Annotated in this window: 59 protein-coding genes (2 of these 59 running past the window's edge); 10 read left to right on the top strand and 49 right to left on the bottom strand. The window is 33.5% G+C overall.

Going from position 1 to position 57,671, the window contains the following annotated elements:
* Together Q1A60_RS07380 and chrA are read left to right on the top strand one after the other, a co-directional pair.
* Positions 1 to 1,103 carry the 3' portion of an inorganic phosphate transporter gene (locus Q1A60_RS07380; protein ID WP_299764000.1) on the top strand. Its footprint begins 1,138 nt before the window's first position, so 1,103 of the gene's 2,241 nt are visible here — the last part of the coding sequence; the start codon falls outside the window, past its left edge; its stop codon occupies positions 1,101 to 1,103.
* 66 nt (positions 1,104 to 1,169) lie between these two features.
* Positions 1,170 to 2,321 (top strand): chromate efflux transporter, encoded by a 1,152-nt coding sequence (chrA, locus tag Q1A60_RS07375; RefSeq protein WP_299764003.1) that lies wholly within the window; start codon positions 1,170 to 1,172, stop codon positions 2,319 to 2,321.
* Between the two features lie 91 nt (positions 2,322 to 2,412).
* On the opposite strand, the gene Q1A60_RS07370 is transcribed toward chrA, so the two are convergent.
* The 31 genes from Q1A60_RS07370 to Q1A60_RS07220 all read right to left on the bottom strand — a co-directional run bounded on the left by Q1A60_RS07370 (position 2,413) and on the right by Q1A60_RS07220 (position 24,355).
* Complete coding sequence (locus Q1A60_RS07370) at positions 2,413 to 3,168, bottom strand: CPBP family intramembrane glutamic endopeptidase (protein WP_299764005.1); 756 nt, start codon at positions 3,166 to 3,168, stop codon at positions 2,413 to 2,415.
* Positions 3,168 to 3,683: a hypothetical protein gene (locus tag Q1A60_RS07365; RefSeq protein WP_299764007.1), complete on the bottom strand. Its 516-nt coding sequence runs from the start codon at positions 3,681 to 3,683 to the stop codon at positions 3,168 to 3,170. The genes Q1A60_RS07370 and Q1A60_RS07365 overlap by 1 nt, the downstream gene beginning before the upstream one ends.
* A 134-nt stretch (positions 3,684 to 3,817) precedes the next feature.
* Positions 3,818 to 6,424, bottom strand: coding sequence for a ribonucleoside-diphosphate reductase subunit alpha (locus Q1A60_RS07360; protein WP_299764009.1), 2,607 nt, complete (start codon positions 6,422 to 6,424; stop codon positions 3,818 to 3,820).
* 201 nt (positions 6,425 to 6,625) lie between these two features.
* The gene (locus Q1A60_RS07355) at positions 6,626 to 7,612 is read right to left on the bottom strand and encodes a ribonucleotide-diphosphate reductase subunit beta (protein WP_299764012.1); all 987 of its coding nucleotides are present in this window, start codon (positions 7,610 to 7,612) and stop codon (positions 6,626 to 6,628) included.
* Positions 7,613 to 8,047: 435 nt separating this feature from the next.
* A complete protein-coding gene (locus Q1A60_RS07350) occupies positions 8,048 to 8,935 on the bottom strand; it encodes a M20/M25/M40 family metallo-hydrolase (protein ID WP_299764014.1) in 888 nt (295 codons plus the stop codon).
* A gap of 189 nt (positions 8,936 to 9,124) precedes the next feature.
* A complete protein-coding gene (locus tag Q1A60_RS07345; RefSeq protein ID WP_299764016.1) occupies positions 9,125 to 9,712 on the bottom strand; it encodes a hypothetical protein in 588 nt (195 codons plus the stop codon).
* Positions 9,713 to 9,851: 139 nt separating this feature from the next.
* A complete protein-coding gene (locus Q1A60_RS07340; protein WP_299676401.1) occupies positions 9,852 to 10,004 on the bottom strand; it encodes a hypothetical protein in 153 nt (50 codons plus the stop codon).
* Between the two features lie 82 nt (positions 10,005 to 10,086).
* The gene (locus Q1A60_RS07335; protein ID WP_299676398.1) at positions 10,087 to 10,386 is read right to left on the bottom strand and encodes an HPF/RaiA family ribosome-associated protein; all 300 of its coding nucleotides are present in this window, start codon (positions 10,384 to 10,386) and stop codon (positions 10,087 to 10,089) included.
* A gap of 26 nt (positions 10,387 to 10,412) precedes the next feature.
* Positions 10,413 to 11,096, bottom strand: a complete 684-nt coding sequence (locus tag Q1A60_RS07330; protein ID WP_299764019.1) for a type 1 glutamine amidotransferase domain-containing protein — start codon at positions 11,094 to 11,096, stop codon at positions 10,413 to 10,415.
* A 197-nt stretch (positions 11,097 to 11,293) separates the two neighbouring features.
* Positions 11,294 to 11,992 (bottom strand): OmpA family protein, encoded by a 699-nt coding sequence (locus Q1A60_RS07325; RefSeq protein ID WP_299676395.1) that lies wholly within the window; start codon positions 11,990 to 11,992, stop codon positions 11,294 to 11,296.
* Positions 11,993 to 11,999: 7 nt separating this feature from the next.
* Positions 12,000 to 12,458 carry a lipocalin family protein gene (locus Q1A60_RS07320; RefSeq protein ID WP_299676392.1) on the bottom strand — a complete coding sequence of 153 codons (459 nt, stop codon included), beginning with the start codon at positions 12,456 to 12,458 and terminating at the stop codon, positions 12,000 to 12,002.
* A gap of 315 nt (positions 12,459 to 12,773) precedes the next feature.
* Positions 12,774 to 13,244, bottom strand: coding sequence for a hypothetical protein (locus tag Q1A60_RS07315; RefSeq protein WP_299764022.1), 471 nt, complete (start codon positions 13,242 to 13,244; stop codon positions 12,774 to 12,776).
* Between the two features lie 32 nt (positions 13,245 to 13,276).
* Positions 13,277 to 13,741, bottom strand: coding sequence for a hypothetical protein (locus tag Q1A60_RS07310; protein ID WP_299764024.1), 465 nt, complete (start codon positions 13,739 to 13,741; stop codon positions 13,277 to 13,279).
* Positions 13,742 to 13,782: 41 nt separating this feature from the next.
* Positions 13,783 to 13,938, bottom strand: coding sequence for a hypothetical protein (locus tag Q1A60_RS07305; RefSeq protein ID WP_299676386.1), 156 nt, complete (start codon positions 13,936 to 13,938; stop codon positions 13,783 to 13,785).
* A gap of 101 nt (positions 13,939 to 14,039) precedes the next feature.
* Positions 14,040 to 14,174 (bottom strand): hypothetical protein, encoded by a 135-nt coding sequence (locus tag Q1A60_RS07300; protein WP_300007474.1) that lies wholly within the window; start codon positions 14,172 to 14,174, stop codon positions 14,040 to 14,042.
* Positions 14,175 to 14,349: 175 nt separating this feature from the next.
* Positions 14,350 to 14,511, bottom strand: coding sequence for a DUF1328 family protein (locus tag Q1A60_RS07295; protein ID WP_299676383.1), 162 nt, complete (start codon positions 14,509 to 14,511; stop codon positions 14,350 to 14,352).
* A gap of 143 nt (positions 14,512 to 14,654) precedes the next feature.
* On the bottom strand, positions 14,655 to 14,798 hold the full coding sequence (locus Q1A60_RS07290; protein WP_299764027.1) for a hypothetical protein: 144 nt from the start codon (positions 14,796 to 14,798) through the stop codon (positions 14,655 to 14,657).
* Positions 14,799 to 15,076: 278 nt separating this feature from the next.
* Positions 15,077 to 15,586 (bottom strand): DNA starvation/stationary phase protection protein, encoded by a 510-nt coding sequence (locus tag Q1A60_RS07285; protein WP_299764029.1) that lies wholly within the window; start codon positions 15,584 to 15,586, stop codon positions 15,077 to 15,079.
* Between the two features lie 31 nt (positions 15,587 to 15,617).
* On the bottom strand, positions 15,618 to 16,541 hold the full coding sequence (locus Q1A60_RS07280; protein ID WP_299764032.1) for a mechanosensitive ion channel family protein: 924 nt from the start codon (positions 16,539 to 16,541) through the stop codon (positions 15,618 to 15,620).
* A 29-nt stretch (positions 16,542 to 16,570) separates the two neighbouring features.
* On the bottom strand, positions 16,571 to 17,278 hold the full coding sequence (locus tag Q1A60_RS07275) for a flavodoxin family protein (RefSeq protein ID WP_299764034.1): 708 nt from the start codon (positions 17,276 to 17,278) through the stop codon (positions 16,571 to 16,573).
* A gap of 17 nt (positions 17,279 to 17,295) precedes the next feature.
* The gene (locus tag Q1A60_RS07270; RefSeq protein WP_299676072.1) at positions 17,296 to 17,529 is read right to left on the bottom strand and encodes a hypothetical protein; all 234 of its coding nucleotides are present in this window, start codon (positions 17,527 to 17,529) and stop codon (positions 17,296 to 17,298) included.
* A 181-nt stretch (positions 17,530 to 17,710) separates the two neighbouring features.
* A complete protein-coding gene (locus tag Q1A60_RS07265) occupies positions 17,711 to 18,169 on the bottom strand; it encodes a PA2169 family four-helix-bundle protein (protein ID WP_299676069.1) in 459 nt (152 codons plus the stop codon).
* Positions 18,170 to 18,218: 49 nt separating this feature from the next.
* Positions 18,219 to 18,548, bottom strand: a complete 330-nt coding sequence (locus Q1A60_RS07260; RefSeq protein WP_299764037.1) for a hypothetical protein — start codon at positions 18,546 to 18,548, stop codon at positions 18,219 to 18,221.
* On the bottom strand, positions 18,532 to 18,945 hold the full coding sequence (locus Q1A60_RS07255; RefSeq protein WP_299764039.1) for a hypothetical protein: 414 nt from the start codon (positions 18,943 to 18,945) through the stop codon (positions 18,532 to 18,534). The genes Q1A60_RS07260 and Q1A60_RS07255 overlap by 17 nt, the downstream gene beginning before the upstream one ends.
* A 27-nt stretch (positions 18,946 to 18,972) precedes the next feature.
* The gene (locus Q1A60_RS07250) at positions 18,973 to 19,302 is read right to left on the bottom strand and encodes a YtxH domain-containing protein (protein ID WP_299764041.1); all 330 of its coding nucleotides are present in this window, start codon (positions 19,300 to 19,302) and stop codon (positions 18,973 to 18,975) included.
* Positions 19,303 to 19,352: 50 nt separating this feature from the next.
* Positions 19,353 to 19,505 carry a lmo0937 family membrane protein gene (locus tag Q1A60_RS07245; RefSeq protein WP_299676058.1) on the bottom strand — a complete coding sequence of 51 codons (153 nt, stop codon included), beginning with the start codon at positions 19,503 to 19,505 and terminating at the stop codon, positions 19,353 to 19,355.
* A 20-nt stretch (positions 19,506 to 19,525) separates the two neighbouring features.
* The gene (locus tag Q1A60_RS07240; protein ID WP_299676055.1) at positions 19,526 to 20,071 is read right to left on the bottom strand and encodes a hypothetical protein; all 546 of its coding nucleotides are present in this window, start codon (positions 20,069 to 20,071) and stop codon (positions 19,526 to 19,528) included.
* Positions 20,072 to 20,354: 283 nt separating this feature from the next.
* Positions 20,355 to 22,142, bottom strand: a complete 1,788-nt coding sequence (locus Q1A60_RS07235) for a CHASE3 domain-containing protein (RefSeq protein WP_299764044.1) — start codon at positions 22,140 to 22,142, stop codon at positions 20,355 to 20,357.
* A 7-nt stretch (positions 22,143 to 22,149) separates the two neighbouring features.
* Positions 22,150 to 22,596, bottom strand: coding sequence for a response regulator (locus tag Q1A60_RS07230; protein ID WP_299676049.1), 447 nt, complete (start codon positions 22,594 to 22,596; stop codon positions 22,150 to 22,152).
* A 17-nt stretch (positions 22,597 to 22,613) separates the two neighbouring features.
* Positions 22,614 to 23,168 carry an AraC family transcriptional regulator gene (locus Q1A60_RS07225; RefSeq protein ID WP_299676046.1) on the bottom strand — a complete coding sequence of 185 codons (555 nt, stop codon included), beginning with the start codon at positions 23,166 to 23,168 and terminating at the stop codon, positions 22,614 to 22,616.
* 74 nt (positions 23,169 to 23,242) lie between these two features.
* On the bottom strand, positions 23,243 to 24,355 hold the full coding sequence (locus Q1A60_RS07220) for an AI-2E family transporter (RefSeq protein WP_299764047.1): 1,113 nt from the start codon (positions 24,353 to 24,355) through the stop codon (positions 23,243 to 23,245).
* 237 nt (positions 24,356 to 24,592) lie between these two features.
* On the opposite strand from Q1A60_RS07220, the gene Q1A60_RS07215 reads away from it, so the two are divergent.
* Genes Q1A60_RS07215 through Q1A60_RS07200 form a run of 4 tightly spaced genes read left to right on the top strand, consistent with a single transcriptional unit; the run spans position 24,593 to position 29,268 of the window.
* A complete protein-coding gene (locus tag Q1A60_RS07215) occupies positions 24,593 to 24,754 on the top strand; it encodes a hypothetical protein (RefSeq protein WP_299676043.1) in 162 nt (53 codons plus the stop codon).
* Between the two features lie 18 nt (positions 24,755 to 24,772).
* The gene (locus tag Q1A60_RS07210) at positions 24,773 to 24,976 is read left to right on the top strand and encodes a hypothetical protein (protein WP_299676041.1); all 204 of its coding nucleotides are present in this window, start codon (positions 24,773 to 24,775) and stop codon (positions 24,974 to 24,976) included.
* A 51-nt stretch (positions 24,977 to 25,027) separates the two neighbouring features.
* Entirely contained in the window at positions 25,028 to 27,937 is a 2,910-nt protein-coding gene (locus Q1A60_RS07205) for a PEP/pyruvate-binding domain-containing protein (protein ID WP_299764051.1), read from the top strand.
* Between the two features lie 2 nt (positions 27,938 to 27,939).
* Positions 27,940 to 29,268, top strand: a complete 1,329-nt coding sequence (locus tag Q1A60_RS07200) for a serine hydrolase (RefSeq protein ID WP_299676035.1) — start codon at positions 27,940 to 27,942, stop codon at positions 29,266 to 29,268.
* Positions 29,269 to 29,708: 440 nt separating this feature from the next.
* Here the strand turns inward: Q1A60_RS07200 and Q1A60_RS07195 are convergent, their stop codons facing one another.
* From Q1A60_RS07195 to Q1A60_RS07125, 15 genes are all read right to left on the bottom strand, one after another.
* Positions 29,709 to 32,534, bottom strand: coding sequence for an Npt1/Npt2 family nucleotide transporter (locus Q1A60_RS07195; RefSeq protein WP_299676032.1), 2,826 nt, complete (start codon positions 32,532 to 32,534; stop codon positions 29,709 to 29,711).
* A gap of 12 nt (positions 32,535 to 32,546) precedes the next feature.
* Positions 32,547 to 33,449 (bottom strand): serine hydrolase, encoded by a 903-nt coding sequence (locus tag Q1A60_RS07190; RefSeq protein WP_299764054.1) that lies wholly within the window; start codon positions 33,447 to 33,449, stop codon positions 32,547 to 32,549.
* 304 nt (positions 33,450 to 33,753) lie between these two features.
* Positions 33,754 to 34,761, bottom strand: a complete 1,008-nt coding sequence (locus Q1A60_RS07185; protein WP_299676026.1) for an IS30 family transposase — start codon at positions 34,759 to 34,761, stop codon at positions 33,754 to 33,756.
* Positions 34,762 to 35,021: 260 nt separating this feature from the next.
* The gene (locus Q1A60_RS07180) at positions 35,022 to 35,768 is read right to left on the bottom strand and encodes a succinate dehydrogenase/fumarate reductase iron-sulfur subunit (protein WP_299764056.1); all 747 of its coding nucleotides are present in this window, start codon (positions 35,766 to 35,768) and stop codon (positions 35,022 to 35,024) included.
* Between the two features lie 23 nt (positions 35,769 to 35,791).
* Positions 35,792 to 36,169 carry a four helix bundle protein gene (locus Q1A60_RS07175; protein WP_299764058.1) on the bottom strand — a complete coding sequence of 126 codons (378 nt, stop codon included), beginning with the start codon at positions 36,167 to 36,169 and terminating at the stop codon, positions 35,792 to 35,794.
* A gap of 39 nt (positions 36,170 to 36,208) precedes the next feature.
* Entirely contained in the window at positions 36,209 to 38,221 is a 2,013-nt protein-coding gene (locus Q1A60_RS07170) for a fumarate reductase/succinate dehydrogenase flavoprotein subunit (RefSeq protein WP_299764060.1), read from the bottom strand.
* 9 nt (positions 38,222 to 38,230) lie between these two features.
* Positions 38,231 to 38,926: a succinate dehydrogenase cytochrome b subunit gene (locus tag Q1A60_RS07165; RefSeq protein WP_299764062.1), complete on the bottom strand. Its 696-nt coding sequence runs from the start codon at positions 38,924 to 38,926 to the stop codon at positions 38,231 to 38,233.
* Between the two features lie 254 nt (positions 38,927 to 39,180).
* Complete coding sequence (locus tag Q1A60_RS07160; RefSeq protein WP_299764064.1) at positions 39,181 to 40,641, bottom strand: serine hydrolase; 1,461 nt, start codon at positions 40,639 to 40,641, stop codon at positions 39,181 to 39,183.
* An 89-nt stretch (positions 40,642 to 40,730) separates the two neighbouring features.
* Positions 40,731 to 41,891 (bottom strand): helix-turn-helix domain-containing protein, encoded by a 1,161-nt coding sequence (locus Q1A60_RS07155; protein ID WP_299764066.1) that lies wholly within the window; start codon positions 41,889 to 41,891, stop codon positions 40,731 to 40,733.
* Positions 41,892 to 41,966: 75 nt separating this feature from the next.
* The gene (locus Q1A60_RS07150; protein ID WP_299764068.1) at positions 41,967 to 42,863 is read right to left on the bottom strand and encodes a cation diffusion facilitator family transporter; all 897 of its coding nucleotides are present in this window, start codon (positions 42,861 to 42,863) and stop codon (positions 41,967 to 41,969) included.
* 80 nt (positions 42,864 to 42,943) lie between these two features.
* Positions 42,944 to 43,537 carry a hypothetical protein gene (locus tag Q1A60_RS07145; RefSeq protein ID WP_299764070.1) on the bottom strand — a complete coding sequence of 198 codons (594 nt, stop codon included), beginning with the start codon at positions 43,535 to 43,537 and terminating at the stop codon, positions 42,944 to 42,946.
* An 83-nt stretch (positions 43,538 to 43,620) separates the two neighbouring features.
* On the bottom strand, positions 43,621 to 45,312 hold the full coding sequence (locus tag Q1A60_RS07140) for a helix-turn-helix domain-containing protein (protein ID WP_299764072.1): 1,692 nt from the start codon (positions 45,310 to 45,312) through the stop codon (positions 43,621 to 43,623).
* A gap of 78 nt (positions 45,313 to 45,390) precedes the next feature.
* Positions 45,391 to 46,218: a hypothetical protein gene (locus Q1A60_RS07135; RefSeq protein ID WP_299764074.1), complete on the bottom strand. Its 828-nt coding sequence runs from the start codon at positions 46,216 to 46,218 to the stop codon at positions 45,391 to 45,393.
* Positions 46,219 to 46,299: 81 nt separating this feature from the next.
* Positions 46,300 to 49,149: a glycosyl hydrolase gene (locus Q1A60_RS07130; protein WP_299764077.1), complete on the bottom strand. Its 2,850-nt coding sequence runs from the start codon at positions 49,147 to 49,149 to the stop codon at positions 46,300 to 46,302.
* 175 nt (positions 49,150 to 49,324) lie between these two features.
* Positions 49,325 to 49,720, bottom strand: coding sequence for a BLUF domain-containing protein (locus Q1A60_RS07125; protein ID WP_299764079.1), 396 nt, complete (start codon positions 49,718 to 49,720; stop codon positions 49,325 to 49,327).
* A gap of 576 nt (positions 49,721 to 50,296) precedes the next feature.
* On the opposite strand from Q1A60_RS07125, the gene Q1A60_RS07120 reads away from it, so the two are divergent.
* From Q1A60_RS07120 to Q1A60_RS07110, 3 genes are all read left to right on the top strand, one after another.
* The gene (locus Q1A60_RS07120) at positions 50,297 to 50,878 is read left to right on the top strand and encodes a Crp/Fnr family transcriptional regulator (RefSeq protein ID WP_299764081.1); all 582 of its coding nucleotides are present in this window, start codon (positions 50,297 to 50,299) and stop codon (positions 50,876 to 50,878) included.
* Positions 50,879 to 50,950: 72 nt separating this feature from the next.
* Positions 50,951 to 52,243, top strand: coding sequence for an aminopeptidase P family protein (locus tag Q1A60_RS07115; RefSeq protein ID WP_299764084.1), 1,293 nt, complete (start codon positions 50,951 to 50,953; stop codon positions 52,241 to 52,243).
* A 79-nt stretch (positions 52,244 to 52,322) separates the two neighbouring features.
* Complete coding sequence (locus Q1A60_RS07110) at positions 52,323 to 52,754, top strand: DUF1330 domain-containing protein (RefSeq protein ID WP_299764086.1); 432 nt, start codon at positions 52,323 to 52,325, stop codon at positions 52,752 to 52,754.
* Between the two features lie 4 nt (positions 52,755 to 52,758).
* On the opposite strand, the gene Q1A60_RS07105 is transcribed toward Q1A60_RS07110, so the two are convergent.
* Positions 52,759 to 54,105, bottom strand: coding sequence for a cytochrome c peroxidase (locus Q1A60_RS07105; protein WP_299764088.1), 1,347 nt, complete (start codon positions 54,103 to 54,105; stop codon positions 52,759 to 52,761).
* 467 nt (positions 54,106 to 54,572) lie between these two features.
* Positions 54,573 to 55,895 (bottom strand): aspartate kinase, encoded by a 1,323-nt coding sequence (locus Q1A60_RS07100; protein ID WP_299764090.1) that lies wholly within the window; start codon positions 55,893 to 55,895, stop codon positions 54,573 to 54,575.
* Positions 55,896 to 55,998: 103 nt separating this feature from the next.
* Here Q1A60_RS07100 and Q1A60_RS07095 point away from each other — a divergent pair, with 103 nt between their 5' ends.
* Entirely contained in the window at positions 55,999 to 56,667 is a 669-nt protein-coding gene (locus tag Q1A60_RS07095; protein ID WP_299764092.1) for a hypothetical protein, read from the top strand.
* On the opposite strand, the gene brnQ is transcribed toward Q1A60_RS07095, so the two are convergent.
* Positions 56,664 to 57,671, bottom strand: partial view of a branched-chain amino acid transport system II carrier protein gene (gene brnQ, locus Q1A60_RS07090; RefSeq protein WP_299764094.1) — the 3' portion only. The gene runs 270 nt beyond the window's last position; 1,008 of the gene's 1,278 nt are visible here — the last part of the coding sequence; its start codon lies beyond the right edge, outside the window — the gene reads right to left on this strand; it ends in the stop codon at positions 56,664 to 56,666. The genes Q1A60_RS07095 and brnQ overlap by 4 nt on opposite strands.

The raw sequence follows: 57,671 nt of genomic DNA, 5'->3' as shown, positions 1-57,671 counted from the left end.
CTAAAAGCACAAAAAATGCTATTAATAATAGTTTTAAAGATTCAGAAACTGCCGCTACGATTCCAAAATCAGAACTCCCTGCTTTTGATATGGTACGAGCCTCTGTAAATCTTATCATTGCTAGCGTCCTTATATCTATAGCTACTGGTTTAAAATTACCGTTATCTACCACCTATGTTACTTTTATGGTTGCTATGGGTACATCCCTTGCAGATCGTGCTTGGGGAGCAGAAAGTGCCGTATACCGTGTCGCTGGGGTACTAAATGTTATTGGAGGATGGTTTTTAACCGCTTTAAGCGCATTTACAGCAGCCAGTATCTTTGCCTATATAATGTATCTTGGGGGTAATTATGCGGTGATTGGACTATTCTTTCTAGCTATTCTTATGCTTGTACGTAATTACCTTTCTAGTAAAAGAAAAAACAAAGAGGCTAAAATAGAAGAAGATCTTCGTAAAGCAGAAAGTCAAACGATTTCTGGAATTATAGAAGAAAGTGCCGATAATATTGCCAAAACCGTATCTCGTGCTAATAAAATATACACAAGCACACTTAAAGGACTCGCCAAAGGAAAAGTAGGCAGTCTTAAAAAGAGCCGTGCAGGTGTCGAAAAATTAAATGATGAAATAGACGAATTACGAGGAAACATCTTCTACTTCATTAAAAATTTAGAAGAAACCAGTGTGCGTGGTAGTAATTTCTACATTCAAATTTTAGGATTCCTAGAAGATATTACACAATCTCTAGAATATATTGCAAAAGCAAGTTACAAACACGTAAACAACAATCATAAGCCTTTACGATTTAATCAAATAAGAGATCTTCAAGAGATCAATCAGAAATTAGACGAATTTTTAACAGCAACTCAACTCGCTTTTAAAGATCGCAACTATGCTCAAATTGGCGAACTTCTAGGAAGAAAAGAAGAGTTATACAATAGCGTCACAGATAAAATACAAAAGCAAGTTGCTCGTACGCGTTCTGAAGAATCAAGTCCTAAGAACACCACCTTATACTTTGGTTTATTATTAGAAACTAAAGATCTTATTGAAGAGATTATGAATCTTTTAGAGCTATATCACAATGAGCACCAACAGTCTTAAAACATATATACATATTTAAATCTTAGACCTGATAGAGCCATTCTTTATCAGGTCTTTTTTATACGCATGAGTACGCTTTCGCGAAAATCACCACCAGCCTCTACAAATAAACTCAAAGAAGTAGCGCTAGTCTTTTTTAAGCTAGGTTGCTTTGCTTTTGGAGGCCCCGCAGCTCATATTGCCATGATGGAAGATGAAATCATCACCAAGCGCAAATGGATGACTAGAGAGCACTTTTTAGATCTTATAGGTGCTACAAACCTTATCCCAGGTCCTAACTCTACAGAAATGACCATGCACTGCGGCCATGAACGCGCAGGAAGCAAAGGACTCTTTGTTGCTGGAGTCGCTTTCATTATTCCCGCAGTTGTGATCACTGCGCTACTCGCCTATTTATACGTTTCTTATGGTCAACTTCCAGAAGTTGCTCCTTTCCTTTTTGGAATAAAACCAGCCGTACTTGCTATTATCGCTTCTGCTATCCTAAAATTAGGAAAGAAAGCCATAAAAACAACAGATCTTATTGTCTTAGGAATACTTGTATTAGTAGCAGCATTAGTAGGCGTACATGAAGTCGTTGCTTTACTAGGTGCAGGCGTAATAGGCACTCTCTATTTTTATCTAAAATCAAAAACGAGCACAACAAAGACTATCATCCTTCCATTCCCTATACTTGCTTCTTCATTACTTCTTAAAACACCTGTAATCAACGTATTTTTAACGTTCCTTAAAGTAGGCGCTATCCTTTACGGAAGTGGTTATGTTTTATTTGCTTATTTAGATGCGGAGCTTGTCACCAAAGGATGGCTTACCAGAACCGAACTTATAGACGCTATTGCCGTTGGCCAATTTACACCTGGACCTGTACTTTCTACAGCAACATTTATTGGATATCAGCTTTCTGGATTTGGAGGAGCATTAGCTGCAACCGCTGGTATTTTTCTACCTTCATTTTTATTTGTACTTATCCTAAATCCATTTGTATCCAAAATGCGATCTTCAAAAATCCTTAGTTATTTTCTTGATACTGTCAACGTTGCTGCTGTCGCTGTGATGCTTTCCGTATTAATAACTATGAGTATAGACACCCTTACCGATTGGCGCGCATTTGTTATAGCAGGCATAAGCGCATTCTTTATATTTAGCAAATGGAAAATATCTGTGATGTGGCTTATTGCTGGCGGTGCTATTCTTGGATATGTATTACAACTTATATAAAAGAAATGCATGTTATATACGCTCCTGCCTTCCGGCTGACAGTTTCGCGAAAGCGTATACCTGAGTATTACACACTAAAGACTTCAAACATCTAGACTTGAAAATATGTATAATCTAGCATTAGTACTAAAAAATTATGTATAAAATGTACTACCATAGATAACCACAAAGTTCTATATCGCTGCCTTAGATATCCTAAAAATAAACCAAAAGGAAATATCCAGATAAAAGAAATAAACGAAAAGTGAACCAATGCAAAGAGAAAAGAAGTTCCTATAATTGTCACTTGAACAGAACTCACTTTGCGCATTTCATTAAATAAAAATCCCCTAAAGGCTAGTTCTTCAAAAATAGGAGGCAGTATCGCTGTAAACAAGATTGCCCATAACAAGGTGTTTTTATAATATATATATTCTTCAAATATATTTTCATCATACCAATCTAATGCAACATTTAGCCAATGAATTCCGTAATAAACTAGAAAAGCACTTCCTACAGGAACAAGAAGCATCATAAGCACTCCTTTTACATCTACTTTTGGGATATGATACAATTTCATAATTGCTTTCCAATCTAGAGCGCAAAACCCTAATGTCATTACTATAAAAATAGCCTCTACAAGTACTTCAGAAAAGAAGCTTGTATCATTACTAAAGATAACAACACTTAAAATGGCCAATAAAAGAAATGCGAGATAGAAAGCTATGATATAATAGACGCTCTTTTGAATTCCTTTAGCCACAGGAGTTGTTATAGCGGTACCACATTGTGAGCAAAATTTTGCAGTATCTGGAAGAGAAGCAGCGCAGTGCAGGCAATACTGTACAGATGTCGGTTTTTCTTCCATTAGACTTTCTTTATCTGCAATGCTGCATTAATTCCTCTAGCTAAATACACAATCACAAAAGCTTTTATAAGCAAGCTACTCACGCTTATAATAGATGATGGTTCATAAATAGCTCCAAGCACAATAATAGTGAGATAAACAAGCAAGCCTAATATCAAAGCTATTAATGCTTTTTGTTGGGACCAATATCCTAAAATCAAATAAATAACAGATATGATGGCAAAATAAAGAAGCAATGAAATGTCTTGAACATTTTGAAAGAAATAAAAAATCCCCCATACCATATTGATTGCTGCAATGATAAATAAGATGTTTCTTGCTCCAGTAATTCCTTTTCTCGCATCACTAGATTTACGTATAGTTAGTATACGATGCGCATGAAATTTTGCTTGTTCTTCTTCTGATCCTTTTTCAGGGTATCCGCAAGAGGTACAAAAGATGTAATTTTCTTCCATAGAAGTAGCACACAAAGAACACTGTAAACCCTCAGAGATATCTTCGACACTCTCCTCCATAGATTTCTTTTTTAGATCAATATATAATAAAATATGGAATCCTTATCTCTTTACATGACAAAACCCAGTTTTCAAATTTGAAAACTGGGTTTTTCTATTAACACTTAAATATTATTTTGCTTTTGCAAAGGGTATTAAGAACCACACATTAAGCAATCATCATCTCCTTGAGATGCTTTTGCTTGTGCTATGATCGCTTTCATTTCTTCTGGCGACATAGGCTCTGTATTAGGTTGAGATGGCGCTTGTGTTTGTTCCTGAAGATTTGACTGCTGTACTTCATAAGAAGCTGCTGGTTCTTCAAGACTCATTTGCACTTGCATTTCTGCTGCTGCTTGCGCATGCTCTACTACTTGAGACGGCACATTCGTTCCTGTTGAAGGAAGTGGTGTCGCTGGTTGTTGTGTTGCTGTTAATTTTTGAGCTGCCCTCGCTGCTACTTGCTGCTGTGCTGGCTGAGGTGCTTCTTTTTTCTTTGCAGATAATGTAAACTTCTTAGCATCTACAGCAGATTTTGTACGTAGGTAATACATACCTGTTTTTAATCCGCTTTGCCATGCATAGAAATGCATAGATGTAAGTTTTGCAAAGTTTGCACCTTCCATAAATAAGTTCAACGATTGAGACTGATCAATAAAGTATCCTCTATGACGAGACATATCGATGATATCTTTCATACTCATCTCCCAAACCGTCTTATACAATTCTTTTAACTCTTGAGGAATCACATCAATTCCTTGAATAGATCCATTTGCGCGCATAATCGCTGCTTTTAGATCATCATTCCATAGGTTCAGTGACACAAGGTCTTCAAGAAGATGTTTATTTACAACAATAAATTCTCCAGAAAGCACACGACGTGTATAGATATTTGATGTGTATGGCTCAAAGGCTTCGTTATTTCCTAATATTTGTGATGTAGAAGCTGTAGGCATAGGAGCCACTAATAATGAATTACGTACACCGTGCTCCATCACTTCTTTACGTAATGATGCCCAATCCCAACGTCCACTTAATTCGTCATCTTTTATATTCCAGAGGTTGTATTGGAATTCTCCTTTTGCTATTGGAGATCCTTCAAATGATGAGTATGCTCCTTCTTTGATCGCTAAATCTTTAGAAGCTGTTACTGCCGCAAAATATAGCGTTTCAAAAATCTCTTGATTCAGTTTTTTTGCTTCGTCACTTGTAAAAGGTAAACGCAGTTTGATAAAGGTATCTGCAAGCCCTTGCACTCCTAATCCAATAGGACGGTGGCGCATATTTGAATTTTCTGCTTCTTTAACTGGATAGTAATTACGATCTATAACTGTATTTAAGTTTTTAGTCGCTCTTACTGTTATGTTATATAATTCTTGATGATCAAAAGCACCGTCTTTTATAAACATAGGAAGTGCTATAGATGCAAGGTTACATACCGCAATCTCATCGGGTGATGTATATTCAAGAATCTCTGTACATAAGTTTGATGAACGTATGGTACCGAGGTTCTTTTGGTTAGATTTACGATTTGCTGCATCTTTATACAACATGTATGGAGTTCCTGTCTCAATTTGAGATTCCATAATCTTCTCCCACAGTTCACGAGCCTTGATCGTTCTACGTCCTTTTCCTTCTTCTTCGTACTTTGTATATAGTGCTTCAAACTCATCTCCATATACATCAAAAAGATTTGGACATTCGTTTGGACACATTAATGTCCATGGTCCATCTTCTTGCACTCTCTTCATGAATAAGTCAGAGATCCACATTGCATAGAATAAATCACGAGCTCTCATTTCTTCAGCTCCATGATTTTTCTTAAGATCTAAGAAATCAAAAATATCTGCATGCCAAGGTTCCATATATATTGCAAAAGAACCTTTACGCTTTCCGCCTCCTTGATCTACATATCTTGCCGTATCATTAAATACTTTAAGCATAGGTACAATTCCATTAGAAGTACCGTTAGTCCCTCCAATATATGAGCCTTTTGCACGAATATTATGTATAGACAATCCTATACCTCCCGCACTTTGAGAAATTTTTGCTGTTTGTTTAAGTGTATCATAAATACCATCAATACTGTCTTCTTTCATTGTTAGTAGGAAACAAGATGACATTTGTGGTTTAGGGGTACCTGAATTAAACAAGGTAGGTGTTGCGTGTGTAAAATATTTTTTAGACATCAACTCATACGTCTCTCTAGCGGCTTCTAAGTCATTCAAATGAATTCCAATAGAAACACGCATCAACATATGCTGTGGACGTTCTGCTATTTTCCCATTAATCTTTAATAAGTATGAACGCTCTAGTGTTTTAAAACCAAAGTAATCGTATCCAAAATCACGATTATAAATAATCATCGAATCGATCGCATCTTTATTCTCCATCATTACCTGATAGACATCATCTGCGATCATAGGAGCTTTCTTATTGGTACGTGGATTTACATACTCATATAAGTCTGTCATCACTTCTGAGAACGACTTCTTTGTGTTTTTATGTAGGTTTGATACCGAAATACGCGCTGCAAGTTTTGCATAGTCTGGATGACTTGTGGTCATAGACGCTGCTGTTTCTGCTGCTAGATTATCAAGTTCACTTGTAGTTACACCATCATAAAGACCTTCGATAACACGCATCGAGATTTTTACAGGATCTACAAAATCACTTAATCCATAACATAATTTTCTTACTCTAGAAGTAATTTTATCAAACATGACCGGTTCCTGACGACCATCTCTTTTTACTACATACATACACTTAAAATATTTATTCTCTCAAAAGTCTTCCCCCGATTGAGAAAAAGGTTTGTTAATTTATAGCATACAGTTTTTTCCCCAAAGCTGTAATGCATTATGATTTGTTATTATGAAATCACGATTCGTACATCAAGTTATACGATTTCGCGAAAGCGGTCTTTAAAACGTATACAAAAAGACCTAAAAGTTTATTCTTATTTAGAATGAAGCGTCAAAACTAATTTTCTGACCTTCTCCATTATCATCTTTGTCTTTTACAACACCTGCTTTTTGATATTCTCCCACTCTTTTTTCGAAGAAGTTTGTTTTTCCTTGTAGTGAAATCATATCCATAAAATCAAAAGGATTTGCAGTATTATACACTTTCTCACAATCTAATTCTGTAAGTAAGCGATCTGTCACATACTCTAAGTATTGTGTCATTAGGGTTGCATTCATACCGATAAGACTAACAGGTAGTGATTCGGTAATAAACTCACGCTCTATATCTAGTGCGTTAACAATAATCTCTTTAATACGCTCTTTAGGTACTCTATTAATTAAGTGATGATTATGTAAGTGTACGGCAAAGTCACAGTGCACTCCTTCATCACGAGAAATTAATTCATTAGAAAAGGTGAGTCCAGGCATAAGCCCTCTTTTCTTTAACCAGTAAATAGAACAAAAAGCTCCTGAGAAGAAAATTCCTTCTACAGCTGCAAAAGCGATCAAACGTTCTGCAAAGCTTGGGCTATCTATCCATTTTAGAGCCCAATCTGCTTTTTTCTTAATCGCAGGAAAGTTTTCTAAGGCATTAAATAGTTTATCTTTTTCTGCTTCATCTTTTACATATGTATCGATAAGCAGTGAGTAGGTTTCAGAATGGATATTCTCCATCATGATTTGGAATCCGTAAAAGAATTTTGCTTCAGAATACTGAACTTCATTTACAAAGTTTTCAGCAAGGTTTTCATTTACAATTCCATCAGATGCGGCAAAAAAGGCTAAAATATGTTTAATAAAATAACGTTCGTCATCATTGAGTTTTGTAGCCCAATCTGTAAGATCTTGATGCAAGTCAATTTCTTCTGCAGTCCAAAAGCTTGCTTCTGATTTCTTATACCACTCCCAAATATCATGGTGTTGGATAGGAAATATCACAAATCTGTCTTTATTTTCTGCTAAGATAGGCTCTACTACACTCATTGTCCGTTATGATTTAAATTGATTTCTTTTTCATTCCACTAGGGACTAACAAATATCAATAAAAAAGAGAGCGAGCTTTAGGTTTTAACATTGTGGTTATCCACAAAGTTTTCAACATTCACTAAAACAGAATTTTCTTATATTTTTGTTAAACAAAACATTTAAAATATTGATAATCAAATGTTTAAATTCTTTATTTTTATACACAAAATAGCACCTAATTAAGAGGTAAAAACAGCCTCATCAAGGGATTTTACACTTGATTCCAATTGTTTTTGATAACGTTTTGATAACATTGAGAATTAAAGTTATGTATAATCAAAAAAAAAGATTAAACAGATTTATTATATGCTTGTACATATTTTTTTACAACATATCTTTTACCAAATACTTAGATCATATTTGCTTCTAAAAAGTAAAAAATAACACTTGTTTTTAAAGTCCGTTTTGATCAATTTGAATAAAGACAGAAAAAATCATTTGAACAGCATCTTTGTAAAATACTGGGGTGATATTCTCAAAATCATCAGAAGGGTGATGATACCCTGCATGATCTTCATTTCCAAAATACAAAAAAGGGATTCCTGCTTTATAAAAAGCTGCATGATCGGAAGCCATCGTCCAGTTTTGTTTTTTATCATTACCATCATGACCTATCAAGAGTTGGGAAGAAGTAGGGTTTTTGAGATTTTCTATTATGGTTTTTAATTGTTCATTATGCGGTGTTCCTACCACATAGAGTTCATTTTTCTCACTACGACTTATCATATCCATATTGAGATTTACCATAATGTTAGCGCCTTTCATTTTATCTACGAAATAGTAGGCTCCTTTAAGACCTAATTCTTCAGCATCAAAAGCAGCTAACACTACGGTATGTTTTGGAGGGTTTTCAGTAAGATACTCTGCAAAGGTAAATAAGGCTGAGATTCCAGAAGCATCATCATCGGCACCATTATAGACTTCACCTTTTTCAACTCCTACATGATCATAATGTGCACTTATCACAATATAGGTGTCTGGATAATCAGTTCCTTTAATCTGTCCTAAGATATTTGCTGCCTTATATTCCTTCCCTTTTACATCAAATGTAAATTGATGTTCATACTTGCTTCCAAAAGCAGCAACCCCTAGACTATCAAATGTCTTGATGATATATGTTCTCGCGAGTAGACCTCCTTTTTCTCCGGTCCTTCTCCCTTCAAAAGCATCAGAAGAAAGTGTCCTAACGCGTTCTAATAGTTTTTCTTCATCAAAGGATTGCGCATAACTAGCAAGTCCTATAAAAATTAATAACACAAGAAAAGGGATCTTCTTTTTCATCTATTTAAAACCTTTGTTGATTATAAATGCTAAGATAGTAACTAAAAAACCCAAATCTCATTATAGAAATTTGGGTTTTTATATTTTATATGCTTTCGCGAAAGCGCACCAAGAAAGAAAACCATTTATATGCAAAAAAAATCTTCCCTCAAGGAAAGATCTTTTTCAATTATTATATCTAACTATTTATTATTTAGAATAAATTACAGTCGCATCTTCTAAATCTGATTTGAAAGAAGATAAATTTTCAACATACTTATATTGATCATTAAATACTCTATCTGGTTTTTCTCCTACAATAATATGTTTTACATTCAAATCTGGCGCATTTAGTACCACTTGGTCAGAAACTCTCATTTTTTGATCTCCTATGGCAGTTGAGCCTTCTTTCAATTCTGAAATTACAAATAATTTATCATCTGTAGCGATGATTTCTTTAATCTTGATAGAATGTTCGTTATCTGTCACTTCTGCTTCAACAACTAAATTGAGCTCTTCTTTATCGGCAGTAGTATTTGGCATATCTACGTCTAAATAAGGGACTTCTATCTCTTCTTCTTCAGTTACAATCACGACTTTAGGTATTGTTACTGTTTTGGTACGAGTTCCTACGTTTACTTCTGCCCAATCAACATCAAAGCTTGGCAATTGTCCTGCTTCTGTTTGAACATCTACATCTATTTCAGGAAGTTCTGCTTCTTTTTTTTGAGAAATATCACAACTTGTTACTAATAATGTAATCGCTGCTAATCCTGTTATTCCTATTATCTTTTTCATAATTTTTATTTTGGTTAAAGCTGTAATTATATGGTTATTAAACTTTTAGTATAGTGTATGTACAGCTTTGTTATCATGCCACTATCACTATGTATTGTATAAATTTTCTATAAATGGTATTTGATATACTTATTTGAAATTAAAACACATCAAGATAAAATCCTGTTGCTACTACTGCTATAGCAAGAGCTATCAGTACACCTACTATAAATCTAGTAGTGTTTACGGTAATATCATTTTTTTGAAATATGTAATCATCTCTTTTTTCTTCTTCTTCTTTTATAAATTTCATAATGTGTGTTTTTAATTAATTATTATTTCATCCCCAAAAATTCTAAATGAGTTTTGGGAATATTAAGTACTTGTTTAAAATATTAGTGTGATTGCATCATACTTTTACGTTTTTCTAATTGTTGATCGAGCTCTCTCGAACATTCCGAGATAGAGCCTTCAAAACTTGTGGTGTCTGAAGATGCAAACAGTCTTGGTCCTGGGGCGCTTAATCGTATACTGCAAACATGCCCTGTCCCATCTGATTTGTTTTCTTTTTTAAAGAAAACATCTCCTCGTATTAAAAATGGATACTTTTTTTCTAAATTGCTAAGTAACTCTTCAGTGTACCCTTCCAAACGTTTACTTCCGCTTATATTTTGATATTCAAATACTATATTCATATGTTTTATATTATGGTTATTATTAATTATGCTTCTAATTTTTCTAAGAGTAGTTGTGCTACTTTTTCTGAAGATGCTGGATTTTGACCAGTTATAAGTAATCCATCTGCTATGGCGTAGGGCTGCCAATCCTCTTTTTTAGAGTATATACTCCCTCGATTTTTCAGCATATCTTCAACTAAAAAAGGCACTACATCTGTAAGAGCTACTGCAGCTTCTTCACTATTTGAGAAGCCAGTTACTTTTTTATCTTTTACCAAAGGAGTCCCATCTTCTTTTTTTGTATGTTTAAATATTGCTGGAGCATGGCATACAGCACTTACAGGCTTTTCTTCTCTGTAAAATGACTCTATAAGTGTTATAGAATCATAATTTTCTGTCAAATCCCACAAAGGTCCGTGTCCACCAGGATAAAAAACAGCATCAAACGCTTCTCCGTTTATTTTTGATAAGGGAATTGTTTCTGACAATTCTTTCTGGGCTTGTTTATCTTTTTTGAATCTCACCGTTGCTGGTGTTTGTTGATCTGGAGCATCGCTCTTTGGATCTATAGGAGGTAATCCTCCTTTTGGTGAAGCAAGCGTAATAGAATGACCAGCATCTCTCACTATGTAATATGGATTTGCAAATTCTTCAATCCAAAATCCTGTCTTCTGTTTTGTATCTCCTAAATCTTCGTGACTGGTCAATACGAATAATATGTTTTTCATGCTCTTTTATTTTCTCTTTAATATGAGTGTTACTACACTCATCATTAACACATTACAAAGATGCCATGATTTGCACGAAAATGTCTTATACAATTGTGAAGCATTGTTATAAGATTACAAGAAGTACGTACTTCTATATAAAAACCAAGGCTAGAGATAGTAATCTCTAGCCTTGGTAGCATTTTATTATTAAATAATTATTTTGAGTTTGCCTCTCTCATAGCATTAGTTTTCATGGTTTCATTAGGCACAATAGCCAATGTTACACGTCTATTTTCTGCTCTTCCTGCTGCAGTCGCATTTGAAGTTGCTGGCGCTGTTTCTCCATACCAAACCGTTGTTAAACGTCCTGAAGAGACTCCGTTAGAGGTTAAATATCCTGTTACTGCATTTGCTCTACGCTGTGATAATAATAAGTTAGAAGATTCGCTACCTACGTTGTCTGTATGTCCAGCTACAATAATATTTGTTTGTGTATATTCTTTCATCACATTTGCTAATTTACTTAGCAATACTTCGGATTCGTTATTAATATTATATTTAGCCGTATCAAAATAAACTCCAGAGTTTTCGTCAAATGTTACTACAATGCCATTGTCTATACGTTCTACCGTTGCTCCTGGAATTTCTTCTTCTATTTTCTGAGCTTGTTTGTCCATTTCATTTCCTATAATAATACCAGCTCCGCCACCTACTACGCCACCTATCACAGCACCTAATTCTGAGTTTTCGCCATCACCTACATTGTTTCCAATAACAGCCCCTAAAATGGCCCCTGTAGTAGCTCCTATGACAGCTCCTTTTTGCTTGTTATTTGCATTTCTTGTTGCTTCACATCCTACAGATAATACTGCACAAATTGTAACTATTGCTATTGTTCTTACTATTGATTTCATATTGTTTTTATTTTAAGTTTTTAGAAAAATTCATTCGTATAACAAAAGGTTTTCCCTCTAGTTGTACTTTTTGCTCAAATTGGAGTTGATTTTCAGACAAGTAAGAGATAGAGAGTCTAAACCCTTTTTCATCCATCGTCGAATTCTTTTTCTCGTCTGTAGGTTTTAAAATGATATCATATGTTGGATCAGTTTGATCAGATCCCGGCAAAGCCCAGATAAAATAACGCTTTCCTGCAGGACAGTTTGAACTTGTTATTTCATAGTTTCCAAAATTATTATTAGGTATAAATTGCCAAGTAGAACCTTCCAGACATTCCGCAGAGGTATCTCCAAAAATGGTTACATTAAAAACTCCATCTCGATTGTATGTAATATCATTTAACGTCCAATTTCCTTTTAGTGTTTTTTTTGATTCTTTAATTGTTTTTGATGTTCCGCAACTAGATAATATCATAGTGCACATAACTATCAACCATATGTTTTTCATGAGAATAATTTAAATTGTTTTATGTGTTGATTTTAGAATAAAATCATTTACTTTTTTGCTGTTACAAAGATGATTAGGTTTATGTTGTTTTGTATTACACAATTTTTATGGAGTATTATATAATTATGAATTTCCACATAAAGAGTTCTACCACACGAAGTACTTATCCATATTCAATCAATATTTTACATATGAAAAAAGCCTCAAATCACATATTGTAATCTGAGGCTTTCAATGGGGATTTAGGGGTTATACGCTTTCGCGAAAGCGTATAAAACAGCATATATATTTCTAAAATTGGTATCTAATTCCGAGTGCAATATCGAAGTTAACATCGTCGTTAAAATCTTCATTAAATCCTAGTTCTGGTCGAAAATCTAGTGATAATAGTAATGGTATATCAAAATTATATTCTATCCCTACATCACCTGCTACTAATCCAAAGGTTCCGTCTACCTCTCCTGCATCAAAAGAACCTATTCCTGCACCAGCACCTACATACCAGTTAAAATTTCCGTCTAATGGGAATACCCACTGATACAATCCTACTAATTTGAATGCTTCTACGTTGTTACTATCTCTCCAACCTAAGTCAAATTCTAAACGATTATTCTCATTAAGGTATCTTTGATAAGATACTTCACCTCCAAAACCGTCATTATCTCCAAGTCTTAAACCGATTGCATTTTTAGAAATTTCTTGAGCGTTTACTGAAAATGCGAAAGCTATGATTGCTACTATGCTTGTAATATATGTTTTCATATGTCTAATGTATTGTGATTATGGTCTTTTAATTATTTAGTTTTATTAAGATCTTCTACTACAATGGTAATATCTTCTACATCCTGCGAATCTACTTGATACGTACCTTCTTCAGTTACGAATAGCGGTGTGCTATCTGATGACGTAATATATACACCTTCCGGAGTAGCAGTATAATTTAGACTATCTTCCACGTCTTTTTGGTATGTAATCAAAACTTCTTTATCGTAGCTAGTATCATTATCATGATCTATCATAATTATTTTTTCTACATATACAGGCGCATCTACTAAGCTCTGATTTAACTTGCCTGCATCTTCTACTTTAAAACTTAAATCTCTACGCTCTTTACTAATTGTCTTTATAGTAACAATCTCTTCATTATTAAGTTCGTATTCTTTTATGGTTGTAATATTTGCTTTGTCTGTAATTGATTGAGCATTTACGGTTCCTGCAATTAATAATGAACAGGCAATTGTTTTTAATATCGTTTTCATAATTTTTATTTTTTTAGTTATTATTTAAATGTTTTAGGGGTTTATTTTTTTGTTGCGTCGTCTATTTCATCTGTTACTTCCTCTACACTTTCTTCTACTGCATCTCCTACTTTTTCTGCTGTTGTTTTTTCTCTACAACTTGAAATAGAAATTGTAAATAATGCTAATGCTATGGCTGTAAAAATTGATTTTTTCATGGTTTTGTTATTTTAAATGTTATTGTCTTACTGTTTTATTTCTTACAGTACAAAGATGCGATGATTGTGTATGTTTTGTATTACACAATTTTCATCATGTGTTATATATTTACTACTAAATTCGTATCATCTGATAGTGTATAAAAATTTTGTTTACCTATGGTGTTTTCAAAATTTTCTGTGTTTACTGTCGCAGGAAACACTCTGCCTACTTTTTCATACTGCTTGGTCATCATTTTAAAAATTAAATGGTTATACAATTGATTAAATTCTGATACAAATTTGAATCTTCTTAGCTTATTTACTATTATATAATTCTTTCCTAGTTTTATATAATCACCTACAAGTATGTATCATTAAGACACAAAAAAACCATAGTTTGTATACATAAACTATGGTTCATATTTTTATTTATTTTCTGATCCCCCCTCTAATTAAAGAGAATATAAAGAGTACGATAAATATGAAAAATAATATTTTTGCAATTCCTGAAGCTGCTCCAGCAATCCCTCCAAATCCTAATACTGCTGCAATAATTGCAATAATAATAAATGTAATAGTCCAACGTAACATAATGTAAAGTTTTATAGTGGTTAGTAATTCTTTTTTAAGTAGCGATTTTCACTCCTCTTTTGTACACCGCAAAGATGCGGCTCGATGTGTGCTTTTCAGTTACACAATTCTTTTTTAATATTCTAATATTAAAAGATGTAGTACTAATGATCATTACTCTTTGAAGAAAAGAGCAGAAAGAAAGCAGCAACAAAAAAAAATAATGTCAGTCCCATACCTAGTGAAACAAATGTGCTTCCTATAATAGGTCCTAGAAATGAGATTGTCGAAGTGATTAAATAAGTCATAATATATATTTTAGACAGCAACTACATACGGTGCTGATTTCCAATATAAATATCTCACATTCAGACGTATATTATGTTACATGATTTTGACTTAATGTTTTATTATTAGAATATATTTCTGGGTATGCTTTCGCGAAAGCGTATAAACCTTTACTGAACTTTAAATAGTCAAAGAATACGTAATTAGCATCTGACTTTATTAAAATTAAAAACTCCAACATGTATTTCATTTCTGAAAACATATTGGAATTTCTGCATCAAATAGTGATGGTCTGCTATTATTTCTTTTCTGGCATGTAACTTATATGTAGTTCTTCGTCTGCCTTCTGAGTCCATGCATTAAGCATCCAACTCTCTTTTTCTAATTCTCTTATATAAGCTCCAATGAGATCTATAGTTCCTTCATCTCCTGCATCATTTGCTACTTTTAGAATCATAGACATTTGCATAAGCAAGACTTTATGATTCCCTAGTATTGTTTTAACCATCTGCGTATCATCTACGACAGTATCTGCTTCTTTAATAGAGGTCATTTCTAAATATTGACTTCCTTTACTAAGCGGATGATAACGTAATGTAAGAATACGCTCTGCGAGTTCATCTATTTTTACTCTGGCTTCGTTATATAGATGTTCAAATTTTTGATGTAGATCAAAGAAATTTTTTCCTAGAATATTCCAATGAAACGTTCGTAGGTTTTGATAATAAATATGATAGTCTGCTAGTAGTACGTTAAGTTCGTCAACTACAGGTTTTATTTTCTCTTGATTTATATTTAAGTAATTCATATCGTATCTGTTTTTAATTATTAATATTCATTTATGCTTCTTGTAAGTCTTCTTTCTCCTTTGAAATTGGCATAAATTTGTCTAATTGGTTTCCTAAGTCTAGTGTTCGTATTGGGAATGGGATTTCTATATTAGCATGATCGTATGCTTCTTTTATAAAAATCATTGCTTCACTTTTTGCTTTTGCAACTTCCAATGCAGAAGAAGAGTCTATCCAAAATCTTATTTCGTAATTGATAGAACTATCTCCAAATCCTCTATATAAAAACAGAACATCTTCCTCTGTTTTAGGCACTTCAAAATTATCTATTATTGTCTGCACTGTGAGTGATCTCACCTCTTTCAAATCTGATCCATAGGCGACTCCACATTCCAGAATCACTCTTGATTGTGGCGTGGAAGAATAATTTTTAACTGGATTTTCTACGACTAATTTATTAGGAATATATACTAGGTTGTTATCTTTTTGCCTTAATGTTGTAGCTCTAAAATCTATATCAATAACTTCTCCTTCAAAATCATTTGTTTCTATCCAATCTCCGTTCTTAATATTTTTTATGTAAGAGAGTACAATACCTGAATATGTATTTGCCAAAGCACTTTGTAGCGCTAAACCTACAGCAAGTCCTAAAACTCCTGCTCCTGCCAAAATAGTATTTAATGTTTTTCCTAGATTAAGAATTCCTAACACCAGAAAAAGTCCTAAGGCAATAATGACAATTGAAGAAAATCTAGCGATTACTCTTCTCATGGAGAGCTGCAATGAAGTTTTAGTTAATATTTTCTTCATGAGCTTATTAGTATATCTTGAGATTATAATCACAAGTGTAAATACTACTATCGCTATGATAATATTTGGAATATTAAGTACTATCAAATCAAACCAAGATTCTAACTTGGTGATTATTTTATCTACTGCATCTTCAAAACTTACTTCCATGGTTTCTATTGTCATTTTTATTTTTTTACTTGTTTAGATGACTATTATCTATACTCTGGATTTTCAAAATTCCAACGAGTTCCATCACCCCATTCTTTTCTAGAATTTCCATATGCGGGGAATCCACCCTTGTCTTTTAACATACTAGCTGTATGAAGAAGATTGTAGGTCATAAATGTGGTGTTCCTATTGGTAAATTCATTGTTTTTTGCGCCAGACTCTTCGTCAAGATAGCTAGGCCCTGGTCCTGCTTCTCCTATCCAACCTGCATCTGCTTGAGGTGGAATTGTATAACCTAAATGTTGTAATGCATATAGTGTACTCATTGCGACATGTTTGATCCCATCTTCATTTCCAGTAATAATACATCCGCCTGTTTTCCCGTAATATATATACTGCCCCTTATCATTGGTTTTTGCACTCATTCCATAGAGGCGTTCGATAAGTAATGTGGCAACAGAAGATTTTTCTCCAAGCCAGATAGGTGTTCCTACTACTAAAATATCTGCATCATTTATTTTCTTAAAAATCAGAGGCCAATCGTCTTTTTCCGCTCCATCTTCTGTCATATCTGGTTGTAATCCAAAAGGAATAGTATAGTCTACTAGTCTTATGTATTCTACACTCACTTTTTCTGCACGCATGATATTCATCGATAGCGTCATTAATCCTTCCGTGTGGGAATTTTTTGATGAATCTTTAAGCGTGCAGTTAATAAAAAGTGTTTTCAGATTTGAAAAATCTAGTTTCATAACAATTTATGTGGATATTATTTTTCTTCTTGTTTTATTTTTATGTCGGTTTCACCATCGTCTTTTTTTATTTTCACTTTGGTGTCTTCTGTTTCCATTTTTATCTTTTCTCCATCATCTTTCACCTTGATTTCAGCTCCTTGGTTTTCCATTTGTTCAATGATTTTTTCTTCTGGTGTTTTTTCCCTACAAGACGTAGTTATAAAACCTATCAAGAAGATTAAAGATGCTATATATATGTATTTTTTCATAGTTGTCGTATTTAGTCGGGTGGTTGTTAAAAACTCTTGGTTTATACTTGGTTTATATATACTTCTATAAGGGGGTATGAAGTATAGGTACGCTTCTAAAATTAGAAGTCAATTATAAAACCAAGAGTTTTTTTGTGTATTATACTGCTTTGACTAAAGCATGTAAAATCATTTTATCTAATTACGATACTACCTCTTCTAAAGATTTTACAGTTCTTAGATCTGAAGTTATCATCTGTTTTTGATTTTCCAACAAGCTTCTTACTTCTGGAGCAAAGTTTGTATTCGAAATTTGTTCGTTATACTCACTAATTGTTGCTTCCTCACCTCGCACACATTCTTCCAATATTGCTTCATCTGTATTGAAGCTCAGTGCTGATTTTACATCGATCCAAGTTCTATGTGCACTACCTAAGGTTGTACCTTTAGCTACTGGTTCTGCATTAAATTCTCTAATGTGCGCATCTAACTCATTTGCAAATTGTGATCTGCGTACTGCCTTTTCTTGTAACCAATTTTTAAGAGGTTCTTTTTCTGCTTTAGTCATTACTTGTTTATATCCTGCTTCTGCATCATACGTTTTTTGTAATAATTCTTGTAAAGCTTCTACTTGTTGTTTATTGTTTTCTGAAATTTTCATAGTGTGTATTTTTTTTAAATTATTATTATTTTTCTGACAGATGATTGATTTATTTTACTTTTTGAGCGATTAATTTTGTCGTCGCAAGTTGCAATCCTATTCCTAACACCTTTTTGAGTACGGAGTTGGACTTTCCAAACAGTAATTTACGAGACACGTACCCACCAATGATACCAGACACAGATGCTATTACTGAGCTTTTAAACTCGGGCTCTTTGTTAAAATCTTGTAATGTTCTTGTTAGAATATTAGAAGGCTTTAAATAATTACCCATAGCGTAAGCTTGCTCCCTTAATTCTCCAGAAATTTGATTTCTTTCTTTTCGGAGTAGCATTATTGTCTGTCTGAGTTCTATCTCTTTACTAGTGTATCGTCCCATTATTCCTATTGTTAGAATTTGCTATTACTTCTTCTATTTCTTTTTCCTTTAATCTAGGCTTCATTAATTTTGTTATCATCAGATTTGTTATAGGCTTTCTAATAAGTGTTTTATTAAAAAAGTATATAATGATTGCTAACAATAAATAGAAGAGCGCTACTATTAGAAATCCTTTAAAATAATCTCCGAGAAGATTACCGAGATATAGTGCCAATCCTAGATTTAAGAAAATAATACAGGTAGAGATGACTAAGATCAATATAGCTCTGCTTGCTAATGATGATACTACATCTGCCGAAGTATCGATTGCGCTTAACTTATATAGTTCTATACTTGTCTCAGTATATTGTTTTGCTTTGTTATAAAGATTTTCAATATGATCTACTGTACCGCTCATTGTTTAAAATATATTTTGTGCTTTATATTATGATACTACTTGTCCATTCATTTTAGATAACTCTCTCTTTGTAGTATTTGAAATTTCATTTCCAGCTTTCTTAGTGGTTTGAGCGATTTCACTTCCCGCTTGTTTTGTTGTTTGTGCGATTTCACTTCCCGCTTGTTTTACAACATCGTATTTCTGAGATACTTTCTCTAGTAATGCGTTTATCTCATCTTTAAGATTATCTGAAGTTTCCTTACTTTTTTCCGCAATTTTCTTACGTGTGTTAGATCCTTTATCAGGAGCTATCAACATTCCTACTATTGTTCCTATTGCGATTCCTGCTAATGTTCCTACTACTGAATTGTTCATGTTTTTTAAATTTTAAATTGTTATTAATTAAGTTAATTTTCTTTTCTTTTCTAGACGCCTTTGCCGCCTATGAGTCTTAATAATATTGCGATCACTGCGATTACTAATAAAATGTGAATTAGACCTCCTACACTGTAGACAAAAAATCCTAATGCCCATCCTATTACAAGTATTACTGCAATTATGTATAATAAACTTCTCATAACTTTTTATTTATTTTAATTTACTCTAGACTTTCTAAAGTATTTTGGGTTATTGCTTTATTTTCCTTTAGAACCTCTAAATATTCTTCTACAGCTAACTCTATGGCATTATCATCTGTTTTTAATCTTAAAGTATCTAAAACTTCTATTTGTGTCTCAAGTTTGTCTTTGATATTATCTAGAATGTCTACTGTTACTATATTTTCATTTTTAAAATATTTTAAGACATCAGCCTGATATGTTGGCTTACTAGCTACAGATATCATATTTTCTGATGCTAAATTCTGAATACCATCAAATATTTTTTGTTGTTCCTCTTTTATAGCGATTGCTACACTTTTTATTTCTTGATCTTCCTCTATTTTTTCTACTGCATTACAGAGTGCTATTGTATTTAGGTTATTTTGTGCTGCTTTTACTAATAATGTAGCTTCCAGTTTATCATTTAAAATTTTCTCATTGACAACTTTACTTCCTTCTTTTGAATTAATTATTTTTTTGCACGATATAACAAATACTATTGTTAGTAGAAGTGATGTTATTATTCTGATTGTAGCCTTTTTCATAATCCTTTTCTTTTCTCTTACAAAGGTCGCTAGAGTAATAAGTTTTAGCGTTACAGGATTTTTCTTAATGGTTATAAGATTTACATCATGTTGATTTATCTTATTATTAAAAGAAAATATTATCCTTTCCTTTGTTGATACAAAGATGCAATCAAAGAGTACTTTACGTATTACACGATTTATAGAGAATGTTATGTAATTACAATATAAAGTGTAGGTATCATGTAAAATAGCCGTATTCAGTAACTGAATACGGCTATTTTAATTTTTCAAAAATGTACTGTTATACTAAAGGAAGATATATCGAAAAAACAGCTCCTATATTAGGCTCACCTTTTGCAAAGATAAATCCACTATGATTATCTACTATTTTTTTACAAATAGAAAGTCCTATTCCTGTACCAGAATATTCATCTTTATTATGGAGTCTATTAAATAGTGTAAAAATCTTTTCTGCATATTCTTGTTCAAAACCAATACCATTATCTGAAATCGTAATCCTATGGTATTCGTCATATAGAGCTTTTGACAATTGTTGATCATCACTTGCTTCTACTTTATCGTATGAAATTGCAATGATCGGATTTCGATCTTTTGCACTGTATTTTAATGAATTTCCTATCAAATTACCAAACAGTTGCTGTATCTGAAAAGGAATTACTTTCATCTCTGGAATTTTTACTGTAGTAATGGTTGCATTTTTTGCTACGATTACTTCTGCTAAATCTTGTTGAGCATCTTCTAATAATTTATTAATATCACTATTTTTCAGTATTTCATCAGATTTATTTGTTCTTGAATATTGTAACAAATCATCAATAAGCAATCGCATTCTACTTGCTGCATTGTTTATACGTTCTACATATTTTTTGCCCGACTCAGAAAAATTATCTTGTTCTCTATCTTCTAATCTGGAGAGAAAAGTCTGTATTTTACGTAAAGGTTCTTGTAAATCATGACTAGCAACATAATTAAAAGCTTGTAATTCTTTATTATTTAATTCCAGTTCTTGATTTCGTTTTTCCAACGTATTGTAATGATCTATCTCATCTGTAATGTCTGTTGTTGTGCCTAATAATTGAGTTATACCTTCAGAATTTACAGTACTCTTCCCATATGCTTTTAAATAACGGGTGTCTCCACTTTTATGAATCACTCTATACACTATAAAAGGAAGATCTTTGTTTTCTTTCATTTCATCTACCTGAGAAGAGAGCTTTTCTACATCTTCTGGGTGAACAAACTTCATGAAATTTTCTATAGTTTGCGCAAATGATCCTGGTTCTTCTCCTAAGAGTCTAAATAAATTATCTGAAAAATAAAAACTATCTTCTTCTACATTCCAGCGCCAACTTCCGTGTTTATTAATGATTTCAGATTGATTTGTTGATTCTTTGAAGATTTCTAATTGCTGATTAGACTTTTTTAGTTTTTCTAGGTTTGAGTTTATTTTCGCGTAAGCAGCATACATTAAGACCAGTGTAAGTAAAATCAAACTATATAAAAAGACAGGTGTGAATCTTGCATCACTTACATACTCTTCTTTTCGTTTTTTAAGTAGATCATTTTCTATAGAAATCATATAGTTGAGTTTATTTCTAATAGCTCCCATATAATTTTTCCCTTCCTGAAAAACATCTTTAAATCTTGTTAAATCTGTTTGATCATTTGCAGCATAATTACTAGCAATTTCAAGATTATCTAATCTCTTATCGATTAATGAACTTAATTCCTTAAGATTTTTTTGCTGTTCTGGATTATCGCTAGTTAAGTATTTAAGTTCTGCAAAACTATTATTTACTTTTTTACGTCCTTCTATAAAGGGTTTTAAGTACAATGAATCTTGCGTAATGATATAGCCTCGCTGTCCAGTTTCTGAATCTTTAAGATATGAAAGTATTTGTTCTAGCTCTACATTTACTTTATAGGTATGAATGACCATCTCTGTAGACTTAGATAGATTGGTAATATGTTTGTACCCTAGCCCTGCTATAAAAATAATAGCAAAAAGACTTACTACAAATACAACCTTTACAAACCAAGAAGACTTATATATCCTTTTTATGATCATAATACGCTTAGAGTCTCAGTAAAAAGTTATCCTTGTTTAAGCCATTAGTGTGGTATTGCCAGTTAGTTGTCACAACGTTGGACAATACCTTTTTAAGCACCTTAAAATCACTTGGCTTCTTTATATAAATATTAGCGCCTTTTATAAATGTATTCTCAATATCTTCTTCCGAAGCAGAGGTAGAGTATATCGCAATAACAACATCCTTAAATCTTGAGTTTTCTTTGATCTCTTTCAAGCATTCCATTCCTGATTTACGAGGCATATTTAAATCCAAAAATAGAATATTAGGTAAGATGGCATCTTCTTGATTCAAGTAATCCATAAGATACACACCGTCATTATAAGTAGTAACTTTTACAGTCATTTTTAATTCATCAAAAGCGTCTGTAAAAAACATTCTATCATCCTCATCATCGTCAGCGAGTATAATGTGTGTATAATCAGTTGCCATAGGTATTAGGTATTAAGTTAGTTGTTTTCTTCTCTTCTTTTGGCAATAATCCTTTGAAAAGCAGAAGGTGTTATTCCTGTTGTATTTTTAAATTGTGTACTTAAATGCGCAACACTAGAATAGTTTAATTGAAAAGCTATTTCTGTAAGGCTTTTATTCTCATTAATAATAAGTCGCTTTGTGTATTCTATCTTTTGCAGAATGATAAAATTTTCTACAGAAGTATAGGTAACTTCAGAAAAAAGATTAGATAAATATCCATAGCTATGCCCTAATTTTTCAGAAAGATATACTGAACTTTTTACGTGCACTTCTGTATCTGAATTATACACCATATCTATGATTGTATCTTTCATTTTCTGAACTAAAATACTCTTATGATCCTCTACAATTTCAATTCCGTACGGTTCTAAAGCCTTTGTAAACTCATCATGTTTATGGTCGGGCACTTTTTCTAAAAAAGCAACTTCTCCAAAATTGAGTATTTCGTACTTTAAATCTAGAGCATCTAATTGTTCTTTCAAAACAGTATTGCAAACTGTATTAAAATCAAATTTTATAAAGAGTTTCATTATATTGAAATTGGTACGTAAAAATATGGTTTAAATTTTTAGTACTAAAATCGTACTTTACCATAATTTGACCTTTATCGTTTTTTTCTTATCGATTTCCATTTTTTTAATCGACTCCTAGCCGTGCTTCTTAAGAATTTATTTTCAGGTTCTCCTATTAAAAACCCAAAAGCTTTGTATTGCTCAGAGTGGTCGCATAATATTTTGATTGTTGCTGTTATAGGAATTGCTACAACCATTCCTGCAACGCCCCAAAGCATAGCAAATGCGATAAGTGAAAAGATGACAATGAATGAGTTTACACTTACCTTTCCGCCTGTTACTTTAGGAGTAATAAAATTTCCTTCTATAAACTGAATAAAACTAAATAGAGCCAACACTCCGAAAACATACCAATAACTATCTTTAGTGACCAATGCTACCAATGCTGGCAACAATGCTCCAATCACAACCCCTATATATGGTATCACTAATAAAAGTGCCGCGAAAAATCCAAAAAAGACTGCATTTTCAATACCTAATAGTAATAATCCTACTGTATTTAAAACCCCTACAATAACCATAACTTTCAGTAAACCCGCAAGATAGTTTTGCTGTATGTGATATACCTCCTTGATAACTAAATTTATGTAAGACTTTGATTTTTTTGAAAATAAGCGATATGCAAAGTTTCTTAAGAAACGACGATAGTATAGAAAAAAGAATAAATAGATCGGTATTAGAACAACGTCACTAAAAAGAGACCCTGACTCAAAAATAAATGTAGAAATTTTGTCAAAATTACCCTTTAATAATTCGCTAAATCCGATATCTTGTTCTAACAAAGAATTGCGATCACTGACATCTAGAGATTTTTCTACATTACCTATGATACTTGTATACACTTCTGTAATCTTGGAAATGTATTCATTCCCGTTATCCATAAAATTTCGAAGTTGTGTAATGATTAAGTATACTAAGAGTATCGTAAGACCAAACATGATGATTATCGAAAAAATAGTAGCAAATAGACGATTACACCTCCACTTTTTCTCAAAAAAAGATTGGACTGGAAAAATCATAATTCCAAATATAGCCGCTAGCAACAATGGCATGATGAGAGGTTTAAGTATATATAATGCAAATATTACTGCAATAAGCGCAATGATATTAAATGCAAAATTTGATGGAGTCGTTTTTATGGTCATTGCGTAAAGTATTCAGAGACTATAGACAATACAAAACTATCTACAAGATAGAAATCACTAGTTACAATATTATTGAGGGTTATTACATAATTTACTTTTAACTCACGCACCACACCGCTACTTGTAATCTTATAACCATTATTTATAATTCTGTAATGTAAAAATATGAATATGAATGCACATTTGCAGTATTGTTACTCCCATACTATAAAATAATTAATGAAAAAATAAAACGCTATGAATAATTGGACTATTATATGTTTTGTGATCGTATTAGTATCTGCACTGGCATGTTTTGGTAATGTATCTCCAAATTATGTGGGAACTGCAAGAGTGTCACTCTTATTATTTGCGACACTGTTATTTATTTCTATTATAAGAGGAAGCGTAAAAAGATAAAAATTAATATATATATTTATGCATAAAACTATTAAACTAATTATAATCATTGTAGGTATTGTATTACTTGCTTATGGTGTATATACACTTATAGTTCCAGAGGCATCTGTAAGTTTAGGACCTCTGAGTATCCAGGCTCAAGACAATACAAATGCATATATTGCCATAGGAATAGGACTTATCACACTATTCGTAGGAACTTTTGTTAATAACATAAAGTAACTTAATACATAGATTATCTTGTATTTACACTCATTAAAATAAAATTGCGATATGCCAATCAAGTACATTTTTTCTCTTCTCATCTTAGTTTTTTTCTACGTTCCTACAAAGGCACAATCACTTTCGGCTAAACAGGTTTCAACAGTAGTAGATAGCTATAAAAAAGATGTCCGAGGTCCTTATTACCGTATTAAATGGTTCTGTAAAGACGGTACAGAAAGAGAACCCCGAGATCCTTGCCCAGATGATATTGGTGGAGGAATCCAGCATGCCAGCTTCAAGGAGTCTGCCCTCAAACTACGATCTACTAATAATTTATATTTTGGAGAAATATTGGCCGCTGTAGCTAAAAATGATTTTCTGGATAAAAAAAATAATTACAACCGTTTAAAGCAATATCAAATTGGTAAATATTTAGAAAGTGTAGATGATGGTTGGATACTTCGTAAAGCACAATATTATAGAGGTGCATTGCAAAGTGAAGATGAAGAAGCCTGGGGAAAGGAGTTTTTTGAATGGTTATTAAATGATAATGAGATAATTAAATCTCATTTCTACTTAATCCGTCAATCATTAAAAGATATACCACACAGTGGAGATAGTAATTTAGCTCAATTAATGCGTAGTCAATCTAAAGCAATCTCTGAAAACACGCCGGCTTTTATGGATGCACGTATAAAAATACATGGCAAACCTGAGGCAGCAGATGTAGTACTTGTTAAAAACTTTATCTCTGAAAAAAAATCATCATTATCGAGTGAAACAATAAAAGAGCTTCAATCACTTATAAAAACTATGGAAGCTTTCTATGCACCTATAGACTTTTATGAATTAGAAAAAAAATTAAAAGTACTTCCTGCCTCAAATCCATCTACAGAAAGAATGATTGATTTTGTTACGGGTAATACTGCCAATAAAACAGTTGTTTCGTTAGTTACAGATATTTCAAATATTCTCAATGAAATCCGTTTTAGTATTGCTACATATCCAAAAAGTAAAGACCGCCTTTTCTTATTAGACATTTCAAATAGATTAGAACGCACATTACTTACTGAATTACAAAGTTGGGAAACAACCACTTTAAGAGAGCAATTAAACAAAATAAATGTAATGAGTTGCGCAGCGGTTGGGACAGGTTTGATAGAACGATGGGAGTACGATGCAGTAGCTCCTTCCATTGAAAAACTTATTCAAGAAGAGCAACTTACAATAGAGCAACTTAGTTCATTACTCACTAAAAGTAGAAGTATCGTCGAATGGAGTACAGCCATGACAAAAGCTAATTATCAAGAAATTATAAATACCTATACCGAATTCGAACCTTTAGCCTATGGCTTTATAGATGACCGTATACGCAGTAGTGTAGCACTTCCCTTGGGAGAAGCTGTAAGTGAATTAGGGAAAATAGTTGCAAAAGCATCTAACATTACAAACCGTGTAATGACTATAGACAATCAAAGCAGTATACGTGGTTTAAATCCTGGATATACTTTTGGCGAACTTGTCGTAGTAGATGGTAACCCAGATGATATAGAAGTAAACACAAACAAAATTTATATTTTTGAGAGACCGCCAGCAGACTTGAAACCTGTTGCTGGTATAATGACTGTCTCAGAAGGAAATTTAGTGTCTCATGTACAATTATTAGCCCGTAATCTGGGAATTCCAAATGCTGCATTATCCTATGAAAATTTAAAAGCCCTTAAGAAATATAGTGGTAAAAATGTTTTTTATGCAGTCTCTAACAAAGGCAATGTGATCCTCAAAAAAGAAGATGACATGTCTGATCAAGAAAAAGCACTTTTCAACAAAAAAGAACGCAATAAAAATATTATAACCGTTCCCGTTGAGAACATACGACTGGATGTATCTACTGTATTAAATATGCGTGACGTAAGCGCAAAAGATTCTGGTAAATTATGTGGTCCGAAAGCGGCAAACCTTGGTGAACTAAAGCGCTTATTTCCAGAACAAGTGGTTGAAGGAATTATTATTCCATTTGGTATCTTTAGAAATCACATGGAACAATCTATGCCAAGACAAGATAAAACCTATTGGGAATATCTTAATAGCGCTTTCGCGAAAGCGGACTCCATGAGAAAAGATAACATCTCTGAAGAAATTATAGAAGAGTATCAATTGAAGGCACTTAGCATTTTGAATAAAGCTATTATTGAAATGCCATTAAAAAACAGTTTTACCAATGATTTAAAGAGCAACTTTAAATCTGCTTTTAAAAATGAAATAGGTCAGGTACCCGTTTTCTTACGCAGTGACACAAATATGGAAGACCTAAAGGAATTTACAGGAGCTGGTCTTAACTTGACATTATTTAACATAAAAAAAGAAGATGAAATTATTAAAGGAATTAAACGTGTTTGGGCATCTGCTTATACCGAGCGTAGCTTTAAATGGAGACAGAAATATTTATCAAATCCTGAAAATGTATTTCCGTCTATTTTAATCATTCCCAGTGTAGATGTTGATTATTCTGGAGTAATGATTACAAAAGGAATCAACGCTGGTGATGACAATGATCTTACAGTTGCTTTTAGCAGAGGTGCTGGAGGTGCTGTAGACGGGCAATCTGCTGAGACAAGACTCATTACCCCAACCACACACTCCCTATTGGCACCAGCAAGACAACCTGATTATATAAGGCTTCCGGCTTCTGGAGGTACTTCTGGACATCATACTACTTTTGAAGCACCTATTTTAAATGAACGTAATATAGAAGACATAAGGGTTTTAGCCTCAAAAATTAGAGCTACATTAACCTCAGAATCTACAGAAGATACGCAAGCATATGATGTAGAATTTGGTTTTAAAAATGATAAATTATGGCTATTTCAAATTAGACCTTTTGTAGAAAACAAACAAGCCAAAAGTTCTGAATATCTAACCTCTATTTCTCCAAAAGCAGCAAAAAACACCACCGTATCACTTTCTGAAAAACTATAAATATGACCAAAGTATTATACACCTTATTGGGAATTTCTACACTGATTGCTATAAGCATGATTTCATATCCTATAGATGGATATAAGCGCACAGGCATAAAGCGTTTATATCAAATAAAAAAAATGCAGGATGATAGTATCCCTTACAATAGAATTCCTTTCGGAGCTTATAAAAAATTAGATGAAATTAAGCTTCAATTACTATCTAGACCAGAAGATAGCGTAAATGATTTACTTGTAGAAGACAAAGATTTTGCCCAAAAGATTACCCGTCTATTACCTTCAGGTGCTTATTCGGCTTCTGTTTTAGACATGACAAATCCAGATGCTCTAAAATATGCAGGATATAGAGAGAATGTGGGCTATCAACCTGGTAGTGTAGGTAAAATTGCTGTGCTGAACGCTGTATTTACACAAATGGCAAAAGTATGCCCTAACTCTTGGGAGGACAGAGTTATGTATTTAAAAGATATTAAAGTATCATCAAGATACTGGGGAACAGGTGATCATCACACAGTGCCTATTTACGATATAGAAAAAGATAATCTTACAAAAAGACAAGTCAGATCTACGGATGTTTTTTCTTTATATGAATGGTTAGATCATATGGTATCTGTAAGTAATAACGGCGCAGCAAGCGTTATGTATCGTGAGGCCATGCTCATGGCTGCCTTTGGTCCTGAATATGTATTTCTCACGGAAGAACAGGGAGAAAATTACTTTAAAGAGACTCCACGAGATTCTCTTACTAATCTTGCTAATATGGTTGTAAATCAGCCGCTAAGAGAGTTAGGAATTACTGAAGATGAATGGCGACTAGGAGGTATGTTTACAAGACCTGCAGGAAAATATGTAGGACGTAAAGGAGGAAGTATAGGAACGCCTAAAGGACTTATGAAATTTCTTATCAAACTTGAACAAGGTAAAGTAGTAGATCAAAATTCAAGCCTTGAAATGAAGCGTTTATTATATCTTACAGACAGACGTATACGCTATGCAAAATCAAGTCGTTTGGACAGTGCAGCCGTTTATTTTAAATCTGGAAGTTATTATAAATGTGATCGAGAAAAAAATCCTAATTGTAAAAGCTATGCAGGTAACGTATTTAATTATATGAATTCTGTCATTATAGTAGAGCATCCTAATAATACAAAATATATAGTATGTCTAATGTCTAACGTCTTAAACAAAAATTCTGCCGGAGCACATATGTACTTGGCTAGTAAAATAGACGATGTCATAATGAATTCAAATAAGGAAGAGATAACGTTAGACGAAAATTACAAAGATGTAGATGATCAAGGTGGTGACGGAGATGGTGGACAAAACTAAAATAGCTATACTTTAGGTAGCATTTATAGCGTAGATACTATTAATTTAAATTCACTTGAATGTGTTTTGAATTTAACGCTTTGTCCTCTAAATGTTTAAGAATCTCATAAATACGCTTTCGCGAAAGCGTGCTCAGCAGATGTAAGCTTAAAATATTAATTTGAAATAACAAGCAAACTTTTCCAAGGCAAGCTCCTGATTAATATACCTTTTTGCGATGATAATAAAGAGTATTAAACCCAATGGTGAGTCCTGAATCTTATAAAAGAAGTCAACCAAAGGATCGAAGTGTTAAACCAAGATCCCGCTAGATGCTGAAACAATCTCAGTGAAAAACGAGAGTAATTCAACTATCTATTTTAGATACATATTACAGATTTTACGAAATAGCGTTTCATTAATCAATTCTATAGCATAGTTGGGTTTCTTTTAATCTAAAATCAAGCTGCTTTTGTTGTATCCAACAGTCTCAAAATTGCTTCCGCACGCCCATTCACTTCTTTATTAAGATGTTTGGTTAATGGCTGTACTAAAGGAATATAGCTTGTATCATTTAGAACCTTGATGAGTTCAAGCACTAGAAGCTTTACTCGTTTACCTCTTCTTCTCAGTAATAGTGCAACATAATTTCTTTCTGACAAAATGTCTAACCTCAATCGAGACTCGCTATTAGACTCCTTTTCAAGAACCGTGTATTCTATCAATGGCAATATCCTAGATTTTAACTGACTTTGTAATAAGTTATCTAAAAACTCTATTGCATTAATTCTAGCCTCTGTTACATTACTCAACAGGCCAGAATAACTAACACTTATGTCAGTTTCATCATACACAAGGCTCAACAGTCTAAAAATACATTTTAAACTCGCTTCTAGCTGTTCTTCTAAAACTTCTACTAGATTCTGTCGAGCAGTTTCTATATCTACTGAGGCATCAGTAATAATTTCATTGTGGGATGCTATCATTAGTTCTCTTATAGAATCTATAGAAATCATAGTGTTTCTATAATATGTACTTTCATTAATAATTTTTTTCTTTAATGTCCTTATATTAAATGTTAATGATTGGTTTTTGGATCTTAATTTCAATAAAGATTTAGAAGCTTCCAGCCTGATAACAACATCATTACTTTTTAATAGTCTAATCAAAACACTTATAGATCCTTGTGTATTAAAGGATTCTATTACCTTCGGAATATGAACTTTTACGTTGTCCCGAATATTTTCTGCCTTATCCATCTTAACAATGGTTTCTGTAATTTCTGGACCATATTTACGTAAGGCTTTTATACTAGCTTTCCTATACTTACTTCGAGTTAGTTTGAGTAATAAATCTTGAATAAATAAATCACTTGACGTAATCCCAGCAGCTTTGATTGCTTGTTTTGCTATAAATGGATGTCTATTATTAAGATGAACTGATATGAAATAATAGTATTTTTTAATTCTAGCATATCCTATAGTAAGCAATAAACTTGCAAGCGCCTCTTTTCTAACATAAGCTTGCTGTTGTTTAAGTATATTAATTTGCTTTTCTATCCTTTCCTCTAATTCATATCCTTTACAAAATACACTGTTATGAGAAGCCTCTTTTGCAAGACAAAGTAACGCTGCATTTGCAATATAATCAGATGAGTGATCTAAGTAATTTTTAAAAAATAGATCCTCGTTCATCTCTGAGTGATGAATAACATAATCTAAGCAAGCGTAGACCAACCGATCATCTTCTATAGTAATAAGAGAAGATACTTTATCAAGTGCCGTCCCCTTCTCATAAAGATATAAATGCTTAATTGCTGCTATTTTCACCTGATGGTAAGGATGATCTAGTAAAGCAATAATAGCATCTTTAAGCGAAGTCAATTTGTAAGTACCTAATTTTTCTAATAGATTAAGAATTTCTTCAGGAGACCCCTTGGTCAGGATACGCCTAGACGTAACCACTGTAGTTTCTCTACTTCCTTTTTTAGTACCTTTTAAACTAAGTGAGTCTTGAATATTTTTCCTAAAAGATTCAAAATACGCTTCTCTTAACCTATAAATTAATACAATCCATATAAGCACAAACAGTAATATGATAACTGTAATATATGTTGTCCCTAAATCTAGTTTTCTAATTAAAAATATTAATATAAAACCAGCAATTCCGGTAGCGATACTATCTACTGCTACATCTATAAATGATTTTGCTTGGTTTTTAATTTGGAGAGGTATAGGCATAATAGATAATTCTATAGCTGCTTTATTAAGGGATTGTTTAAAACTCCCTTCAAATCCTTTAATGATGATAAGAACCCAAAGCTCTGGGAATGTTAAAAACAATAAACTTCCCAAAGCAATACCCAATGGTAAAACTATTAATGTAGAGGAGACTCCAAATCGACTTAGGAACTTATTAGTCACGAATAACTGTAACAAAAAAGCAATAATATTAAATGTTGAAAACCAAAAACCAAAAAAGGAGGCGAGTTCATCAACATCCAGTATTCTTGTATTTGCAAAATCACTAAATTGAAAATCGACAAGTTTGGCAACAATAACTCCTACCCCAGTTGTTAAAGCTAAATATGTGAGGTGTTTCGATTTTGAAACAAGTTTTATTGAAGATACTTGTTTATGAATAGTATTGTGTGCCACTTTTTTACGTATGTAAGTGTTCATCTCACGTATTCTCAATTGCCATATTTTTTGAATAATTGGAATGCAAGAAAGAATTAGAATTCCTGCTAAAAAAATAGCAGTTTTATTTCCAAAAGAAGCCGTGATTATACTAGTAATATAACCACCAATGATTCCACCTGCGATAGCTCCAGCACCAATAAATCCAAACAGTCGTTTGCCTTCTCTAGCATTAAAAACCATATTAGCAAGAACCCAGAACTGGGATGTTGAGATCACTGCAAATAATGACACTAAAATGTAGTATGCATATACAAGAAAATTACTTAATACATTAAAATTTAAAATTACACTAAGGAATAGAAAACCTAAGCTAAAAAATATGAGTGATATTATGGTAATTTTTAAAAGAGAAAAATTACGAATTGCTCTATTATACAAATATGTTGTTGATACAGCAACCCCAGCAACAAGCAAGTATCCAAAAGGAAGATAATCGGCACCTAATTCACTTAAAAATAAAGCATTTACTGTAGGCTTTACAATAAGCAACACTGTTATAATAATAAAGATATATAACTGCATTAAAAAAGAGATATATATTTCACCATCTCTTAATCCAAATGTTTTATTTATAATTTTTTTCAAATCAGCTTTAATTTATTTACTAGCCAACTTTGATTTTTTAAGGACATTTTCAAAAGGTAACACTAAATCTCTAATAATTTGCTCTCCAAGATTATTATCAATCAAAGCGACAATAATATACTTCCTTTTTGGACCCCATACAAGTGCTGAATCTGAGTGATAGTTTTTCCAAGATCCCGATTTTCTGTAGACCTTTGCATTAGGTGCTATCTTATCTAGCGTGTTTACAAATTTGTGATGTAAAGCTGGGTCCTCCATAATATCTAACATTTCCTTCGAACGATCAGTGCTTACCAAATTGCCTAATACAAGTTGGTAATAAAAACTACATACTTGTAAGGTTGTAGCAGCATGGCTTAATCCCTTTAAAGGTTCTGGATAACGCCTACCACCTGCAGCGTAACGTTTACCTACCCATAGCCCCCCTCCAACTTCTTCATCATAGAGCTTTGTTTTTGGAGCTCTTAATACTGCTTCAATTTTTTCATATCCCACACGATCAATCATTCTTGTCGAGGCTCTATTATCAGATTTACTAATCATTAATCGCATGTCTCTTTTGACCTCTTTCGTTTCTTTTAATTCTCCATTTTCTATAGCATCCATGGCCGCTAATAAAACTGCAATTTTTGGCAGACTTGCAGCATACATGAGCTCTTTATCATTTAACCCAGCGTATTTAATATCATTAAGGTCACTTAAATCCACAAGACCCACAGACATTTGCTTATTTTTTATAAGCTGTTTCCAAATAGGATTGCGCATGATTTCGTAAGTTAACAATTGCTGCAACTTATCATCTTGCAATTCAGATATTGGAGAAATAACACCATCTGTTTGCAACGGAAGTGTTCGTTGCGCTTTCACTTGAATCGCTATAAAGAATATTGTTATGAAAAATTTTATTTTATACATAATTTATTTTCAGAGTTAGGTCTTGTATAGTGCAAGTTGTATGCCGATGCCCTCGGTTTAATAAAATTTTAATATTTAAATTACAACTATTATAATTTAAGTTAAATTTCTTTTACAAAAGTGCTGATCGCATCTAATGCATCAAAGATAATTACTTCTTATTGATTCAACGTGACAAAATATTCTTCACTCCTGTTTGAAATATTTAAAAAGAATATAATATCAGTAACGAAATACTCATATACTTATAAAGACTACTAATATCCATTAATTTTCATATAACTAAAACTTAGATTTGCTGTGTTCAACTCATAAGTGCAACACACTTATTTTTTAGGACTTCAATAGGGTTATTATAGTTAAACTTTCTAATAGGTCTGTAATTTAGTAATAATTCTACTTCTTTAATTCTCTCTTTTGTCACTAGATTTAAGTCGGTTTTCTTAGGGAAGAAACGTCTAATGACACCTATTCTATTCTCTACAGTTCCTTTATCTTGGGAGGTGTATGGTCTTGCAAAGTAAGTCTTAGTGTTTAAATCTAGTGCTAGTTTATAATGATAAGCGAACTCTTTTCCATTATCAAAGGTGATCGTTTTTATCCAAGAACTATTAAAATTGGATAGGCGTTTCTTCATTTTTTGATATACCTGTTCTGCGCCTTTTCCGTTAAGCTTCTCTAACATGGTGACCAGTGTTGCTCTATCAGTCATTACAAGAAGTGCAGACTTATGATTACTTCCCATCATTAAATCTACTTCAATATCTCCTATGCGTTTACGATCAGCAACGACTGCTGGTCGTTGCTCTATTGGCACTCTTTTTTGAATAGCCCCTCGATTATCCTTTAAATTACTTCTTTTGTGTCTTCTGCCTGTATGGCGTAGATGTTTATGAAGGTTTTTATAGTCTTTGTGTTTGCGATGATGGCTATGTTTTGCAGTCCATATCCACTTATAAATAGTCTCGTGACTAACACATTGTTCTCCTTCTTTAGTAAGACGCTTAGCAATAAGTTCTGGGCTCCATTTGTTATAACGCATCAAATCAGATATGCGCAGTTTTAGTTGTTCTGTCAAAAGAACTGCCTTGGCTTTCTTTGAGTGTCGATCGCGTGTTTTACGTTCTGCGTGGTCAGCTAAATAACGATAAGCTGTCTGTCCCCTTGTAGGGATATTTCGCTTAAGTTCACGACTTATTCTACTCTTGTTTACATTTACTTTAGAAGCAATTTGAGTCTGTGTAAATCCAAGTTGTAAAAGACTTTGGATTTGATACCTTTGAGACAAGGTCAATTGTTTATAGTGTTTCATCCAAAACGAATATAAATATTGAGCCTAAAACAGATGAGGCTAGCCCCATCTGTTTTAAATATTCGTGTTGCACTTATTACTTGAACTTAGATTTTAATCTATTCTGGAAATTTAGATTTATATTTTAGAAGCTTTCGCGAAAGCGAAGTTTTAAGATGCACTACCTTCAGAAGAGCAACATATGAAAGCAAAAAAAATCCCAAGACTTTTTGAAGTTTTGGGATTCATATTATAAAATTCCCGCTTACGCAGGAATGTAATTATCCTTTCACACTAGCAGATAGATATTCACGATTCATACGTGCGATATTCTCTAGTGATATTCCTTTTGGACACTCTACTTCACAAGCACCTGTATTGGTACAGTTACCAAAACCTTCTTCATCCATTTGCTTTACCATGTTCATCACACGATCTGTAGCCTCTACTTTTCCTTGTGGTAATAGTGAAAACTGGCTCACTTTTGCACTTACAAAAAGCATCGCGCTTGAATTTTTACAACTTGCTACACAAGCTCCACAACCTATACAAGTAGCTGCATCAAAGGCAGCATCGGCATCGGCTTTTTCTATAGGAATTGCATTTGCATCTTGTGTATTACCAGAGGTATTAATAGAGATAAACCCTCCTGCATGCTGGATACGATCAAAAGCAGAACGGTCTACCATTAAATCTTTAATCACAGGGAAACCTCCTGCACGAAACGGCTCTATGGTAATGGTGTCGCCATCTTTAAATTTACGCATGTGAAGTTGACAGGTGGTCACTAAACGATCAGGACCATGCGCTTCTCCATTAATAAACATGGAACATGAACCACAGATTCCTTCACGACAATCGTGATCAAAAACCACAGGCTCATCTCCTTTATTGATAAGCTCATCATTAAGCACATCCATCATTTCTAAGAAAGACATATCTCCATCGATTCCATCAATAGGGTATGTCACCATTTGTCCTTTAGCTTGAGCGTTCTTTTGACGCCAAATTTTCAATGTTAACTTCATAGTTAAAAGTTAAATGTTAAAAGTTAATTGGAGCTTTTAGCTTTCTTTAGATAATTGATATATCCATTTAATATTGCTAAACAACCATTAACCTGTTTTTTATATTTCAAATATGCTTCTTCTGAAATATAACTTTCATCTAAAGCAGTAATAAACTGATCTAACAGCTCATATAATGAACCTCTTGATATTCTACAGAATTGAATGTTTTCTTGATAATGAAAACGTCCATAGCCTTCTGCTATATTATGAGTCACAGACCGAGAGGCTCTACGCATCTGTGAAACTAATTCATATTTTTCGAAGTCTGGAAAAGTATTAATAAGATTCTTAACATCATTTCGAAGTTCTCTTGCTTTTTGCCAGCATCCTAAATCTTCAAAACTTTTAATATCACTCACTAAACTTTACCTAATCAACTTTTAACAATTAACGAACTTCTATTTATAACTTCTTTGTTTCAATTCAATATTTTCATAAGTAAGCTCTTCTTTATGCAATACTGCATCTTTAGGAGCTCCTTTATATTCCCAAGCAGATACAAATGTGAAGTTCTTATCATCACGTAATGCTTCTCCTTTTTGTGGACCGTCTAATTCAACAGACTCTTCACGAAAGTGTCCTCCACAAGATTCGTTACGTGTCAATGCATCTTTTGCAAATAATTCTCCTAATTCTAAGAAATCTGCCACACGTAATGCTTTTGCAAGCTCTTCGTTAAACTCATTTTCTGTACCTGGCACTCGTACTTCTTTATAGAATTCATCACGTAGTGCTGCAATCTCATCGATAGCACTTTGAAGATCTTTAGCGTTACGAGACATTCCGCATTTGTTCCACATGATTTTTCCTAATTTCTTATGGAAATAATCAACTGCTTTTGTACCATTATTATTTACAAGAGCATCTATTTGAGAACGTACATTCTTTTCTGCTTCTTCAAATTCTTTTGTATCTGTAGAAATAGGCCCTGTACGAATATCTTGAGATAAGTAATCTCCAATAGTATACGGTAATACGAAGTATCCATCGGCAAGTCCTTGCATTAATGCAGAGGCTCCTAAACGGTTAGCTCCATGATCTGAGAAGTTTGCTTCTCCAATAGCGTATAATCCTTCTACAGATGTTTGTAGATTATAATCTACCCATAGACCTCCCATAGTATAGTGAACCGCTGGATAAATCATCATAGGTGTTTCATATGGGTTTTGATCTACGATCTTCTCATACATCTGGAATAAGTTTCCATATTTTGTCTTTACGATCTCTTGCCCTAGTTTTTTAACTAGTGCCGCATTATTTGCATCTTGATGTGTTACATACGCTTGTTCTTTTCCATAACGCTCAATGGCGCTTGCAAAATCAAGATATACTGCTTCTCCTGTTTTATTGACACCAAATCCTGCATCACAACGTTCTTTTGCAGCTCTTGATGCTACATCACGTGGCACTAAGTTTCCAAAGGCTGGGTAACGGCGTTCTAGATAGTAATCTCTATTTTCTTCAGCAATTTCAGTAGGTTTCAACTTACCTGCTCTAATCGCTTCTGCGTCTTCTTTCTTTGCAGGGACCCAAATACGTCCATCATTACGAAGAGACTCAGACATCAATGTTAATTTAGACTGATGATCTCCAGATACTGGAATACACGTTGGGTGAATTTGCGTATAACATGGATTTGCAAAATGAGCTCCACGCTTATGCGCTTTCCAAGCAGCTGTTACATTAGATCCCATCGCATTGGTAGAAAGATAGAATACATTTCCGTATCCTCCCGTTCCTAATACAACAGCATGTGCAGAGTGACGCTCAATTTCACCAGTAACTAAGTTACGTGTAATGATTCCTCTTGCTTTTCCATCTACTTTTACAACGTCTAGCATTTCGTGACGGTTGTACATTTTGATTTTACCACGACCTATCTGACGGTTCATCGCAGAGTATGCACCTAAAAGTAACTGCTGTCCTGTTTGCCCTTTAGCATAAAACGTACGACTTACTAGTACCCCACCAAAAGAACGGTTATCTAGCAATCCTCCATAATCACGTGCAAATGGCACTCCTTGAGCCACACATTGATCTATAATATTTGCAGACACCTCAGCAAGGCGATATACATTTGCCTCACGACTACGGTAATCTCCTCCTTTTACGGTATCATAAAAAAGGCGGTAGGTAGAATCTCCATCTCCTTGGTAATTTTTTGCTGCATTGATTCCTCCTTGTGCTGCAATAGAGTGCGCACGACGAGGTGAATCTTGAAAGCAAAATGCTTTTACGTTATATCCTAATTCTGCTAGCGTTGCCGCTGCAGATCCTCCTGCAAGTCCTGTTCCTACAACAATCACATCAATAAGACGCTTGTTTGCTGGGTTTACAAGATTAATATCATTTTTATATTGTGTCCACTTATCTGCTAGTGGTCCCGAAGGTATTTTTGAATCTAATGCCATAGCGATTTTTTAGTGTGAAAGTTGATTAAAGTGATGATATAGTGCAATAAAAATGAATCCTACTGGGATAATAATTGCCCATGCCTTTGTCACTACTTTAAGTGCTTTAGAATATTTATTATTAAATCCAATAGATTGGAGTGACGATTGGAAACCGTGTAGTAAATGCAACATCAATAATACAAATGAAATTACATAAAGTACAACTCTCCAAAATGGTTCAAATTTATGTACGGTTTCTGGGTGATATTTATATCCCAAAGCTGGATTATTAGGATCTAAAAGTCCTGACATATCCCCATCTATATACTTATGTGCAAGTTCTGGAAAAAAGAAATCATAAAAATGAAGTCCAAAAAATGCTAATATAACAAGTCCTGTAATGATCATGTTACGTGACATCCAGTTTGCATTTGCACTTCCTTTATAACTCACATATTTTACGGGACGTGCTTTTCTATTTTGAAGTTCTAATCTGATTCCCATTACAAAATGAAAAACGACTCCAAAAATCAGTACAGGTTGCAATCCAAACTGAACTAATCCGTTGGTTCCCATAAAATGAGACCACGTATTAAATGTATCTGGGGAAAGTACCGAAGAAAGGTTAATAACAAAATGTTGTGTAAGAAAAACAACGAGGAAAAGGCCTGAAAGTGCCATTGCGACTTTTCTACCTATTGAAGATTTTAATAATCCGCTCATTAAAAAGTTGATTTAAATAATTCACACAAATGTACGGCGCAAACGTTATTTTAACAACTTTAACAGGCAGGGATTGCTTCTATTTAGAATGATTATAAGAAGCATCCTACCTGTGTTTAACCTATTATTCTTAAGACTCCATAATCAAAAGTGTAATATTGAACACTTTCAATATTTATGAAAGTATTTTAAACTAATTTTAGGGTTTTATACGCTTTCGCGAAAGCGGACTTTGAAAATTTAGAATAAAAAAGTCATTTCAAATCACTTAGTATAGCCACAATCTCCTCATTGTCAGGATTAAATTTTAAGGAGTTTTCAAATACTTTAATAGCTTCTTGATTCCTATTTAGTTTTAACAGGCATTTCCCATAATAATCAAGGGTATAGTGTGTATAATATCCTGAAGGGTATCGTGCAATGGACAACTCAAAAAATTGAATAGCTTCTTCATAATTTCCTTGATCCATTAGAGTTTTTCCATATACTCTAAGTGCGCCTTCAGAAATATCATATATTGATTGCTCATTCCTTGTTTCTTTAATAAAGGCAATCATCTCATTTACCGATTTTTCTTTTGCTAGTTCTTTAAGGTTTTTCTTATTTAACAATAATTTTCTCAGTATCACCCAATATCGCCATGATGGTGTTGAAGAACGTTGTGATAATCCTGCATAGGTCAATAAATCCATATTTGTTTTATGCGCTATAACTACATTACGCTTAGGAATTACCGTGATGAATTGCCCTGCGTAGCCACTCGCTGTATATGCTCCTTCAAAATCTGGATTATCATAGAACCGCTCAACAAGCCACCACATATTTCCATAAGAAAATTGAACAGGACTCGAAATATCTATTTGATCTCTCTGATTTACTGTTTCAACTGGTGTAATCGTAGAAGTTATTTTTTCAACCCATTGTTTTGAGATGAGCTGCTTGCCTTCCCATTGACCTTTCTGAAGCATCAATTGTCCTATTTTTGCCATATCTCGAGTAGATATATGAATGTGATAGGCAGAATATCTAGATTTATCTTCATTAATGGTTCTCTTTTGATTTTCAATATTCCAATCTTCAAATCCCAATGGAATAGCTAGCTGTTCTTCGATTTCCTCATATACAGATTTTCCAGATTTTTGTTCTAGAATATAACCGGCTACATTAAAATCCCAGTTATTATATACAAAGTATTCTCCAGGTTGTACAGTACCTCTTTCTTTAATATTTTTTTCATCATAACCACCATTTGCAGGAATGTGAAACACCCCAGACCTAGAACTAATAACATTCTCTATTGTAGCTTGTTTCTCTATAGTCAATAAGCCGTCGTCTTCATCAATCCCGATATCTCCTATTGTTTGTTGTAAATCTATAGTTCCATTAGCTACATACTTACCATAAAGCATCGCCAGCACACTTTTTCTACAGGAGGCAATGTAACTTACTTGAGATTGATCTCCATATTCATAGATTACTTTTCCATTTTCCAAAACAAGCATACTAGATGTTTCTGACTCATCTTCTAAATAGGATGCAATTTCATCTAGTTTTTCCTGGGTAAAACTTGAATTTTCAAAAGTTATTTGTTTTTGAAAAGCTTTCCCTACATAAGCGGGGTTACTATAAAACCAGTTTTGGATAGACATTGAAAATATGCCCCATACACATAGGATTAAGGCAATACTAATTATAGTAATTTTTTTAAGTTTCATTTTGATTGATTTTTGATTGATGCGTCAAACAACGTGTTTTTAAAGACATCAAACTTCCCAAAATACGTTTTGAGAGTAAAAAAATAGACCTATGTAGATTGCAGTCTATATTCTTTTGGAGAAAGACCAGTATTCTTTTTAAAGATTCTATAAAATGTAGCTTCCGAATTGAACCCGCATTCTAAGGCAACTCCTAAAATAGACATATGAGACATCTTTTCATTGTGAAGCATTTTCTTTACTTCTTCAACGCGGTATTCGTTAATAAGATCTCTAAACTTTTTATGAAAATGCGCATTGATCACTTGAGAAAGTTCTTGTTGTGGCAATGATAGCTTTCGCGAAAGCTCTTGAATATTTAATGTAGGATTTAGAAATACTTTATCTTCTTCTAATGCTACTCTAATTACCTCAACTATTTCAGTATCTCTTTGAGAGGGCTTTATTTTTTTAAAAGTATTTGGATCTTTTTTTGAAGGTGCCACAGCAATATCTTCTTGAAGTTTTAATTCGTAATTGGGTAATTTATACCCTGCAATTCCTAAATAATATATTGAGAAAGCTCCAAAAAGTGAGAATATTGTCCAATGAAGATCTGTAATTCTATTAAGATGAAACAAAAGATCTGCGCTATAATTAAATACTAAAAAAGCGCCTATTGCTAAACACAGGAATAATAATTGTTTCATCCATTTAAATTCTGGAAATGTACTGTCAGATATTGTATTGGAAAGCCACTCCCTATATTTCTTAAATTTTACAAATGAAAGTATGAGATACACCACAGAAGATAGCGCCGTACCATGGCTTTCTAGATCTTTTACGGGGTTAAAGTAAAGACTATTTGCTATCTGATCTTTCATTACTAAATCTGAAGTTCCTACTAATGAAAAATAAATAAAAGTCAAATACGCTTGTAATAGTATAAAAGGGACAAAGTGTATGATATGCTTTCGCGAAAAGCGAAACTCAGCATCTACCAAAGAGACCAAATAGAAATACAGTAATGGTGCTATTGCTAAATCGGCTCCATTAGGAAAATACCTAAAAAAAGAAGTATCCCAAAGATGTAGCGTATGTAAAAGCGGTTTGGTACTTACCCAAGAAAAGGCAAGGATTCCTAATGCTAAGAAAGGATTACTTCGTTTATTATTCTTTGAACGGAATAACAGCACACTCATCACCACGCCTTGTGTAATGCCAATTAGCATAAGAAGGTCAAAAAGCGAAAATTGAGGTTGTACTGTCATTGATAATGACTTGGTGATTTGATTGATGTCCTAATAGACAACAAACACTTCTTTATGTTACATTAAATATTATGTTTATTCTATATCTAGAACGCCACAATTTTCTCCTACATCTTCAAATTCAAGCGTTACATGTTCTATATGAAGTTCTTTTAAGTCTTCTCTTATTTTCTTTTTAAGAGAGTCTAGTGCAATAAGTGTGTCTTTATTTTGCACAACAATATGAGCTGTCATAATGGTATATTCTCCATCCATAGACCAAATATGAATATCATGCACTGCAACGATGTCTGGATAGGAAAGCAATTTCTGTTTTACATCCTTTACGTCTGTATTCCCCGGCACACCCTGCATCACTATTTGAATAGTTTCTTTAAGATTTTTGTAGACATTTATTAAAATAAACAGTGCGATTCCTAACGACAAAATTGGATCTATAATAGGAATATCAAAAAAATGCATGATAATAGATCCTATAAGTACTGCAATCCATCCTAATATATCTTCCAATAAATGAAGAGAGACTACGCGTTCATTAACGCTTGTTCCCTTTTTCAAACGCAAGACAGCAGCTCCATTAAAAATAACACCTAGTATTGCCAGTAACATCATTCCTTGTGTTTCTGGTTGCTGTGGTGCTATTAATCTAGGAATTGCTTCTACAAGAATAAAGATACTTCCTACCACTAGGACAATAGAGTTTATAATAGCGCCTAGTAAAGAAAAACGACCATAACCATAACTAAACGAGGGACTTCTTTTCTTCTTAGCATAGTTTTGAAAGTACCAAGCCAGACCTAGTGACAAACTATCCCCTAAATCGTGCACTGCATCTGATAGAATAGCGACACTATTCGTCAGAACACCCCCAATGACCTCAATAATAGTAAAGAGCAGATTGATAAAAAAAGCAACTTTAATATTACCTGTATCGTGAGTATGACCATGTGTATGATTGTGATGATGCGCCATATTCTAAAATACAAAAAAAGCAGTTAATACATCTTAACTGCTTTTGATAATTAGGGAATAAAAGGATTGCGTTTGTGATCTTAATCTTCAATATTAAATAACTGGGCAATTTCTTCATAACTCATATTCTGATAATCCTGAGTACTCATTGAACGCCCGCTTTCTGCTTCTTGCCCTCCTGGAATTAACACATAACGATATTCATCATTTAAAAAGGGTTCTCCTATCACTCCACCATCGGTTGAATTTACTCGAACAGCAATAATATCATCGTTTGTTGTTAATAATCTCCAATTATAGTTTTCATCCAGACTTCCAAAAAAGGTAATAGGAATTGGATAAATTAATGTTGATCTACGAGCGTATACTAATATCACTCCTGAATCCTGAAGCACTTCATTTAGTTGTGGTACGTCTAATTCAAATTGATCAAAATCATCAGTAATAGGACTTGCAAACCCTGATGGTATCCATTCTGAATAAATCACATTTGCGGTTCCTGTTTCTCCTTGTTCACCTTGTTCACCTTCAGGTCCTGGAATTCCTTGTTCTCCTTGTGGCCCTTGTGGTCCTTCTGGTCCAATGTCCCCATCTTCTGGAGAACAGCTCATTACGAAACTAATTAGTAGTATTACAGTTAATAGTTGTTTGCTAAATTGCATTGCATTTTTCATTATAAAAATTTTATAGTTAATAATGCAGCAAACTTAGATTGGACTTCTTTCAAACGTGTCCGTAATTATACAGTCTGAAAGATTTAGGACTCAAATGGGGCTTTTACCCTGTAAACGGAAGGAGTAACGCCTGTATGCTTTTTAAAGGCAGCATAGAACGTACTTTTCGAATTAAAGCCAGATTCTAATCCTATAGAAAGAATCGCGTATCCCGTATAATTGGGATGTGTGAGTAATCGTTGAGATTCTTTGACACGATATTCATTTATGAAATCAGAAAAATTAACGCCACTTATTCTATTAATGAGTTGAGATAGATAGGTAACGCTTATATCTAGTCTTGCAGCAATACTTCCTAAACTTATATCTGGATTTTTATAGATTTTCTCATTCTCAAGCAGAAAACATAGTTCTTTATAATACCCATTATCATTAGTGATTGTTGTAACTTCTTTTTTTACAAGTTGTTTGATTTTTGTAGCTGTAAGTTTAGCAATAAGTTGAAAGATGAATATATGTTGCTTTTTGAAAAATTCTTTTTCAGAATGTTCAGAATCTAGAACTCCTAAAATAGTTCCTTGATCATGAATAGGAACAGCAAGTTCTGATTGCCGTTGCATATCATCTATTACATATCTAGCATCTTGATTTACATCAGAAATACATTCCCATTTACACGTTTTTGCAACAGCACCTACAATCCCTTCTCCAAAAGGAATTTCTATAGGGCTTACTACTTTTCGGGTTCCTTTATCTTTATTTCCATAGGCAGCTTTTTGCACCAATACATTACGTTCTGTATCTAACATATAAATGACACAATCTTCTAAGTCTAATTTTCCAATGGCATTTCTTACAATATCCCAAAGCACATCATCTACTGTACGCTTATCAAAAAGTGAGGTTGCAAAATAACTTAATACTCGGGTGACATCATAGGTATCAGCATCTATGACATTTTGTAACTCTTTTGATTCGAAAATTTTATTTAGCCCTTCTATCTGAAAATCTGTAACAATACTTTCAAAAGCTACTTGTCTTTTTTTCTCTTCTTCTTTTTTTGTTTTTAAATGACGATCTCCTATGTATAAAAAGACAAAATAGAACCCTAGAAATAAAAACCACAGCGGATAATAAGCCATCATCCCTCTTTCAAATTTTGTCACTTTAAGATACAATATTACCAGTATCCAAATACTACATAATACCACTAACAATGTATACATAATTCGCAACCAGTTTGTTTTTTCTATAACTGTTTTATAGGATGCGCCTAGTAAACTTCGCTCGTAACTTTTAATCGTTCTATAATTCCAAATTCCATTAATAAAAGCAAAAAGAACAGCTAAGTTTTCATCCCACTCGGCACCGATGGTAAGTGATATCTCTTTTGAAAAAAAAGTATACCCAGTAAAAGCATTTACTTTTAAAACGATATATAGAATGAAGAATAGCACAAATGGAGTAAGTAAAAGCTCTTTATACTTTTTGAATTCCCACATTCTATCCAGATAGGAGCATATGAATAATGAGAAAAAGACAGGTGCTAAAAATTGCCATGGAATGAAAAAAATATAAAATATAGGAAAAGTATTCACCACTTTAGCATCCACGAGTATCACTTGAATAATGGTCATCCCTGATGTAATAAGGAGCCAACTAAGGTATTTACTAGTGGCTACCCTCTTACCACCCCTTAACAATCGCCATATAGCACAAACAACAAGTAGTGATGATAAAATAAATATGGTGCTATTTCCAATATTCCAATCCAATGCGTAGGTATTTATATACTATTAATGTACGAATAAACAATAGGATTGGATGAAAGCTTATAAAAGATACAAGCTTTACTATATACCATCTACCCTAAATATTTTTCCCTTATAACCTTCTATCCCTTCTTTCATGGAACTAAATTTATAAATAAGAGTCTCAGAACAATCAATCAGATACAATTCCCATTCTCTATCAAATTCACTTTCTGTACGCTGAGCAAATATATCTTCCAAATAAGCATCTGTACTCTTGTCTAATAAAATAAAGTTAGCGTTTAGTTTCAGTTTATCCATTAACTGATTATCACGACTAGTGAGAATCTCTTTTTTACTATTTATTTTATAACAAAGTAGTATGAGTAAATCTAGTGCAAGATTAAATTCTAGATAATTACAAGGAGGACTCAAAAATGTCCAAAAATCATCTTTACCTCCATCTTTTAATTTATAATAGTATTCATCTATACCATTGTTAGCTAGCACCTCGAACATAAAAATCTCATTTTTACTAAAAAGATATCCGATATCATAAAGACCCAACTTCTCTTCTTCATCGTATTGATAATTGCCTTTTTCATCAATAAAATATCGCAAACACCAACCTGTAAGATCTTCAAATTCACTATGAGTAAGTGTATTAAAATCTTCTTTCACTTTTTGAACAATTGTATTATAAGTAAGTTCTCGTTTTTCCGACACCATATATTCATGATAACTTTTTACCCATCCATTCTCCTTTGAAATAGACGTTTCATCTATTCCATCTTGATCTTTTTGATTCTTATAATATGCCATCATATTAATATTGAATTTTGGTTCAATATTCTTATTCGTAATTATTTTATATAAAACTGTCTTTGTTTTTGATTGATCAATCTTGTAGTAATGGAAATATCCAGACATAGTGCTCGTTTATGTTATTCAAAAACAAAAAGCAGCTAAGAATCCTTAACTGCTTTTTGCATATCTAAAAAGAAAGGTTCTTTACTTCACTTCTAATTTTGTAGTTATTGCTAAAGCATTTCCGCCACCGCCATCGAGTTCAATCGTATATGTTCCTTTAGGCAAATAATATTTACCATTACTGGCTTTTCTAATATTGAGTTCTGTGTTTGCTTTTTCTAATGTTTTTTTCCCTTTTTCGGTAATAGAAAGATCATAATCAATTACATTGATTCCTGCTTGAGGCACTAATGGCATACGCTGTAATTCTTTTCCGTTGGCATCTTTGACCACCATAGAGAATTTACCTGCATAACTTGAAAAATAAGACACTGCTACAGAAGGCTCAAAAGCATCTCCCCACATACTAAAACTATTTCCCCAACGTGGTGAGTTACGTAAGGAAGCTACTTCAAATAATTGTACGTTTTGAGAGGCATCCATTTGCTGGATGGTTGTGATATCTGTTCTATAAATACTTCTTCCATGTGTTCCTAATAAGAGGTGGTTTTCTCTTTTTTGAATTTTCATGTCATGTACTGCTACAGCTGGCAGTCCTTTCGCGAAAGCGTGATAACTACTACCTCCATCCACACTTACATAGGCACCATTATCAGTTCCTACATAAATAATATTTTCTTTTTTAGGGTCTTCCACAATCACATTTACAGGAGACATTGGGATATTTCCAGAAATATTTTTCCATGTTTGTCCATAGTTATCAGACACATATACATAGGTTTTAAAATCATCCCAACGGTATCCGTTTAGCGTTGCATATACGCGTTCTTTTTTATGCTCAGAAGCCACTACACGAGACACCCACAGATCTTTTGGAAAGCTAGCACTAATATCTGTCCAACTTCCTCCGGCGTCTTTGGTAACATAGACTTTTCCATCATCACTTCCTGTATAAATTAATCCAAACTGAAAAGGAGACTCACTAATCGTTGCGAGCGTTCCATACGCTACATTTCCATCTTTTCCTCCCTTGGTTAGATCATCACTGATAGCCGTCCAATCATCTCCCTGATTCATAGAACGCATTAATTTATTACCTCCTAAATACAAGATATCTTGATTATGCGGACTTAATAAAATAGGTGTTTGCCAGTTAAAACGGTAAGGTTTTTCTCCTAATTCATGCTTGATATTAAAACGTTTAAAATCTTCTGTCTCACGGTTGATTCTAAAGTAATTCCCAAACTGGAATCCTGTATATACCACATTGGCATCCCGATTATCCACTTGCACTTGCATCCCATCACCGCCCATGATACTTTCCCATGGGTATTGACCGCTTTGGTGCCAACTCTTGTTTTCTTGCGCTGTATTTGCACCTACCCAAACACCATTATCCTGAAGTCCTCCATACACGTTGTAAGGCTCTTCATTATCTACTTGAATGGAATAAAATTGTCCTACAGATGGGTCATTGGCTTTGATCCAATTTTCACCATCATCATACGTAATATTTACACCTCCGTCATTTCCATTAATGAGATGTTTTTCATTTTTAGGATTGATCCACAGAGCATGATGATCTGCATGCACATTTTCTGCTCCAATACTTTTAAAGGTTTTTCCACCATCTTTTGAGGCAACAATAGGCACCCCATAGATATAAATATCTTGATCGTCTTGTGGATTTACGTGAATCTCTCCAAAGTAATATCCATAACTGTAATAGATATCATCTAGGTACCCATCATGTGTTTTCTTCCATGTTTTTCCAGCATCGTCAGATCTGTACACTTCGGCACCTACGACAGGAGTGTCAAATAATTGCGTATTTGCTGTCTCCAAATATTTTGCAAGATCGGTTGGTTGTACTGATCCATTACGTACCATTGACTTTACGTTTTCTGCACGGTATTTTTCTTGGAAATTATTACGTTTTAAAAACCCGTTAAGTTTTTTATTATCTAATGCTAGAAACGCATCTTTACTCATGGTTTTGAAGTCATCTTTTGTTAATGCTCCACCACTCTTACTCCCTTTATCAGCTCCTTTTCTTCTAAACTGACTATCATGTACCGCATATACAGTATTGGCATCATACACTGCAATTCCTATACGTCCTACACCATCTCCTGAAGGGAATCCATCTAGCTTTTGCCACGTAGTCCCTCCATCTGTACTTTTATAAACACCAGATCCAGAACCACTACCTTCAAAATGCCATGCTTTACGATCTTTATCCCAAGCCGATGCATACATCAGATTGAAATTTGCAGGGTCATGATCTATATCAATGATACCACTTTCATTATTAACAAAAAGTGTTCTGTTCCATGTTTTTCCACCATCGGTGGTTTTATACACACCACGTTCATCATTAGAAGAATATAAGTGTCCAGTCACACCAACCACTACCTCATCAGGATTTGATGGATTGATTAGGATACGTCCTATATGATGTGAATCTGCAAGACCTACATGTTGCCAAGTAGCCCCTTTATCTGTTGATTTTAAGATTCCGATTCCGGCATAACTAGAGCGTGACGAGTTATTTTCTCCTGTTCCTACCCAGATGGTTCCATTTTTCCAATCAACAGCAATATCACCTACATTTTGTGTATCACTAGTATCTAATACAGGTTCAAATGTAGTTCCGTTGTTATTTGTATACCACAAACCTCCGCTGGCATAGCCTACATAAAATTCCGAAGGCTTGTCAGGATTTACGGCAAGATCTACCACACGACCACTCATCACGGTAGGACCAATATTTTCAAAAGGAAGATTCTTAACGAGTGAGTTTTGTTGTGCAGTACGTTTTTGAGCAATGCCTTGTTGTACTTGAGCTGCCGAGGTTGCAGGTTGTTGTGGGTACGCTTTCGCGAAAGCGAATACAGCAACACCTACAAAGAGGGAAGTGCGTAATTTCATGTTGGTTTTTGTTTTAGCGCCTTGAAAGTACGGAAATGTGAAATTATGTGAAAATTTTTGGAAGGAGTTTAACTATTTATTATCTACTATTTATAGTCAGTGTGACTTACGATACTATATCACATCCAATATCGGGTCTTTCTATGAAGCATTATTTCACATTATGTATTTGTAATTAAGCTACAAAATCTAACATAATCTTATTTAAAATATCTACTATATCCTTACCGCCTGACTCACTATATAGACTTTCAAAATCGCCAATCTTTAATTTCTCTATATCTGTCAAATAACGCATTCTCCAATTGTTATACACAGGGGATTCTAATTTGCGATTCACAAGTACTTTAAGAGATTGATGTCTAGAGTCTTGTTTTATTTTTTCTAAAAGATGCAGCACATTTTCAGAAGGACCTTCTATCCATTGAATAAAATATCCATTTTGGTGAATTAAAAATCCTGTTATTTTTTCTTCTCTATTTTTTACTCTAGCAAAAAAAACAAGCTCTTTTATTTCAAATTTGGACAGTTCTTTATCTGCTTTACTAATGTATATAATATTTTGAATCATACCTTTTAACCTATAACAAAAGATTAAACAAATATAAAAATTCAAGCATATTTTCAAAAAAGAGAAGTTTATTTTTTTCTTACTACTACAGTGTTTTTACACTACTGAATTTCCATTAAAAAAGGAAATAACATGTAATTATAAAATTATCTATTTTTAGAGAATTATATATAAATTATTTAAATTCAAATACTTAAAATTATCTATTTTACTATTTTACAAAAAAAATAGAGCATATTTTCACTATACGCAATTTTAGAAATTTATTGTCGACATTAAAACACAAAAATATTTTTACGCTATCAAACAACATGTTTTGTTTAACTTTTTGAAAATGAAACATTCCTATCAACACCTCTTTTTTATGATAATATATGGTATTAAAGCTCAAGGTAAACTCTGGACCTCATAAAAGGAATCGACCTAAGAATCGAGGCAGTAAATCAAGATTTCGCTAGATACTGAAATCAGCTCAATGTACACTACTGAATACGTTCTAATTAGAAGCAAAAATTCTTTTCCTAATACTAAGATGCTTTTGTACTTTTAATCCATTCCAAAACCGACAATATTACAATGACAGTTAACAATTCTTTTGAAGCTTACTTACTCACTGTCATTAATGATACCTCACTCAATCATCTTGTTCCTGAGGTTTTAGATACGTTCTCTCAAATTCAATTATCAAAAAATGAGTTCTTTGTCACTAGCGGATCTATCTGTAAATACTTTTGTTATATAGAATCTGGTATTTTACAACATTCACTAGACGTTTTAGAAGAAGAAAAAACCACGTATTTAGCATTAAAAAATTCTTGCACTGCCGCACTGAATAGTTTTAAAAACAACCTCCCTTCCAGAAAGAATATCAAAGCCCTCACCGATTGTGTATTGCAAGTCATCACCATTCAGGAGTTTGAATATCTGATGCAACACAATCAAGCATTTTATACGTTTTATTATAATCTTATTGAAAATCAGATTTATAAAATAGACGATCACCGTATTGATTTATTGATATTAACTCCCGAAGAACGGTATCAAAAGCTATTACACACTGAACCAACCTTACTTCAAAAAGTACCATTACATTATCTTGCTTCTTTTTTAGGGATTTCTCTGAGACATATGAGTAGAATTCGAAAAAATATAAAATAATGCCATTTGGCGTATTTATTAAAAATTGCAATCCTTATTTTTGGGTATATCTAATTTAGAAATACCACTGTTATGAAATACCACCTAATAGACAACACACTCTTTATAAAGAATCGCAAAAACTTTATGTCGCAAATGAAGCCAAATAGTCTTGCTTTCTTTAATAGTAATGACATCTATCCTATCAGTGCAGATAGTACGATGCCTTTTGAGCAACATAGAGATATTTTTTATCTAAGTGGTGTCGATCAGGAGGAGTCTATTTTGGTCGTATTTCCAGATTGTCCAAAAGAAAAATATCGCGAGATCTTGTTCTTAAAAGAAACCAATGAGCATATTGCGGTTTGGGAAGGTGAAAAACTTACCAAAGAAAAAGCATTAGAAACCTCAGGTATTAAAACGGTATTTTGGCTTCAAGATTTAGAAAAAATAGTTGCAGAATTAATGACCTATGCAGATACTGTGTATGTAAACACCAATGAGCATTACCGTGCGGCTGTAGAAACAGAAACGCGTGAAGACCGTTTTACAAAGTGGTGGAAAGCTAAATATCCTGCGCACAGTGTTGCAAAAAGCAATCCTATTTTACAGCGTTTACGTTCTGTAAAAGATCAAATTGAAATAGACTTGATCCAACAGGCATGTGATATTACAAATAAAGGATTCCGACGTGTATTAGGGTTTGTAAAACCTGGGGTGTGGGAATATGAAATTGAAGCAGAATATATCCATGAATTCTTACGTAATCGCTCTAAAAAATTTGCATACACACCTATTGTAGCCTCTGGAAGTAATGCAAATGTGCTGCATTATATAGAAAATAACCAGCAGTGTAAAGATGGCGACTTGATCTTGATGGATGTAGGTGCTGAATATGCTAACTATGCTAGTGATATGTCTCGTACTATTCCAGTAAATGGTCGTTTTACAGCGCGTCAAAAAGCAGTATACAATGCTGTTTTACGTGTTAAGGACGAAGCTACTAAAATGCTTGTCCCTGGAGCATATTGGGAACAATATCACATAGAAGTGGGCAAACTTATGACTTCTGAACTATTAGGCTTAGGGCTCTTAGATAAAGCTGATGTTCAAAATGAAAATCCTGATTGGCCTGCGTATAAAAAATACTTTATGCACGGCACCAGTCACCATATGGGACTAGACACACATGACTACGGACTCTTACATGAACCTATGCAAGCAAATAATGTCTTTACGGTAGAGCCTGGTATTTACCTTCCTGACGAAGGTTTTGGCATTCGACTGGAAGATGATGTTGTGATTCAAGAAAGCGGAGCGCCTTTCAACTTAATGCGTGATATCCCTATTACTGTTGAGGAGATTGAGGATTTGATGAACAAATAATCACTTTTTAAAATACTGGTTGATGTATACGCTTTCGCGAAAGCGTATATAGACACTTCTAATTATTAATAAACAACACATGTCAAGAACACCTTTTCTAGACGTGACTCCAGAGGCTGGGAAACAATTTTTCTCCAATCCGCCTAAAGGAGAAATCGTCATGCTTAATCTTTTAAAATTTAAAGACTTTGCAGATTATTCTCAGACACCTGCTATTGCTCCTGAAGCAGTAATTTCTGGAAAAAAGGCCTATGCGTTATATATGAAACATACACTTCCTTTTTTAAAAGAAGTGGGCAGTGAGGTTCTATTCAGCGGAACATCCAGCTCTTTCCTAATAGGACCATCTCATGAAGATTGGGATCTCGTTTTATTAGTAAGACATAAAGATGCAGCAACTTTTCTCGCTTTTGCTCAAAATGAAGCCTATCTTTCTATTGCTGGTCATCGTACGGCTGCTCTTGAAGATTCTCGATTACTACCTGTCGCTTCTAAAGTTCGTTTAGAATAGTACCTTAATCACACCCTATATCTATCCTAGCTTGAGGGTCGTTTGCAGGAAAGCACAAACCACTGTTGGATGCTTCAGGAACATATCTAGTTAAATCACGATCTCGAAGTGCATCTGACAAGAATGCGGTAAGATCATTTATTTGTGTTTCTGTAAGTCCTAATCCTCCAAACTGATCTGCTAATTGACCAGAAGGAACATTTGTATTTTGAGGAACGCCTTCATTTTTATAAGCAACAACATCTCTTACCGAAGTAAATGTACTTCCATGCCCAAAGAAACCTCCGTCTACTAGATTATACAGCGTTGGTGTTTTAAATTTATAATCGTCTGCTGCATTTCCTGTAAAATTCCCTCTTCCTCTTGCTACTGCGGCAATATCTACATCGGGTCTAATAACGGCATCTGGGCTTCCATCAAAATCTCCAAATCCAAAGGCATGAAATGCTTTATCTTTTAATGCAGGTCCTGTATGACATTGTACACATTTCCCTTGATCAAAGAACACAATGGCACCTCTTTTTTGTTGTTTGGTCATCGCACTTATATCTCCTTTGAGGTATTCTTGCCAAGGAGCTTTGCTTGACAATACGGTTCTATTAAATGCTGCAATAGCCAGTCCTGCTGTTCTTCTGGAGTAACGCTCTTCTTGAGGGATATTTGAAAACGCAGCATCAAATAAGTCTCTGTAATTATGTGTATCTACAAAGGCTTCGTCTATTAGAAGTCTATGTTCGTCTTGTCCTTGCATCGCTTGCACTTCAATTCCTTGAAATCCTTCAAAGTTTTCAGGAATAAGATCCCATCCGGCTTCTGTACCTTCATTGGTTCCTGTACCTCCAAAACGACCATCCCATAAAGCAACATCTTGATACGCTAAGTTTAATAATGTAGGAACACGTACAGGCTGTATGTCTACTGAATCTATAGGCATTAACGGATCAATAAAACGTCCTTCTCCACTAAGCCCAAAACCAACTCCTCCTTCTCCGATTCCTTGTCTTCTTCCTGCATTAAAAGCAGCCGCTACGGGGTGACATGTAGCACAAGCAAATTGAAACTCTCGTCCCTCTATTTTTGGATCTCCACCCATTGCCGTATCATGTAATAATAATTGTCCTAAGGCAACTTTTGCAGATGTAATGGGATTTAAAGGATCTTGAGGAATCGCTATAAAGTCATCACTATCTGGTAACACAAAAAAAGAATTTCCTTCACCTTGAGAAGCTTCTACTATTAATGTACGTAATGTATCATCTAGTAAAGATTGGTCAATCTCTTGATAATCATCATCATTTTGGCAAGACATAAACGTTGTCAAAACTACCAATCCAAAAATAACTTTCTTCATAATCTTTGATTTAACAAATAGCATATTTGAGTACTATATATCCTACAAAAACATATAGTAATTACTCAAACTTAATCTTTATTTTTGGAAAATTGACATTATTTAACGTATATTACTCAATAAAATAGCTATTTAAATAATTAATCACCTCTTTGTAAAAGAAATATTGACAATACATTAAACAATGTAAACCTTAAAACGGTTATGTTATTAAAAAGTCATAGATATTGTTTCTATTCTATCTTTTTAAATGGTCTTGTTTTATGATATCTTCTGTGAAATTTTACACATAAGATGTAAAGTGCGTAGTTTCTTGCTTTGTTACAATACATCAGAGGGTTGCATGTATACTTCGCTTTCACGAACCTGCCTGCCGGTAGTCAGGAGCGTATAAAAAAGGGAGATTACTAAAAACTAGCAATCTCCCAACAATAACTAAACTAACTTAACTTCCTTTTTCATTTATTTTACACTGTTACACGATCAAAAAGGTATGTGTGTAACCGTTGTAGGGTTTCTACTTTATGATCAGAATGAATCAATAAAGAGATATTATTATGACTTCCTCCATATGAGATCATACGAATAGCTACATCCTGGAGAATTTGAAATAATTTATGTGTTTGACTATGATATATAATTGAGTTTCCAACGAGACATACAATAGATTGTTGATGATCTACTTCTACAAAAGAAAAACGCTCTAACTCTTCTACAATAGGCTCTAAATATGTTGTATCATCTATCGTTAATGAAATAGCAATTTCTGATGTTGTAATCATATCGATAGCGGTCTCATAACGCTCAAAGATTTCAAAAACTTTTTTTAGAAATCCATGCGCCAGTAGCATTCTACCTGACTTTATTTTTATAGCAGTAATGCCATCTTTTGCTGCAATAGCTTTAATTCCTTCTCCATGTACATTATTTGTTATTAATGTCCCATAAGAAGCAGGTGCCATTGTATTTTTTAAACGTACAGGTATGTCTAATTCTCGTACAGGTCTTACCGTTTGTGGATGCAAGATCTTAGCACCGAAGTAAGCAAGCTCTGCTGCCTCATCAAAAGATAGATTTGATATAGGCGTTGTATCTTCTACAAAACGAGGATCATTATTATGAAATCCATCTATATCTGTCCAGATTTGAACTTCTTCTGCACGGATAGCAGCTCCTATAATTGTAGCAGTATAATCACTTCCACCTCTTTGTAAATTGGATACTTGACCATCTACATCTAGACATATAAAGCCTTGTGTAATATATATATCTGCTACAGGTAATTCATCAATAATACGATGGATATTCTGACGGATATAAAAATTATCAGGTTCACTATTACGATCAATTCTCATAAAATCCAGTGCAGGCAATAATTGAGCTTTTATTCCTTCCTGACGTAAGTATGCTGTAAAAATATATGTAGACAATAACTCTCCATAAGAGACAATCGTATTATACATTAATGGGCTGTATGATTTACCTACAGCAGTTCTTAAATAAGAAAATATATCTTGTACATATTCCTGTACATTATATAATGTCTCATCATCAGAAAATAACGATTGAATCGTAGTCGTATATCTAATTTCTAATGCATCTATGCTCGCAGAAGCTTTTCCTGTATTTCCTTCTTTTATATCATTAGAAATAGTGACTAGTGTATTTGTAGTACCTGACATAGCCGAAAGCACAACAATCTTTTTGTCTTGATCATTGATAATCTCTTTTACCTGGATCATATTTTCTACAGATCCTACAGAAGTTCCTCCAAATTTTAATACTCGCATTTTTGTAACATTTATAGGGACAAAAATATTATTATCATCTATCTAAGCCTTATAAATGATAAAATTATTCTAATTTTGCACAATATGTTATATAATTAACAAAATGAAAACAATTGCATCTTGTGTTGAAGAAATTATTCTCACACAACCTTTTATTGAAGAAGGTTTATCTAAAAATATTATTAATTATTCTGCTTTAGCAGAACACTTACAGCCTGTTATAGAAAAACGATTACATAAATCTGTAAAAACGGGGGCTATTATGATGGCATTGCGCCGGTATAATCCTCCTATTCATGCAAGTAACAGTATGAAAATGCAACGTATTCTTAAAAATTTAGGAGACATCACTGTACGTTCTAATTTAATTGATTTTACCTATCAGAACTCCACTACTTTAATACGAAGTCATGCAAAAATTCTAGATCTTATCTCTACAGACAGGAGTATTTTTTATGCATTTACAAGAGGGATTTTAGAAAGTAATATTATTATTTCTTCTTCAGAAAAAGAAAAGGTAATTGCTAGTTTCACAAACGAGACACAACTAGACCTTCAAGAAAATCTGTCGGCAATTAGCATTAATTTACCACATGACAACTCTACCGTGCCAGGATTATATTATCAACTTTTCAAAAGACTCGCTTGGGAAGGAATCGCATTACATGAAGTAGTATCTACAACAAATGAGTTTACCATTCTCGTAAAAGACTATCTAGTAGACAGGGCTTTTTCTGTAATTAAAGGACTTAAAAGTGAAGTAACTTCTTAATTGTTGTCTACATCTCTCTTTAAAGTAAACAGATTCACTACGATAAAAGTAACTAATGCTGGCAATAACCAGCCCAATGTAACGGTCCCAAAAGGCAAGAACTCTTGTATTGGTTTAGTTATTTCAGAAAGACCTATAGAAGCTAAAAAATCAGGCAAACTAAATAAGATGGTAATCGCAACTACCCATCTAAAGACTAGAGGTGTTGCAAATTTATCTGGAATTACATTCAGAAGTATTAGCACAATTGTAATAGGATAAATAAACATAAGTGCGGGTAATGCCACTACAATAATAGAATGCACATCCAACTGACCCATTCCTACACCAAGAATACAGCTAATCACTGCTGTTATAACATATGCCTTATGAGAATCCTTGAACAAGCCTTTAAAAAAGTCGGCGGTTCCTGTTACAATACCTACCGCTGTGGTAAAGCATGCAAGTGCCACTAGCACTCCTAAAGCTGATCTTCCTATGCTTCCAAGGGTGTTATAACTTAACTGACTTAATAATTCAGTTCGATTACTTATTTCAAGTGTTCCACTATTTGCAGCACCAAGAGCAATTAGGCCTACATACATAATCACAAACCCTAATCCGGCAAATAGTCCTGCTTTTGCAATTACACCTTTACTTTCTTCTTTAGAAATTCCTTTTAAACTAAGGGAAATCACAAGAACACCTCCTACCAAAACACCTCCTATCGCATCAAACGTTTGGTACCCTTCTAAAATACCACTGGTTAAATTACTTGTATAAGTAGACGCATGCATAGGGTCATACGTTCCAAAAAGACCAATACATATAATAGATCCAAGGATTATTAAAATACCAGGTGTTAAAAACTTTCCTATGATATCTATGATTTTAGAACGATTAAGGACAAATATTAATACGAGTATAAAGTATATAGTACTCAATCCCCATGAAGGAATATCGATATAGGGTTGTACAGCCATCTCATAGGTAACAGATGCCGTACGCGGACTCGGAAAAGAAAC

The sequence above is a fragment of the uncultured Dokdonia sp. genome (assembly GCF_947492535.1).
Lineage (GTDB): Bacteria > Bacteroidota > Bacteroidia > Flavobacteriales > Flavobacteriaceae > Dokdonia.
This window is presented reverse-complemented; position numbering and strand designations above follow the sequence as displayed.

Coding starts and splice junctions, on each gene's coding strand:
- chrA (WP_299764003.1), top strand. CDS start 1,170: ATGAGTACGCTTTCGCGAAAATCACCACCAGCCTCTACAAATAAACTC.
- Q1A60_RS07370 (WP_299764005.1), bottom strand. CDS start 3,168: ATGGAAGAAAAACCGACATCTGTACAGTATTGCCTGCACTGCGCTGCT.
- Q1A60_RS07365 (WP_299764007.1), bottom strand. CDS start 3,683: ATGGAGGAGAGTGTCGAAGATATCTCTGAGGGTTTACAGTGTTCTTTG.
- Q1A60_RS07360 (WP_299764009.1), bottom strand. CDS start 6,424: ATGTATGTAGTAAAAAGAGATGGTCGTCAGGAACCGGTCATGTTTGAT.
- Q1A60_RS07355 (WP_299764012.1), bottom strand. CDS start 7,612: ATGAGTGTAGTAGAGCCTATCTTAGCAGAAAATAAAGACAGATTTGTG.
- Q1A60_RS07350 (WP_299764014.1), bottom strand. CDS start 8,935: ATGAAAAAGAAGATCCCTTTTCTTGTGTTATTAATTTTTATAGGACTT.
- Q1A60_RS07345 (WP_299764016.1), bottom strand. CDS start 9,712: ATGAAAAAGATAATAGGAATAACAGGATTAGCAGCGATTACATTATTA.
- Q1A60_RS07340 (WP_299676401.1), bottom strand. CDS start 10,004: ATGAAATTTATAAAAGAAGAAGAAGAAAAAAGAGATGATTACATATTT.
- Q1A60_RS07335 (WP_299676398.1), bottom strand. CDS start 10,386: ATGAATATAGTATTTGAATATCAAAATATAAGCGGAAGTAAACGTTTG.
- Q1A60_RS07330 (WP_299764019.1), bottom strand. CDS start 11,096: ATGAAAAACATATTATTCGTATTGACCAGTCACGAAGATTTAGGAGAT.
- Q1A60_RS07325 (WP_299676395.1), bottom strand. CDS start 11,992: ATGAAATCAATAGTAAGAACAATAGCAATAGTTACAATTTGTGCAGTA.
- Q1A60_RS07320 (WP_299676392.1), bottom strand. CDS start 12,458: ATGTGCACTATGATATTATCTAGTTGCGGAACATCAAAAACAATTAAA.
- Q1A60_RS07315 (WP_299764022.1), bottom strand. CDS start 13,244: ATGAAAACATATATTACAAGCATAGTAGCAATCATAGCTTTCGCATTT.
- Q1A60_RS07310 (WP_299764024.1), bottom strand. CDS start 13,741: ATGAAAACGATATTAAAAACAATTGCCTGTTCATTATTAATTGCAGGA.
- Q1A60_RS07305 (WP_299676386.1), bottom strand. CDS start 13,938: ATGAAAAAATCAATTTTTACAGCCATAGCATTAGCATTATTTACAATT.
- Q1A60_RS07300 (WP_300007474.1), bottom strand. CDS start 14,174: ATGATGACCAAGCAGTATGAAAAAGTAGGCAGAGTGTTTCCTGCGACA.
- Q1A60_RS07295 (WP_299676383.1), bottom strand. CDS start 14,511: ATGTTACGTTGGACTATTACATTTATTATTATTGCAATTATTGCAGCA.
- Q1A60_RS07290 (WP_299764027.1), bottom strand. CDS start 14,798: ATGACTTATTTAATCACTTCGACAATCTCATTTCTAGGACCTATTATA.
- Q1A60_RS07285 (WP_299764029.1), bottom strand. CDS start 15,586: ATGAATTACTTAAATATAAATCAAGAGAAAATAAAACCTGTAGTTGAC.
- Q1A60_RS07280 (WP_299764032.1), bottom strand. CDS start 16,541: ATGACAATAGAAACCATGGAAGTAAGTTTTGAAGATGCAGTAGATAAA.
- Q1A60_RS07275 (WP_299764034.1), bottom strand. CDS start 17,278: ATGAAACTAGATTTTTCAAATCTGAAAACACTTTTTATTAACTGCACG.
- Q1A60_RS07270 (WP_299676072.1), bottom strand. CDS start 17,529: ATGAAAAAATACATATATATAGCATCTTTAATCTTCTTGATAGGTTTT.
- Q1A60_RS07265 (WP_299676069.1), bottom strand. CDS start 18,169: ATGAAAATTTCAGAAAACAATAAACAACAAGTAGAAGCTTTACAAGAA.
- Q1A60_RS07260 (WP_299764037.1), bottom strand. CDS start 18,548: ATGGGACGATACACTAGTAAAGAGATAGAACTCAGACAGACAATAATG.
- Q1A60_RS07255 (WP_299764039.1), bottom strand. CDS start 18,945: ATGAGCGGTACAGTAGATCATATTGAAAATCTTTATAACAAAGCAAAA.
- Q1A60_RS07250 (WP_299764041.1), bottom strand. CDS start 19,302: ATGAACAATTCAGTAGTAGGAACATTAGCAGGAATCGCAATAGGAACA.
- Q1A60_RS07245 (WP_299676058.1), bottom strand. CDS start 19,505: ATGAGAAGTTTATTATACATAATTGCAGTAATACTTGTAATAGGATGG.
- Q1A60_RS07240 (WP_299676055.1), bottom strand. CDS start 20,071: ATGAAAAAGGCTACAATCAGAATAATAACATCACTTCTACTAACAATA.
- Q1A60_RS07235 (WP_299764044.1), bottom strand. CDS start 22,142: ATGATCATAAAAAGGATATATAAGTCTTCTTGGTTTGTAAAGGTTGTA.
- Q1A60_RS07230 (WP_299676049.1), bottom strand. CDS start 22,596: ATGGCAACTGATTATACACACATTATACTCGCTGACGATGATGAGGAT.
- Q1A60_RS07225 (WP_299676046.1), bottom strand. CDS start 23,168: ATGAAACTCTTTATAAAATTTGATTTTAATACAGTTTGCAATACTGTT.
- Q1A60_RS07220 (WP_299764047.1), bottom strand. CDS start 24,355: ATGACCATAAAAACGACTCCATCAAATTTTGCATTTAATATCATTGCG.
- Q1A60_RS07215 (WP_299676043.1), top strand. CDS start 24,593: ATGAATAATTGGACTATTATATGTTTTGTGATCGTATTAGTATCTGCA.
- Q1A60_RS07210 (WP_299676041.1), top strand. CDS start 24,773: ATGCATAAAACTATTAAACTAATTATAATCATTGTAGGTATTGTATTA.
- Q1A60_RS07205 (WP_299764051.1), top strand. CDS start 25,028: ATGCCAATCAAGTACATTTTTTCTCTTCTCATCTTAGTTTTTTTCTAC.
- Q1A60_RS07200 (WP_299676035.1), top strand. CDS start 27,940: ATGACCAAAGTATTATACACCTTATTGGGAATTTCTACACTGATTGCT.
- Q1A60_RS07190 (WP_299764054.1), bottom strand. CDS start 33,449: ATGTATAAAATAAAATTTTTCATAACAATATTCTTTATAGCGATTCAA.
- Q1A60_RS07185 (WP_299676026.1), bottom strand. CDS start 34,761: ATGAAACACTATAAACAATTGACCTTGTCTCAAAGGTATCAAATCCAA.
- Q1A60_RS07180 (WP_299764056.1), bottom strand. CDS start 35,768: ATGAAGTTAACATTGAAAATTTGGCGTCAAAAGAACGCTCAAGCTAAA.
- Q1A60_RS07170 (WP_299764060.1), bottom strand. CDS start 38,221: ATGGCATTAGATTCAAAAATACCTTCGGGACCACTAGCAGATAAGTGG.
- Q1A60_RS07165 (WP_299764062.1), bottom strand. CDS start 38,926: ATGAGCGGATTATTAAAATCTTCAATAGGTAGAAAAGTCGCAATGGCA.
- Q1A60_RS07160 (WP_299764064.1), bottom strand. CDS start 40,641: ATGAAACTTAAAAAAATTACTATAATTAGTATTGCCTTAATCCTATGT.
- Q1A60_RS07155 (WP_299764066.1), bottom strand. CDS start 41,891: ATGACAGTACAACCTCAATTTTCGCTTTTTGACCTTCTTATGCTAATT.
- Q1A60_RS07150 (WP_299764068.1), bottom strand. CDS start 42,863: ATGGCGCATCATCACAATCATACACATGGTCATACTCACGATACAGGT.
- Q1A60_RS07145 (WP_299764070.1), bottom strand. CDS start 43,537: ATGAAAAATGCAATGCAATTTAGCAAACAACTATTAACTGTAATACTA.
- Q1A60_RS07135 (WP_299764074.1), bottom strand. CDS start 46,218: ATGTCTGGATATTTCCATTACTACAAGATTGATCAATCAAAAACAAAG.
- Q1A60_RS07130 (WP_299764077.1), bottom strand. CDS start 49,149: ATGAAATTACGCACTTCCCTCTTTGTAGGTGTTGCTGTATTCGCTTTC.
- Q1A60_RS07125 (WP_299764079.1), bottom strand. CDS start 49,720: ATGATTCAAAATATTATATACATTAGTAAAGCAGATAAAGAACTGTCC.
- Q1A60_RS07120 (WP_299764081.1), top strand. CDS start 50,297: ATGACAGTTAACAATTCTTTTGAAGCTTACTTACTCACTGTCATTAAT.
- Q1A60_RS07115 (WP_299764084.1), top strand. CDS start 50,951: ATGAAATACCACCTAATAGACAACACACTCTTTATAAAGAATCGCAAA.
- Q1A60_RS07110 (WP_299764086.1), top strand. CDS start 52,323: ATGTCAAGAACACCTTTTCTAGACGTGACTCCAGAGGCTGGGAAACAA.
- Q1A60_RS07105 (WP_299764088.1), bottom strand. CDS start 54,105: ATGAAGAAAGTTATTTTTGGATTGGTAGTTTTGACAACGTTTATGTCT.
- Q1A60_RS07100 (WP_299764090.1), bottom strand. CDS start 55,895: ATGCGAGTATTAAAATTTGGAGGAACTTCTGTAGGATCTGTAGAAAAT.
- Q1A60_RS07095 (WP_299764092.1), top strand. CDS start 55,999: ATGAAAACAATTGCATCTTGTGTTGAAGAAATTATTCTCACACAACCT.